Origin of the sequence: Rhodococcus indonesiensis (assembly GCF_047782815.1) — a bacterium.
GTDB lineage: Bacteria > Actinomycetota > Actinomycetes > Mycobacteriales > Mycobacteriaceae > Rhodococcus > Rhodococcus indonesiensis.
In genome coordinates, this window is the sequence record NZ_CP180630.1 from 113,301 (window position 1) to 170,971 (window position 57,671).

The 57,671-nt window shown below is 68.4% G+C and carries 45 protein-coding genes, 1 tRNA gene and 3 pseudogenes (2 of these 49 cut by a window edge); 27 read left to right on the forward strand and 22 right to left on the reverse strand.

Annotation, left to right across the window (positions count from 1 at the left end; genetic code table 11):
• Positions 1-1,234, forward strand: the 3' portion of a protein-coding gene (locus ACM26Y_RS00535) for an aldehyde dehydrogenase family protein (protein WP_317550727.1). Its footprint begins 137 nt before the window's first position; only the last 1,234 of its 1,371 coding nucleotides appear in the window; the start codon falls outside the window, past its left edge; the stop codon is at positions 1,232-1,234.
• 90 nt (positions 1,235-1,324) lie between these two features.
• The gene (locus ACM26Y_RS00540) at positions 1,325-2,518 is read left to right on the forward strand and encodes a lipid-transfer protein (protein WP_416062363.1); all 1,194 of its coding nucleotides are present in this window, start codon (positions 1,325-1,327) and stop codon (positions 2,516-2,518) included.
• Between the two features lie 243 nt (positions 2,519-2,761).
• On the opposite strand, the pseudogene ACM26Y_RS00545 reads toward ACM26Y_RS00540, so the two are convergent.
• The 6 genes and pseudogenes from ACM26Y_RS00545 to ACM26Y_RS00570 all read right to left on the reverse strand — a co-directional run.
• Positions 2,762-2,833 (reverse strand): annotated as a pseudogene (locus tag ACM26Y_RS00545) (hypothetical protein); the annotation flags it as partial.
• Between the two features lie 86 nt (positions 2,834-2,919).
• Positions 2,920-3,132: pseudogene (locus ACM26Y_RS00550) on the reverse strand (transposase); the annotation flags it as partial.
• Positions 3,133-3,179: 47 nt separating this feature from the next.
• Positions 3,180-4,354: pseudogene (locus ACM26Y_RS00555) on the reverse strand (tyrosine-type recombinase/integrase); the annotation flags it as partial.
• A 955-nt stretch (positions 4,355-5,309) separates the two neighbouring features.
• On the reverse strand, positions 5,310-5,615 hold the full coding sequence (locus ACM26Y_RS00560; protein ID WP_416062364.1) for a DUF202 domain-containing protein: 306 nt from the start codon (positions 5,613-5,615) through the stop codon (positions 5,310-5,312).
• 8 nt (positions 5,616-5,623) lie between these two features.
• Positions 5,624-5,953, reverse strand: coding sequence for a YidH family protein (locus ACM26Y_RS00565; protein WP_416062365.1), 330 nt, complete (start codon positions 5,951-5,953; stop codon positions 5,624-5,626).
• Between the two features lie 930 nt (positions 5,954-6,883).
• Positions 6,884-7,692, reverse strand: a protein-coding gene (locus tag ACM26Y_RS00570; RefSeq protein WP_375295872.1) for an IS5 family transposase whose coding sequence is annotated in 2 segments (ribosomal slippage) — positions 6,884-7,342 and positions 7,345-7,692 — 807 coding nt in all. Because the reading frame shifts where the segments join, the coding sequence is not laid out codon by codon here.
• A gap of 179 nt (positions 7,693-7,871) precedes the next feature.
• On the opposite strand from ACM26Y_RS00570, the gene ACM26Y_RS00575 reads away from it, so the two are divergent.
• The 7 genes from ACM26Y_RS00575 (at position 7,872) to ACM26Y_RS00605 (ending at position 13,912) form a co-directional block, all read left to right on the forward strand.
• The gene (locus tag ACM26Y_RS00575; RefSeq protein ID WP_416062366.1) at positions 7,872-9,248 is read left to right on the forward strand and encodes an aldehyde dehydrogenase family protein; all 1,377 of its coding nucleotides are present in this window, start codon (positions 7,872-7,874) and stop codon (positions 9,246-9,248) included.
• 28 nt (positions 9,249-9,276) lie between these two features.
• Positions 9,277-10,521, forward strand: a complete 1,245-nt coding sequence (locus tag ACM26Y_RS00580) for a cytochrome P450 (protein WP_416062367.1) — start codon at positions 9,277-9,279, stop codon at positions 10,519-10,521.
• On the forward strand, positions 10,521-10,763 hold the full coding sequence (locus ACM26Y_RS00585) for a ferredoxin (RefSeq protein WP_416062368.1): 243 nt from the start codon (positions 10,521-10,523) through the stop codon (positions 10,761-10,763). Before ACM26Y_RS00580 ends, ACM26Y_RS00585 begins: the two co-directional genes overlap by 1 nt.
• 87 nt (positions 10,764-10,850) lie before the next feature.
• Positions 10,851-11,174 carry a 2Fe-2S iron-sulfur cluster-binding protein gene (locus ACM26Y_RS00590; protein ID WP_416062369.1) on the forward strand — a complete coding sequence of 108 codons (324 nt, stop codon included), beginning with the start codon at positions 10,851-10,853 and terminating at the stop codon, positions 11,172-11,174.
• Positions 11,171-12,442 carry an NAD(P)/FAD-dependent oxidoreductase gene (locus tag ACM26Y_RS00595; RefSeq protein WP_416062370.1) on the forward strand — a complete coding sequence of 424 codons (1,272 nt, stop codon included), beginning with the start codon at positions 11,171-11,173 and terminating at the stop codon, positions 12,440-12,442. Before ACM26Y_RS00590 ends, ACM26Y_RS00595 begins: the two co-directional genes overlap by 4 nt.
• 83 nt (positions 12,443-12,525) lie before the next feature.
• Positions 12,526-13,257, forward strand: coding sequence for a TSUP family transporter (locus ACM26Y_RS00600; protein ID WP_416062371.1), 732 nt, complete (start codon positions 12,526-12,528; stop codon positions 13,255-13,257).
• 46 nt (positions 13,258-13,303) lie between these two features.
• Complete coding sequence (locus tag ACM26Y_RS00605) at positions 13,304-13,912, forward strand: TetR/AcrR family transcriptional regulator (RefSeq protein ID WP_416062372.1); 609 nt, start codon at positions 13,304-13,306, stop codon at positions 13,910-13,912.
• A gap of 115 nt (positions 13,913-14,027) precedes the next feature.
• Here the strand turns inward: ACM26Y_RS00605 and ACM26Y_RS00610 are convergent, their stop codons facing one another.
• The gene (locus ACM26Y_RS00610) at positions 14,028-14,654 is read right to left on the reverse strand and encodes a TetR/AcrR family transcriptional regulator (protein ID WP_416062373.1); all 627 of its coding nucleotides are present in this window, start codon (positions 14,652-14,654) and stop codon (positions 14,028-14,030) included.
• Positions 14,655-14,801: 147 nt separating this feature from the next.
• Here ACM26Y_RS00610 and ACM26Y_RS00615 point away from each other — a divergent pair, with 147 nt between their 5' ends.
• The 5 genes from ACM26Y_RS00615 (at position 14,802) to ACM26Y_RS00635 (ending at position 19,996) form a co-directional block, all read left to right on the forward strand.
• A complete protein-coding gene (locus ACM26Y_RS00615; protein ID WP_416062374.1) occupies positions 14,802-15,998 on the forward strand; it encodes a CaiB/BaiF CoA transferase family protein in 1,197 nt (398 codons plus the stop codon).
• Positions 15,999-16,027: 29 nt separating this feature from the next.
• On the forward strand, positions 16,028-17,092 hold the full coding sequence (locus ACM26Y_RS00620; RefSeq protein ID WP_416062375.1) for a zinc-binding dehydrogenase: 1,065 nt from the start codon (positions 16,028-16,030) through the stop codon (positions 17,090-17,092).
• Positions 17,093-17,185: 93 nt separating this feature from the next.
• Positions 17,186-18,544, forward strand: a complete 1,359-nt coding sequence (locus ACM26Y_RS00625; RefSeq protein WP_416062376.1) for an MFS transporter — start codon at positions 17,186-17,188, stop codon at positions 18,542-18,544.
• Positions 18,545-18,837: 293 nt separating this feature from the next.
• Complete coding sequence (locus tag ACM26Y_RS00630) at positions 18,838-19,563, forward strand: GAF domain-containing protein (protein WP_416062377.1); 726 nt, start codon at positions 18,838-18,840, stop codon at positions 19,561-19,563.
• A gap of 10 nt (positions 19,564-19,573) precedes the next feature.
• A complete protein-coding gene (locus ACM26Y_RS00635; RefSeq protein WP_416062378.1) occupies positions 19,574-19,996 on the forward strand; it encodes a hypothetical protein in 423 nt (140 codons plus the stop codon).
• Between the two features lie 614 nt (positions 19,997-20,610).
• On the opposite strand, the gene ACM26Y_RS00640 is transcribed toward ACM26Y_RS00635, so the two are convergent.
• The 8 genes from ACM26Y_RS00640 to ACM26Y_RS00675 form a co-directional block, all read right to left on the reverse strand.
• Positions 20,611-21,171: a helix-turn-helix domain-containing protein gene (locus ACM26Y_RS00640; RefSeq protein ID WP_416062379.1), complete on the reverse strand. Its 561-nt coding sequence runs from the start codon at positions 21,169-21,171 to the stop codon at positions 20,611-20,613.
• 251 nt (positions 21,172-21,422) lie between these two features.
• Positions 21,423-22,322 (reverse strand): hypothetical protein, encoded by a 900-nt coding sequence (locus ACM26Y_RS00645; protein WP_416062380.1) that lies wholly within the window; start codon positions 22,320-22,322, stop codon positions 21,423-21,425.
• Positions 22,323-22,475: 153 nt separating this feature from the next.
• A complete protein-coding gene (locus ACM26Y_RS00650; RefSeq protein WP_416062381.1) occupies positions 22,476-23,066 on the reverse strand; it encodes a TetR/AcrR family transcriptional regulator in 591 nt (196 codons plus the stop codon).
• Positions 23,067-23,401: 335 nt separating this feature from the next.
• On the reverse strand, positions 23,402-24,805 hold the full coding sequence (locus tag ACM26Y_RS00655; protein WP_416062382.1) for an Hsp70 family protein: 1,404 nt from the start codon (positions 24,803-24,805) through the stop codon (positions 23,402-23,404).
• A 55-nt stretch (positions 24,806-24,860) separates the two neighbouring features.
• A complete protein-coding gene (locus tag ACM26Y_RS00660) occupies positions 24,861-25,382 on the reverse strand; it encodes a DinB family protein (RefSeq protein ID WP_416062383.1) in 522 nt (173 codons plus the stop codon).
• An 85-nt stretch (positions 25,383-25,467) separates the two neighbouring features.
• On the reverse strand, positions 25,468-27,210 hold the full coding sequence (gene selB, locus ACM26Y_RS00665) for a selenocysteine-specific translation elongation factor (RefSeq protein ID WP_416062384.1): 1,743 nt from the start codon (positions 27,208-27,210) through the stop codon (positions 25,468-25,470).
• Entirely contained in the window at positions 27,210-28,514 is a 1,305-nt protein-coding gene (selA, locus tag ACM26Y_RS00670) for an L-seryl-tRNA(Sec) selenium transferase (RefSeq protein WP_416062385.1), read from the reverse strand. The genes selB and selA overlap by 1 nt, the downstream gene beginning before the upstream one ends.
• A 32-nt stretch (positions 28,515-28,546) precedes the next feature.
• Positions 28,547-28,641 (reverse strand) — tRNA-Sec (locus ACM26Y_RS00675).
• 57 nt (positions 28,642-28,698) lie between these two features.
• On the opposite strand from ACM26Y_RS00675, the gene selD reads away from it, so the two are divergent.
• The 5 genes from selD to ACM26Y_RS00700 all read left to right on the forward strand — a co-directional run bounded on the left by selD (position 28,699) and on the right by ACM26Y_RS00700 (position 36,486).
• Positions 28,699-29,721 (forward strand): selenide, water dikinase SelD, encoded by a 1,023-nt coding sequence (gene selD / locus ACM26Y_RS00680; RefSeq protein ID WP_416062386.1) that lies wholly within the window; start codon positions 28,699-28,701, stop codon positions 29,719-29,721.
• Between the two features lie 108 nt (positions 29,722-29,829).
• Positions 29,830-33,201 (forward strand): formate dehydrogenase, encoded by a 3,372-nt coding sequence (gene fdh / locus ACM26Y_RS00685; RefSeq protein ID WP_416062387.1) that lies wholly within the window; start codon positions 29,830-29,832, stop codon positions 33,199-33,201.
• On the forward strand, positions 33,198-34,112 hold the full coding sequence (locus ACM26Y_RS00690; RefSeq protein WP_289381632.1) for a 4Fe-4S dicluster domain-containing protein: 915 nt from the start codon (positions 33,198-33,200) through the stop codon (positions 34,110-34,112). The genes fdh and ACM26Y_RS00690 overlap by 4 nt, the downstream gene beginning before the upstream one ends.
• Positions 34,109-35,128: an NrfD/PsrC family molybdoenzyme membrane anchor subunit gene (gene nrfD, locus ACM26Y_RS00695; protein ID WP_289381630.1), complete on the forward strand. Its 1,020-nt coding sequence runs from the start codon at positions 34,109-34,111 to the stop codon at positions 35,126-35,128. Before ACM26Y_RS00690 ends, nrfD begins: the two co-directional genes overlap by 4 nt.
• Before the next feature lie 35 nt (positions 35,129-35,163).
• Complete coding sequence (locus ACM26Y_RS00700) at positions 35,164-36,486, forward strand: OFA family MFS transporter (RefSeq protein WP_416062388.1); 1,323 nt, start codon at positions 35,164-35,166, stop codon at positions 36,484-36,486.
• Between the two features lie 162 nt (positions 36,487-36,648).
• Here ACM26Y_RS00700 and ACM26Y_RS00705 read toward each other — a convergent pair whose 3' ends face one another.
• The gene (locus tag ACM26Y_RS00705) at positions 36,649-37,212 is read right to left on the reverse strand and encodes a helix-turn-helix domain-containing protein (RefSeq protein ID WP_371384190.1); all 564 of its coding nucleotides are present in this window, start codon (positions 37,210-37,212) and stop codon (positions 36,649-36,651) included.
• Positions 37,213-37,290: 78 nt separating this feature from the next.
• On the opposite strand from ACM26Y_RS00705, the gene ACM26Y_RS00710 reads away from it, so the two are divergent.
• Positions 37,291-38,862 (forward strand): FAD-dependent oxidoreductase, encoded by a 1,572-nt coding sequence (locus ACM26Y_RS00710; RefSeq protein ID WP_416062389.1) that lies wholly within the window; start codon positions 37,291-37,293, stop codon positions 38,860-38,862.
• A gap of 380 nt (positions 38,863-39,242) precedes the next feature.
• Entirely contained in the window at positions 39,243-43,943 is a 4,701-nt protein-coding gene (locus ACM26Y_RS00715) for an AAA domain-containing protein (RefSeq protein ID WP_416062390.1), read from the forward strand.
• 504 nt (positions 43,944-44,447) lie between these two features.
• Here the strand turns inward: ACM26Y_RS00715 and ACM26Y_RS00720 are convergent.
• Together ACM26Y_RS00720 and ACM26Y_RS00725 are read right to left on the reverse strand one after the other, a co-directional pair.
• Positions 44,448-45,599 carry an alpha/beta hydrolase fold domain-containing protein gene (locus ACM26Y_RS00720; RefSeq protein WP_416062391.1) on the reverse strand — a complete coding sequence of 384 codons (1,152 nt, stop codon included), beginning with the start codon at positions 45,597-45,599 and terminating at the stop codon, positions 44,448-44,450.
• A gap of 300 nt (positions 45,600-45,899) precedes the next feature.
• Positions 45,900-47,204: a hypothetical protein gene (locus tag ACM26Y_RS00725; protein ID WP_416062392.1), complete on the reverse strand. Its 1,305-nt coding sequence runs from the start codon at positions 47,202-47,204 to the stop codon at positions 45,900-45,902.
• A 375-nt stretch (positions 47,205-47,579) separates the two neighbouring features.
• Between ACM26Y_RS00725 and ACM26Y_RS00730 the strand changes: the two genes are divergently transcribed.
• From ACM26Y_RS00730 to ACM26Y_RS00740, 3 genes are read left to right on the forward strand one after another with little or no spacing between them, the layout of a single operon-like run.
• On the forward strand, positions 47,580-49,133 hold the full coding sequence (locus ACM26Y_RS00730) for a succinic semialdehyde dehydrogenase (RefSeq protein WP_416062393.1): 1,554 nt from the start codon (positions 47,580-47,582) through the stop codon (positions 49,131-49,133).
• 57 nt (positions 49,134-49,190) lie between these two features.
• Positions 49,191-50,522: a diguanylate cyclase domain-containing protein gene (locus ACM26Y_RS00735; protein ID WP_416062394.1), complete on the forward strand. Its 1,332-nt coding sequence runs from the start codon at positions 49,191-49,193 to the stop codon at positions 50,520-50,522.
• 51 nt (positions 50,523-50,573) lie between these two features.
• Entirely contained in the window at positions 50,574-51,677 is a 1,104-nt protein-coding gene (locus ACM26Y_RS00740; RefSeq protein ID WP_416062395.1) for a CapA family protein, read from the forward strand.
• A 10-nt stretch (positions 51,678-51,687) separates the two neighbouring features.
• Here the strand turns inward: ACM26Y_RS00740 and ACM26Y_RS00745 are convergent, their stop codons facing one another.
• A complete protein-coding gene (locus ACM26Y_RS00745; protein WP_416062396.1) occupies positions 51,688-52,530 on the reverse strand; it encodes a DUF427 domain-containing protein in 843 nt (280 codons plus the stop codon).
• 41 nt (positions 52,531-52,571) lie between these two features.
• Positions 52,572-54,047 carry a flavin-containing monooxygenase gene (locus ACM26Y_RS00750; RefSeq protein WP_416062397.1) on the reverse strand — a complete coding sequence of 492 codons (1,476 nt, stop codon included), beginning with the start codon at positions 54,045-54,047 and terminating at the stop codon, positions 52,572-52,574.
• A 92-nt stretch (positions 54,048-54,139) separates the two neighbouring features.
• Here ACM26Y_RS00750 and ACM26Y_RS00755 point away from each other — a divergent pair, with 92 nt between their 5' ends.
• Positions 54,140-54,733 carry a TetR/AcrR family transcriptional regulator gene (locus ACM26Y_RS00755; RefSeq protein WP_416062398.1) on the forward strand — a complete coding sequence of 198 codons (594 nt, stop codon included), beginning with the start codon at positions 54,140-54,142 and terminating at the stop codon, positions 54,731-54,733.
• A gap of 13 nt (positions 54,734-54,746) precedes the next feature.
• Here the strand turns inward: ACM26Y_RS00755 and ACM26Y_RS00760 are convergent, their stop codons facing one another.
• Positions 54,747-55,049: a DUF1540 domain-containing protein gene (locus ACM26Y_RS00760; protein WP_289379161.1), complete on the reverse strand. Its 303-nt coding sequence runs from the start codon at positions 55,047-55,049 to the stop codon at positions 54,747-54,749.
• A gap of 148 nt (positions 55,050-55,197) precedes the next feature.
• Positions 55,198-56,586 (reverse strand): MFS transporter, encoded by a 1,389-nt coding sequence (locus tag ACM26Y_RS00765; protein ID WP_193788748.1) that lies wholly within the window; start codon positions 56,584-56,586, stop codon positions 55,198-55,200.
• A 194-nt stretch (positions 56,587-56,780) separates the two neighbouring features.
• Between ACM26Y_RS00765 and ACM26Y_RS00770 the strand changes: the two genes are divergently transcribed.
• Both ACM26Y_RS00770 and ACM26Y_RS00775 read left to right on the forward strand, forming a co-directional pair.
• On the forward strand, positions 56,781-57,284 hold the full coding sequence (locus ACM26Y_RS00770; protein WP_371384180.1) for a MarR family winged helix-turn-helix transcriptional regulator: 504 nt from the start codon (positions 56,781-56,783) through the stop codon (positions 57,282-57,284).
• Between the two features lie 78 nt (positions 57,285-57,362).
• Positions 57,363-57,671: the start of a TetR/AcrR family transcriptional regulator gene (locus ACM26Y_RS00775; RefSeq protein WP_416063754.1), read on the forward strand. The gene runs 318 nt beyond the window's last position; only the first 309 of its 627 coding nucleotides appear in the window; its start codon is at positions 57,363-57,365; its stop codon lies beyond the right edge, outside the window.

Sequence of the window (57,671 nt, forward strand, 5' to 3'; positions counted from 1 at the left end):
CCGGCAGGACTTGTTGCACCGATGCTCGCTTGAGCTGACGAAGAACACCGCCCGGCTCGCGTCGCTTCTCGTGGCGGAACAGGGAAAGATCACCCCTGAAGCGCAGGGCGAGCTGTGGGTCAGCGCCCGAGTTCTCGAACACACCGCCGCAGTCACCTGGGACGAAGAGATGCCTGCCCCAGAGGCTCCGGGCCGGACCGCCCGTATCCAGAAGGTGCCATTCGGCGTGGTGGCGGCGGTCGTACCGTGGAACTTCCCGGTCTTTCTGACGGTGGCGAAGATCGCGCCGGCACTCGCAGCAGGGAATACGGTCGTCGTCAAACCAGCAGAGTCCGTCACTCTGGTTGTCAGCGAAATGGTGTCGATTCTGCAGTCGATCCTGCCCCCCGGCGTCCTCGAGATCGTTCAAGGCGGACCCGATATCGGGCGTGCCCTCGTCGAGCACCGATCGGTCCGCAAGATCAGCTTCACAGGATCGACCGCTGTCGGACGCCAGATCATGAAGCAGGCCGCTGAGACGATCACCCCCGTCGCCCTCGAGCTCGGCGGAAACGATCCCGCAATCGTGCTGGACGACGCCGACATGACGCGAACCGCGGCGTCACTGGCCCGTTCAGCCTTCTTCAACGCAGGACAAATGTGCGTCGCACCCAAACGGGCGTATGTACCCCACACCCGGCTGGACGAGTTCTGCGAGGCGTTCGCCGCGGCTGCTGCCGAAATCACCGTTGGGGACGGGGCTGCCCCAGGAACCGGAATGGGGCCGTTGCACAACGAAGCGCAACTCGCGTTCGTTCGATCATTGCTGGACAAAGCGGTCGCCAACGGTGCCACCGTCGTCACCGGCGGTGGACGCGGCACCGATCTACCCGGGTGGTTTCTCGAACCGACGCTGGTGCGCGACGTCGACGACTCCCACGACCTCGTCGCCCTCGAACAATTCGGCCCCGTGTTCCCTGTGGTGGCGTACCACTCGCTAGAACAGGTGCTCGCGCTCCTCAATGGTCAAGAATTCGGTCTCGGGGCGTCGGTGTGGGGACGCGACGAGGAGGTCGCCACCCGGGTCGCCGAACGACTCGAGGCCGGGAGCGTGTGGGTGAACCAGCACAACGCCGTCGAGGTCGAACTGCCCTTTGGAGGCATGAAAGCCAGTGGTTTCGGCCGGGAGGGTGGTAGGGCCGGAATCGAAGAATTCCTGCAAACCCGCGTGCTGAGCGCCAAAGGCGCGCCTTAGAACTCGTCCGACAACTGAATGAGCATTCATCGGCGAGCCGATCCGCGGTCTGCCGCCCGATCCTGAAACAGGAAAGTGAGCACGTATCCCATGAACCGTACCTTCGTGGTCGGCGTCGGCATGACCAAGTTTGAGAAGATCGAGTCCCGGGACTGGGAGTACCCGGACATGGTCACCGAGGCCGTGGGCAAGGCGCTCGCGGACGCCGGAATCGACTACTCGCAGGTTCAGCGGGCCGCCGCGGGGTACGTGTTCGGGGCGTCCACCGCCGGGCAGCGGGCTTTGTACGAGACGGGGCTGACCGGCATCCCGATCGTCAACGTCAACAACAACTGCGCGACCGGTTCCACCGCCCTGCTGATGGCCCGCGAATGGGTGCAGGCGGGATTCGCCGACTGCGCGCTGGCCGTCGGCTTCGAGAAGATGACGAAGACGTCGATGACCGGGACCGGCGAGATGCCGAAGGTCACCACCCTCGACGACCAGCTGAAGGTGATGATCGAGAAGTTCGGCTGGAACCGGGGCCCGATGACCGCGCAGCTGTTCGGCAATGCCGCAGTCGAGCACATGGAGCGTTACGGCACCACCGCCGAGCAGATCGCCGCCGTCGCGGTCAAGAACCACAGGCACTCGGTGAACAACCCGTACGCGCAGTTCCAGAACGAGTACACCCTGGACCAGGTGCTGGCCGACAAGATGATTCACGCACCGTTGACGCGGTCGCAGTGCTCGCCGACCTCGGACGGCGCCGGCGCCGCGATCGTCGTCAGCGAGAAGTTTGCCCGCGAGCACGGGCTAGAGGACCAGGCGGTCGAGATCGTCGCGCATGCGATCACCACCGACACCGCGGAGGCCTTCGCTGACAAGTCGATGATCGACGTCGTCGGCGCACAGATGACCCGCGCGGCCGCGGAGCAGGTGTTCGCCGAGTCCGGACTGACGATCGACGACGTCGACGTGATCGAGCTGCACGACTGCTTCGCGATCAACGAGATCATCACCTACGAGGGCCTCGGTCTCTGCGCGGCAGGCGAGGGCGGCAAGCTCGTCGAGTCCGGCGCCACCACCTACGGCGGGCGGTGGGTCGTCAACCCGTCCGGCGGCCTGATCTCGAAGGGCCATCCGCTCGGGGCCACCGGTCTCGCCCAGTGCGCGGAGCTCAATTGGCAGCTGCGCGGGCAGGCGGACGCCCGTCAGGTCGAGGGTGCCTCGGTTGCCCTGCAACACAACCTGGGACTCGGTGGGGCGTGTGTCGTCACCCTGTACCGGTCCGGAACCATCTAGTGGCTCGTCAGGCAACCTTAACCGGGTAGTGCGGGTACTCGGTCCAGATTCGGATCGGGGAGTGGGAGCGAAACTGGTCTTTGGTTCGGCGTGGGTGTTTCGCCAGCGTATGTAGGCGGCGATTGCGGCGTTCTGTTCGGTGTGACTGCGATGATCGGTGCCGCCTAATGCGAAGTGCCGAAATGCCGCGAACTCGGATTCGATCCAGTTCAGCCACGACCCGTACGTCGGCAGAAACACCAACTCGACATCGTTGTCCGCCGCCCACGCCCGCACTGCCGCGTCCCGATGCGGGGAGAAGTTGTCGAGCACCACGTACAACTTTTCCCCGGGCCACCGGGCCCGCGGTCAAGTCCCTTGAGGTGGTGTACGACGTCGTCGCGTGATTCCTCGTCGGTGGATCAGGCGGTCAAGGCCGGTGTCACCTCCTCGGTGTCCTCGGTGACGCTGTCGGCGGGCTTGTCGGTGCGGGAGCGGGCGAGGTAGCGGCGGCCTTCGATCCACTCGTCGTCCTGTTCGGCGAGCACCGCTCCGACAAGTCGGATCAGAGCGGTGCGGTCCGGGAAGATCCCCACCGCGTCGGTCCGACGGCGGATCTCCTTGTTGAGCGGCTCCTTTATCCGGCCCTCAAGGTCGGATCAACCCCTGATCTTCGATCCGCTCAGCGGTCGAGACGGTGCAGGTGGTCCGTCAACGCGTCGGCGACGCGGTGGTGCCGGCCGGCTTCGTCGACCCAACCACGGTCACGAGCATCGACCTCGAGGGCCGCGATGTCGGTGCGTTGCGCCTCGAGTGCGCCGCGGAACTCCGGTCCGGTGACGAAGTTATCGCAGGTCTCGCAGATGTTGGCGTAGGGACAGGCGCCGGCGGTTTCGTGGCGGGAGCAGTAGCCATGGGCAACACGAGTTTTGAGCATCTCACTGCCGAGCCAACTGACCGTGTCGGGAACGATGGGTTGCCGATCGGGGTGAGAGTGAACCGCCGCCGCATCGTGCCCATGGCCTGGTCGTAGGCGTCCCGCAGCGTCGGCGAGGCCAGGGTGGCGTAACGCAGGGTCATCTGCGGGGTGACATGCCCGAGCAACGCCATCAACGCCTGCAGACTCATCCCGGCGTTGGCGAGCTCGGTCGCCCAGGTGTGCCGCAGCTGGTGCGGGGTCACCACCAACGGTGCACCACCGGTCCCGCGCAGCCCGCAGGATTCGACGGCGGCGACCAGACCGTTGCGCAGTCGCGTCTGTCCCAGGCGGCGGCCGTGCGCGACGAACAGGAAATCGGTCGAAGCTCCGGTGCGAGGATGCGGCAGTGGGCGGCAGACACCACGCCGTCCGGTCCACTCGTCCAACGCGGCAATGGTGCCGGCCGAGCGGAACCATGCGTTCGGTGGGCGAGTTTGCCCAACGGCACCTTCAGCCAGGTCCCGGCCGGGCCGTAGTCGATGACACTGCCGAGCTCGAGCTCGAGCAGTGCCCCGACCCGCAGACCGGCACCACGCAGCACCGTCAATCGCTATCCGAGCGAACGGATCAATCAGCTGGGCAACGGCATTCATGACCGCGGTGTCGATGTCGAGCGGCAGAGCCCGCGGAAGCGGTAGGTCGAGATTGGGGACGTCGGCGGCGAAGGCGAGCCGGCGGGTCGGTGCCTGCTCCCAGCCCCATTCGGTGATGTCGTCGAGCAGGTTGCGCAGACTCAGCACCGTCGATTGGATCACGGCTTTCGAGATGGTTCGTCCTGCGCCGGCAGCGGCGCGTTGCCCGCGCCAGGTGCGGGTGCGGTTCCAGACGAGGAAGCCCTCGATGTGGCTGCGGTCACGATTCTCGAGGGAGGTGATTTGGGTGAGGAAGGAGCGGGGCACACTCCAGACATCCTCGACGTCCATGCACTCAACCAGTCGCTGCGGTGGGTCCTGGCGTTCAGGCTCCTTCTTGAGGCTGGCATGACATCAGATCAGCTCGCCGCCGTAGCAGGACGTAGTCAACGGTATGAGACCGAGGTGCGGCAGTGGAAGTATCAACTGCCGGACATCTTCGGCTGAGCCGAAGGTCAGGCGAGCCCAGTCTCACCTCCGCGGCCTTGAGTCTCAGCTAGGGCGTGTTTCAAAAGTGCTCACTGTGAGGGAGTTCAGACACGGTAGGTGTGTCGTTGCCACTGAATGAGCGAGGTCTCCGGTATCTGGGTTTAGCGACCAAGCAAAACCTGAATATCTCGGAGACCTCACTCATTCAACGACTGCGACACCCCTTCCGGCGGAAACGCGGTTCAAGATCACTTTTGAAACACACTAGGGTGTCAAGGTCCCAAGTACGTTGTCACCCGACAGTTCGGGCGAAGCGATGATGCGTCTGGTGAACGAGGCCACGGCTAATAGTTGACATAACGTAGATTATCGGCGATTCGTGTCACGTTGCGAAACAGCAGTTTTCGTGCGATATCGCGCAGTCTCGCGGGAACGAGGTGTAGGGCGAGCGCGCATGCGGAGTCCGGTCGGCAGTGCCGGCGCAGCCCGAACACGGTTCGCTGCCGCGACGTGACCGAAGTGCTCGACGGGGCCAATTTCGGTCCTGAACGATCCTGAACTCGTGTTCCTGCGCTACGGACGTCGTCGGCGCCACGGCATCTCACAGCTGGTCGTTCAGTCCAATCCCGTTGTACCGCAATGCTAGTGATGGATAATCGTGCTTATCCATCAATGCTGGGGCCTTGTAGGTGACACCTGACCCTCGGGGTAGGTGACACCTGACCCTCGGGGTAGGTGACACCTGCCCCTCGGAACCGACTCGTCGTCGAACTCAAACCAATGAGAGGAAGTACGCGAGGGCCGCGACGGCCGGAGTAGCGCTCACTGCGACGAAATAGCCCGTCGCCAGGGGACGGGGGTCTTGCGGATCGGCGCGGTAGCGACGGCGTCGCTGAGCCAGTCCTGTACAGGTGGCACCGATGGCGATGCCGCTCAGGGCAGTGGCGGCCAGCATGGGCAGTGATGGTCGATCCGTCCAACTTTGCCAGCAGACTACGGTCACACATGCGGCGGTGAGTACCGTACGTCGCCACGCGAGGGCTGTGCGTTCGGGCTGCAATCCGGAGTCGTGTGTCATCGAGATCCTCACGCTCCGAGCAGTACTGCACAGGCTACGGCTGCAATGCAAACTCCGCCCACGGTTATTCGGACCATGGTCGAACTCGGAAGTGGTTCGCTTCGGCGCATCGCGGCCTGTACCTGGCGCCAGCGTTGGAAGGCGCCGACGGCGAGGGTGGTGGCCAGGCCGACGCACAGCCCTCCGAGGGCCTTCGGGGGGAACTCCTCGATGTCGGAGGCGAACAGGTGTCCGACCGCGACCCCGCCGGCCAACAGCGCCAGGGCGGTGCGGATCCAGGCTAGAAAGGTGCGCTCGTTGGCGAGTGTGAAGCGGTAGTCGGGTTCTTGGTCGGTCACGATAGCGGTCCTCGGAACGGAGTGGGTCTCGGTCGACACGGCCGACGATCCGGTGCGGCGGTCGAGACGCCGGGGTGTCGCGTGATGCTGCGAGCAGTAATACGGGTCCACGTCTGCCGCCGTGGCAGCACGCGAAATCGGGGGAACCCGCCGAGGCGAGTGCAGGGGTTTCCTCGGCGGGTTCCGCAGCCTGGCGTGGTTGGAGGCAGGAGCCAGGCTGCACATTGCTCCGCGTCCGCACCGACCGGAGCAATGCGACATCTCGAGTTCCGCTGGTGCGGCACGTCGAGAGTCCGATAGGGGAGATGTCGATCGCCGACTGGTATGAGTCGGCCGTAGTTGCGCACGAGTCCTTTTCGCAGCCGGCGCTACTGCCGGTTTCTGCGGAGACGGTGCTTCTACCCTCTCGAAAAGGTCGGGTGCGTCGGGCGGGTAAGACGTTCGAGATGTTCGGCGTCCGATTCTGCGCCCAGCGCTCGCAGCGCCACAGCGGCGGCTTCCAGGGCACCGCAGGATGCGGCATGGGCCAAGCCCGTGGGCCGGTGGCCGGGGCTGTTCGTGTCGTCGAGTGCGGGGGAGTCGAGCATGGTAGTCCCATCGTTGTGTCGGCCAGGGTGGGGTCGAGGCGTCGACGCGCTGCAAGTGGTGAGTCGAAGCGGGTGGCACCCCATATCTGTTGCGGAGGCGGGCGGGCGAGGTGATTGCTCACCCGGTTCGGTGGGGGTCGTGAGTCTTCTCCGGTGGGTCCGTGACCGGAGATATCGACGTCGAGCCCTGGAGTTGCGAAGGGGTCTCGGCCGCGATCTCTGGGGCACCGAAGCCTGCGAGACGGACGTCGGAGCTGTCGCCATGTCCATGTCGACGGGGACTCGGACGGGCCGACAGACGTGAAGGACGGATGCGCTCGCTGATGGAACCTTAGAGCATGTCTCATGTGGAGAGCTTCTTGAAGCAGGTGAGCGCCGCGGCGAGTTGCAGGAAGCCGGTGAAGTGCTCGGCGTGGCGTTCGTAGCGGATTGTGAGCCTGCGGTAGCCGGTGAGCCAGGCGAGGGTGCGTTCGATCTTCCATCGGTGCCGGCCGAGGCGGTCGTTGCGTTCGATGCCGCGACGAGCGATCCGCGGGACGATCCGGCGCTCCCGCAACCAGCAACGGTGAGCGGCGGAGTCGTAACCTTTGTCGGCGCGCAGGCGACCCGGTTTGCGTCGTCGCGGCCCACGACGGGACCTGACCGCGGGAATGGCCTCGACCAGCGGCCGCAGCATGGTGCTGTCGTGGGTGTTCGCTGCAGAGACGCCGACAACCAGCGGAATTCCCTCGGCCTCGGACAGGACGTGGATCTTCGATCCTTTCTTGCCGCGATCGACCGGGCTGGGCCCGGTCAAAGATCCCCCCTTTTCGCCCGGACACTCGCGGCGTCCAGGATCGCTGCCGACCAGTCCAGCTCACCCGAGCCGCCGAGTCGATCGAGCACCTCGCGGTGCAGTTTCTCGAACACCCCCGCGCGTACCCAGGCCGTGAAGCGGCGATGCGCGGTCGGGACGCTGACCCCGAACGACGGCGGCAGGTGCCGCCAGGCGCAGCCGCTGGTCAATACGAACACGATTGCGGTGAACACCGCCCGGTCGTCGACCGGCGCACTGCCACCACCCTGCGGTCGGGGGGCGAAGGCCGGAATCAGCGGTTCGGCGATCTCCCACAACGCATCCGGCACCAACCGGATAGACAACTCGTCAACCACGAACTACATCATGCATCACAACCCACTTCATCCACGTGAGACACGCTCTTAGTCCGGAGAGGCTCGGAGTCGGGGTGGAAAGGCAAGGCAGGGTTCCCCTTTGCGGTAGGGAGGCTGGTTTTCGGTCTTCGGGGAACCCCCGTTGACGCGAGTGTAGCCTTAAGGCTACAGTCTGCGACATGGATCACACCACCCCCCCGGAGATTGCCGTCGAAAACCCTGCGACCCGTCACGTCGTCGCGTCTGTGCCGTGCCACCAGGTGAGCGATCTGGAACGCACGGTCCGCGACGCTGCGCCTGCCATAGCCGAATGGACGAGTGCAGCGGCCTCCCGCCCGCAGTACCTGCGCGTGATTTCCGAGCGCATCACCGCGCGAAGTGAGGAACTCGCCCGCCTGCTGACCGCGGAGCAGGGCAAACCGATCACCCAGGCTCGCTTGGAGGTCGCCGTCGCAGCCAGAGCCTTCGAGTACTACGCGAACCTGCCACTTGCACCCGATGTCCTACGCGACACACCCGAGCAGGAGGTGGTGCGTGAGTACTACCCACTCGGGATCGCCGGCCTCATCACGGCCTGGAACTTCCCGATGGCCCTGCTGGCATGGAAGGCCGCGCCGGCGCTGCTTGCCGGAAACGCTGTCATCGTCAAGCCTGCCCCGACCACACCGTTGACCTCCCTGAAGATGCAGGAGATTTTCGCCGAGGTTCTTCCGGCCGGACTGGCGACCGTACTCGTGGGCGGCAACGATCTCGGCAGCGCGATGGTTGCGCATCCCGAGATCCCGAAGATCTCGTTCACCGGGTCCACTCCCACCGGCCGGCGCATCATGGAAACCGCATCGAGCCGTCTCAAGCGGCTGACCCTCGAACTCGGCGGAAACGACCCGGCGATCGTGCTTTCCGATGCGGATCTGCCCTCGGCAGTCGAGGGTATCGCCGCCGTGGCCTTCCGCAATGCCGGTCAGGTCTGCATTGCCCCGAAGCGGGTGTACGTGCACGAAAGTCGGTTCGACGACGCCGTAGACCTGTTCAGGCAGTACCTGACCCGCCAGCGCGTGGGCGAAGGTTCGGACGAGTCGGTCACGATCGGTCCGGTCAACAACGCCGCACAGCACAAGTCGTTGCTGGAAATCCAGGGCTCGGTCCGCGACCAGGGCGGCACGCTGCATACGTACCCCCATCCGATGCCGGACCTACCGGGCTACTTCGTCCAGCCGGCGATCGCCACCGGTCTTGCTGCCCACGCCCGGTTGGTGCAGGAGGAACAGTTCGGCCCCGTTCTTCCCCTGCTGCCCTACCGCGATGTCGACGACGCAATCGCGGCAGCGAACGCCACGGACTACGGCCTCGGGGCCTCGATCTGGAGTTCGGACGTCGAGGCTGCGGTCCGGGTCGGCGATCGGGTCAGGGCCGGCACCCGCTGGATCAATCAGCACGGCCCGGCCGAGATCGACGTGCCGTTCGGGGGTGTCAAGCAGAGCGGACTCGGCACCGAACTCGGCCTCGAAGGCCTGAAAGCGTTCACCGAATCCCGCATCACCAACGTCAAGTACTGACCCCACGCGAAACGAAAGGCCGACCGCAGTGAACGCACCCACCTACGACCCGAACCCACCGACCGAGCTGACCGTCGATCAGATCAACCTGGCCGATCCCGGCTTCTGGCTACGGGACGACTACCACGCCGCTCTGACGCTGCTGCGCGAGCACAAGCCGATTTCCTGGCATCAGCACCCCGACAGCGGCAAGGGGTTCTGGTCGTTCGTCGACTACGACGACATCATCGAAGTCACCCGCGACTACGAGCACTTTTCGAGCAAGTACGGCATCCGTGTCCACCACGATCACGGCACCGGCCAGGTCCGGCCCGGCACCGGGATCATGATCGAAATGGACCCCCCCGAGCAGACCCGCAACCGCCGGCATGTCAGCCGCGGGTTCACGCCTCGCCAGATCAAGAAGATGGAAGGCTACGTGCGCGACCAGGCGCGGTCGATCGTCGGCGAGTTCACCGCCGGACAGGAAATCGATTTTGTCGAGCAGATCGCCGCTCGCCTCCCCATGGAGATCATCTGCGACATCATGGGTGTCGACAAGGAGGACCGGCAGTACCTGCTGGATCTGTCCAATCAGACGCTCGGCGATCAAGACCCCGACTACGGAGGCACTCCCGAGGAAGGCACGAAGGCGGTCTTCGCGTTGCGCGAGTACGGCGTCGCCCTGGCGGCGAAGCGCCTGAAAGACCCGAAAGACGACCTCATCTCGGAGATCGCCCGCATCGAAGAAGACGGGCACCACCTTCCCCCCGAACAGATCGGCGCCTTCTTCGCGCTGTTGATCGCTGCCGGCAACGAGACCACCCGCACCGCCATCACACACGGCATGTGGGCGTTCACCACACACCCGGAACAGAAACAGAAATTCCTCGAGGATCCGGTCGGGCTCGAAATGTCTGCGGCCGAGGAGATCATCCGGTGGGCGACACCACTACGCCACATGGGCCGCGTACTCGAGCACGACATCGAATACAAAGGCCATCACATGCGCAAGGGCGAGAAGATCGCCATCTGGTACGCCGCCTCGAACCGGGATCCCCGGGTGTTCGCCGACCCGTTCACCTTCGACATCACGCGGGATCCCAACGTGCACCAAAGCTTCGGGGGTGGCGGAGCCCACTTCTGCCTCGGAGCGAACCTGGCCCGCCGAGAGGTATGGGTGCTCTTCCAGGAACTGTTCGCGCGATTCCCCGACGCAGTGGCCCTCGAACCCCCGGTCCGGCTGCGTTCTGTCCAGGTCAACGGAATCAAGTCTTTGAAGGTGCGGCTGTGATGAGCGAAACCACGACGAACGACACGACCTCGGTAGACGCTGCCGCCTACGCCGTGGTCGCGGTCGATCTGGAGGTATGTGAGGCCGCCGGCGTCTGCACCCGGATGGTCAAGGATGTCTTCGAACTCGACGACGACGACATCCTCCACATCAGACGGCAGCCGGACACTGTCGAACTCGACAAGCGCGTACGCATGGCGGTGCGCCGCTGCCCGAAGCAAGCCCTCTTCCTCGAGGACTGACCGACCCGCACCCGGTTGCTCTGCCGCGTGCCGAGAGCACACGGCAGAGCAACCACTTCGAATCCTCCTTCGAACGGAGAAAGAACAATGCCCAAGATCACTTATGTCTCCTCGACAGGGCACACGACGATCGTCGATGCCGACGAGGGCACCACGGTCATGCGTGCTGCGATCGCCAACGGCGTCGACGGCATCTTCGCCGAGTGCGGCGGCCAGACCATGTGCGCCACCTGCCACGTCTACCTCGACGACCAGTTCACCCAGTCGTTCCCTGCCGTCGACGAGGACGAGGACGAGATGCTCGAAGCCACCGCATGCGACCGGCTGGACACCAGCCGGCTCTCCTGCGGACTGGTGGTGACCGACGCCCACGACGGGCTGGTGGTTCACATGCCGGAGAGTCAGCGATGACCACGCCGGGCACCGTCGTCATCGTCGGCGCCGGCCATGCCGGCGTCCAGGCAGCCTTCTCGCTACGCGAGGAAGGGTACGACGGGGACATCCAGCTGCTCACCCGTGAGCGCTGGATGCCGTACGAACGGCCGCCCCTGTCCAAGGCGTGGCTCAAAGCCGGAGACCACCACGTGGACGATCTCTACTTCCGTAGCCCGGAGTCCTATGCCGACAAGAAGATCGACCTGATCCGGGGCGTCACGGTGGAGCGGATCGACCGGACGTCGGCGACGCTCGAATGCTCCGACGGAGTCTCGCGCCGATACGACCACCTGGTCCTCGCACCCGGCGCGGTGCCACGCCGTCTGACTCTCCCCGGTAGTGATCTCGCCGGCGTGTGCCATCTGCATACGATCGACGATGCGCAGCAGTTTCTGCAGCGCATCGACGGCGCACGCTCGGTGGTGGTGATCGGCGGCGGCTTCATCGGCCTCGAGGTGGCCGCCGCCGCCCGGGCCCGCGGGCTCGACGTCGTCGTCCTCGAAGCGGGAACACGGCTCATGCAACGCGCAGTCACCTCCCGGACCTCGACGTTCTTCGATCGGGTGCACCGCTCCCACGGCACCGATGTCCGGTACGGCGCCCTGGTCGAAGCCCTCGGTGGTGACGATGCCGGGCGGGTCGGCGCGGTGCACCTGGCAGGTGGTGAAGTCCTCGAGGCCGACGTCGTCGTGGTCGGTATCGGTGCCTGCCCGGCCACTGGGCTCGCCGAGGAGGCGGGTCTACGGGTCGGCGACGGCATCGTCGTCGACGAGTTGCTGACCACGTCCGACCCGCAGATTTCGGCCATCGGTGACTGCGCCCGCTTCCCACACGACCATCAGTCGATGCGTCTCGAGTCCGTTCAGAACGCCGTCGATCACGGTCGGTGCGTGGCCGGCAAACTCGCCGGCCGACCGCAGCCGTATCCCGAGGTCCCGTGGTTCTGGACCGAACAGCACGGTTGCAAGTTGCAGATCGCCGGTCTGCTGACCGGGTACGACGCGAATCTGGTCCTCGGCGACGTCGAGGCACGCAAGTTCACCAATCTGTGCTGGAAGGACGGGGTGTTCGTCGGTGCGGAATCGATCAACCGCCCCGGGGATCACATCGCGGTCCGGCGACTGTTGTCGATGACCCCGGGCCACAGGCCGAGCATCGAGACGGCGACCGCGGAGGGATTCGAACTCAAGGAGTTCGCCAAGAGCGCCCAGCGTGCTGCGGACCTGCGAGAGGTGACCACATGACCGCTGTGTCCGGAGCGTCTACGCCCGGAGTGCCCGCGATCTCGAACGGACGGTGACGACGAGTGGTAGCGAGCGCGTTCCCCATGATGTTCTTGGCGGGGGTATTGGTGGTGACCACGGTGGCCGCCCTGGTCCAGGGCAGCCTGGGATTGGGACTTGCTCTGGTGGCCAGTCCGGCTCTGATCGTCGTCGACCCGGCTTTCGTCCCGTTTCCCGCCCTGATTTCGGCGTTGATCGCCAGTGTGTGGACGATGTGGCGTGATCGCCGGTCCGGTATCGCCGACAAGTTCGTCTGGACACTGGTCGGGATCCCCATCGGTATCCCGGTGGGGGTGCTGCTGCTGCAGGTTCTGCCGACCACGGTGCTGATGCTGGGGCTGGGTCTGATGGTGCTCGTTACCGCCCCGCTGGCGGTCACCGCCTCGGGGATCCGCCCCACCAGTGGGTATTTGGGCGTCGGCGGGTTGTTGTCGGCGCTGGCGGGCACCACGGTGGGACTGACCGGACCGACAGTGGCCATCGTCTACAACCGGCTGCCCCCTGCGGTGCTGCGGATGACGATGGCGGTCTATCTGTCCGTCGTCCAGACGATCGCCGTGGTGGCGCTGGTCTTGGCCGGTCGAGCCACTCGTGACGTCCTCGTACTCGCTGCCCTCACCGTTCCCGGGACGGTGCTCGGTCTCGCGTTGTCCGGCCCCCTTGCCCGGCGCATCAACCCCCGCACGGCCCGCATCGCCGTCGTCGTCGTGTGCGGCACGGCCGGAGCCAGTCTGACGGTGAAGGCGCTCGCTGAGGTGATCACGGCCGGCGTGTGAGACACCCTGTGCCCGGCCCGGGTTGTCCGGACGAGAAGGAGGTAGCGTGGTCGTCGACGACCAGACCGCAACGATCGACCCGAGGACGCACGTGCAGGACAGACCTTTCGGGGCCGCACCGGCCACCGCCCAGGAACGCATCCTCGAGGCCGCCGTGAGTCTGATGGCGACGAAGGCGCCCAGCCAGATAGCCGGCCGCGAGCTGGCCAAGAAGGCCGACGTGAACTACGGCCTGATCCATCGGCACTTCGGCAGCAAGAACAACGCATGCAAGGAAGCGTTCCAGCGTCTTGCCGGCAGCTATGTCGAGCAGGCTCGCCGAGCCGGCGACCGCAACTGGTTGCTGACGTTGGGACTGCATCCCGAGTACCGCGACCTGTGGCGGATCCTCGCCCATGCCGCCATGGACAGCGACTCGCTTGTCATTCTCGGCTGGGACTATCCCCTGCTCCGGGAGCAACTGGCAGTCCGCACCACGGCGGTACAGCGCGGGGACGATGCCGCGCAGACGAAAGCTGCTCTGGCAACGGCTTTTTCGCTGGCATTCGGATGGACCGTGTTCCAGCCGTTCCTCGCCCAAGCTCTCGAACTGAACGACGAGGACCGCACCTTCGTCGATGCTGCCATCACAGAACAGATCCAGAAAATCTGGTGACCGTGTGCCCCGGTCGGGCATCGATCCGCGAGGGGCACGACGGTGACGCCGAATATCGGTCGTCGGTCACCCGCTGGGTAAGTCGACGCCGATCCGGCTCAGCGTCCGAGTGCGCTCACGAGCCGGTCAGGCCCTCGAGCATCAACTCGTAGACCTGTTGGGCGCGGACGTCGAGTTCGTCGACCGGGATGCCGGTGTCCCGGGCGAAGGCTTCCCGGAAGATGCAGTACCCCATGTAGGTTGCTGCGGTCATCACGTGCATGACCAGGGCGTCCGCGTCCGGCGGCAGGTGGCCGGTCTGTTGGTCCCGGGCCAGGTTCGCCAGTGTCTGCTCCAGTTCGGGAAAAACGGTGAAATCCTCGTCGCCGTCGTGTGCCAGCAGCGCCTCGAGGCGGGTCCGCTCCGGATCTGCGAGCGCTTGCCGGAACATCCACTTCCGTCTGTCGGCGAACCCCATGACGCGGTGGGTCGAACGAGCCTCTCGGTCCGCGAGGAAACGTTCGTTCAAGGCCGCCCGTAGCAGCGCCTCCCGGGTGCCGAAGTACTGGTAGATCTGGACGCGGTTGACACCCGCTTCCGCCGCTACTTCCTGCAGGTTCAGGCCGGCAAGTACACCGTTGCGCTCGAGTAGCCGCAGAGCGGCCGCCATCAGGTCCGCCTCGGTCTGGGCGCGATCGCGTTTGCGACGGCGGGATACCGGCGTCGCTGTGTCGCTGGTCGTGGGCTCGGGTTCGCTGGGCACGCTCGCTCCTGTGGTCGGTCGAATTGCCTCTTGCCAAGTGACGAGCGTCATAATAACATTCTGTACTTACAAAGTGTACTTACGTTCTGTAAGTATCTGACCAGTTCCTTCTGCTTCATCGTCATCCCCGTCGTCATCGGAGTCACCATGCCTTCACTTCCCCTACGCGGCGTCCGCGTACTCGACCTGTCCACCGTGCTCGCCGCGCCCGTCACCGCCACTCTCCTCGGCGACTTCGGCGCGGAGGTGGTCAAGGTCGAGGAACCCGGCCGCGGAGACTTCACCCGCGGTCGGGCGGCCGAACCCGGCGGCCGGTCGCTCCAATGGCTCCAGGAGGGCCGCAACAAGAAGTCGATTACTCTCGATCTGCGTCGATCTCGTGGGCGCGAGCTGCTGCGTCGGCTCATCCCGAACTTCGACATCGTCGTCACGAACTACCGGCCCCCGACGATGGAGCGGTGGGGCCTGGCCCCCGACGATCTGCGTGCACTGCACCCGGCCGGCATCTTCGTCTTTATCACCGGGTACGGCCTGACCGGCCCCTACCGCGACAGGGGCTCGTTCGACCGAATCGCCAGCGCATACTCCGGACTGACCTACGTCAGCGGCGAACCGGACCGGCCTCCGGTGCGCAGTGGATTCTCGGTCATCGACTTCATGAGCGCCTATCTGTCCGCCTTCGCAGCCATGGTCGCCCTGCGCGAACGCGAGGTCAACGGCGGCGAGGGCCAGATCGTCGACCTGGCCCTGTACGAAGCCGGATTCCGTGCGGCCGAAGACGCCTACCTCGCCTACTCCGCACACGGTGAGATCCGCGAACGCCTCGGAAACAAGAATCCGTACATCGTGCCCGCGTCCGACTTTTCGACACAGGACAACCGCATCGTGTCCCTGCACGCCGGAACCGACACACTTTTCGCCCGCCTGTGCGACGTCATGGGCCAGCCGCGGCTCGCGCAGGATCCGCGGTTCCACACTCGGCATGCCCGCTCGGCGAACCAGGATGCGCTCTACGCCCTCATCGAGGAGTGGACCGCCACCTACAGCGCGGACGACGTCGTCAAGCTACTCACCGACGCGGGGGTGCCGGCCTCTCCTGTGATGAGCATGGCCGACATCGCCGTCGACCCGCACTACCGCGACCGTGGCACGCTCGTCGCCGTCGACGACGAGGAATTCGGTGCCGTCGACATGGTCGCCCCGCTCCCGCACCTGTCCGGCACGCCCGGCCGCATCCGCAGTCTCGGACCCCGCCTCGGACAGCACACCGACGAGATCCTTTCCCGGGAACTCGGTGTGAGCGACGACGAGCTGCAGCGTCTGCGCGCCGACCACACCATCTGACATCCCCCTCATCACCCAGGAGACAAATCATGGCCACCCCGACCCGCATCGTCGTACAGGACGACAAGGACGGCCCCCTCGACATCCGCGAGATCACCCTGCCCGACCCCACCCCGCATCAGGTGCTGGTCGAGATGATCGCCACCGGCGTCTGCCACAGCCAGCTCTTCTGGATGCACCAGAATCGCACCGCTCCGATGCTCTTCGGTCACGAAGGCTACGGCGTCGTCACCGCCACCGGTAGCGCCGTCACCACCGTCGCCCCCGGCGACACCGTCATGGTCACCTGGCTGCCGCGCACATCGGTCTCGCGGCGTCCGGAGGTCTCCGGCGTCGAGCTGCCGGACGGCACCCGCGCGCAGTCACCCAACGTCTACACCTGGGCCGAGCACGCGCTGGTCGACGAACTCTACATCTACCCCCTCACCGGCCACACCCACGACGAAACCGTCTCGATCGTCGGATGCGCGATCTTCACCGGAGCCGGCTCGGTGATCCACTCCGGCGCGCTGGAGCCAGGAGGAACCGTTGCCGTGTTCGGTGTCGGCGGCGTCGGCCTCGCCGCCATCGCCGGGGCGAGACAACTCGGCGCACAGCACATCGTCGCTGTCGACCGCATCGCCCGAAAACTCGACTTCGCCAAGCAATTCGGCGCCACCGAACTGATCGACGCCACCACGACCGACCCGGTCGCACGCATCCACGAGCTGATCCACCGCCCCGGCTACGAAACCGGCGTCGACCTGGCACTCGACTGCGTCGGCGCTGAAATCACCACCCGCCAGGCACTGAAATCCGTCCGCAAGGGTGTGCTCGGCAGCCACCGCGGTGGCACCGCCTCCATCGTCGGTCTTCCCCAGGGGGAATTTCCCGTCGACGTCCCCGAACTGCTGTACGGCCAGAAGTCGCTCTCCGGGGCGCTCGCCGGTTCGTGTCAGCAGGAAGACATCGGCACCTTCCTGGACTGGTACGCCGACGGAGCTCTCGACCTGCAGGCACTGGTAACCAACCGGTACCCGTTCGACGACATCGTCCGCGCCGTCGACGACCTCGCCCACGGTGCAGTCCTCGGTCGCGCCATCGTCACCACGTAAACGCCGGCCGCGCCCCGCTCACACCCACCACACCCCGTCCTCAGCTCGAAAACTCCCGCGCCCCCTTCACCGACTCTCCCGTTCGGAGCGACAATGGTAGATCGCACGCAAGTCCAGGCCCCGGCAACTCCCCCAGGAGATCCCGTCACCACGCCCCTTCGATCCGCGACCACCCGCTACGCCAAAGGCGCCTGGTGGGTCACCTTCCTGTTGTTCATCTTCATGGTGATCAACTTCGCCGACAAGGCGATCCTCGGTCTCGTCGCCAAACCGCTCAGCGAAGAGTTCGGCCTCGACGCCGTCGCATACGGACACGTCGCCAGCAGCTTCTATCTGCTGTTCAGCATCGCTGCCTTCGTGGTCGGTCTGCTGGGAGATCGCATCCCCACCCGATGGCTGCTGCTAGGTCTGGCCCTGATGTGGGCACTCACGCAGATCCCCATGCTGTTCACCACCAGCACAGCAGTACTCATCGCCACCCGTGTACTCCTCGGCGCTGCCGAAGGCCCCGCATACGGCACAGCGAACCACGCACTGCACAAGTGGTTCGACGACCGCCACCGGCAAGTCCCCAGCAGCATCATGACCGCCGGCGCATGCGTCGGTCCCCTGATCGCCGCACCGGCACTGACCTGGGTCATCGTCAACTACGGCTGGCGCGCCGGGTTCGGCGCCCTGGCCGTCATCGGATTCATCTGGTGCGCGCTGTGGGCGACCGTCCGCCGAGAAGGCCCCCTCGGCAACGCCGTCGACCTCGACACCCCTGCACCCGACACGGAAACCGAAACCGAAACCGGCCGGGACAGTGAGGTATCCCTCCTCCAGATCATCCGCTCCGGCACCTGGATCGGCGCCACGCTCCTCGTCTTCGCCGCCTACTGGGGTATGTCCATCGCAGTGGCATGGCTGCCGCGCTACATGCAGGACGGACTCGGCTACTCGACCACCACGATGGGCAACCTCGTGGCCCTGTCCTGGACCATCGGCGCGGTGTTCATGATCGGGGGCGGCTGGATCTCCCAACGCCTGACCACCAAGGGAATCCCCACCCGCATCTCCCGAGGCATCTTCGGATCCGCCCTCGTCCTTTCCGGCGGTCTCGCTGCCTTCGTCGGTGTCCGCACCGGCTCTCCGATCGCGAGTCTCCTGCTTCTCATGGTCGCTGTCGGTGCACCCACAGCCGTCTACGCCATGGGGCAGACCTTGATCAGTGAGATCGCCCCTCTTCGTCGCCGAGGAGCAGCACTCGGCCTTCATGTCGGGATCTCCACCGTCGCGGGCATCATCGCCCCGACCGTCATGGGCAACCTCATCGCCGCCGGCACCGATCCGCTGTCCGGTTTCACCAAGGGATTCGACGCTCTGGCCCTCGTCCTGATCGTTGCGGCCGTGGCCGGAGCACTTCTCATCCGGCCGGAGAAAGACACACAACGCCTCAGCTTGAAAGTGTGACCACGAAGCACGCCTTCTAGTGTCGAGGGCTCCAGATCCGGTGTGCCCGCGGTGAAGACCGCGGGCACACCGCACACGAAACAATCCGGCAACGGCACCTCGATGGGTCCGTGCTCGACCTGACCGGGCCGCCCTCCCGGACCGGTGCGGGTCCGCCGCGATTCCGGGGCTGGGCCGCCGCGATTCCGGGGTTGGGCCGCACCCGCGGCGCCGCCGGACTGCATCGAAGGCCGTCGCGGCGGGTAGGTTCGAGGTACGCGTACCGCACACACCCGACCCACAGGAGGCGGAAGATGGCGACGCCGCAGGAGTCGGCGCCCGACGCATGGGCGGCAGTGTTTGCGCGCATGTCGGGGGTGCTGCTGTCGGAGCAGACCGTGACCACGGTTCTGAAATTGATCACCTCGCTGGCCAAGGACACGTTGCCTGGGTCCGCTGGGGCCGGGGTCACCCTGCTCGGCGAGGGCGGCAGCCGACGGACGTCGGCGGCGACCGGACCGGTGGTCGAGCGGCTCGATGCGCTGCAGTACGAGCTCGGCGAGGGACCGTGTGTGACCGCATCGCACGACGGAGTCGTGGTGCGGGTCGACGACCTGACCGAGGAGCGGCGGTGGCCGCGGTGGTCCCCGCGGGCGGCACGGGAAGGGATGCGCGCGACGCTCAGTGCTCCGCTGCTGCACGCCGACCGATGCCTGGGTGCGATCAAGGTGTATTCGACCCGACCGCACGACTACACCGCGGCGAGTGAGGACATCCTGCGCCGGTTCGCCGCCCAGGCGGCCATCCTGTTGGCCAACATGCACACCCTCGCCGCGGCCGAACAGCTCGGCGAAAAGCTCACCGAGGCTCTGCGTACCCGCGATGTGATCGCCACGGCGAAGGGCATGCTGATGCTGCGCGAACACCTCGATTCCGAACAGGCCGCACGCCGGCTGCTCGAGCTGTCCGCGAGCCGGCGTGTCCCGGTACGAGAGGTGGCCACGGCAATCGTCGCCTCCGCCGGCACGGAATCGGTGTGAGGACCTGGCGATGCGGTTTTTCCCCGACGGCGAGCATCGTCACCGGTTCCTCGCTGCCCTGCGGGCTGCGGGGCTCGAGGTGGAGGAATTGTGGTTGCGGTACTTCGCTCTCGGTGGCGAAGCCGGCAAGGTCGAGATCGAGGCCTATCTCAACGGGTTGCTGCCGCTGCCGTCGCTGCAGCACGATCTGCTCGCCCATGCGATCAACGAACGTCTCGACGAACTCGCCCCACCGCGGGCTCCGTATGCCACCGAGCTGCCTCCCGAACTCGTTGCGCCGACAGGCTCGACCGGTACGCACGGGAACCAGGATGCCTCGGCCGGCTGCAACGAGCCTGACGGCTGCGACGAGCCCAGTGACAGCGATGCGGCGGACGAGCGCGACGACGATCCCGGCGGTGGCGAGGGCGGGGGAACTGCGTCGGATCGGTAGCGCAGTGTGGGCGTTGCCTGGGGGCCTACACGCCGAACCCCGCCGGCAGCAGGGGCGTGGCCGGCGGGGTCGGCTCCGCCGGGCGTAGGTGATGCAGAACTCGCCTCCGGCGGCCGGGGTCGTCGGTGCAGGGGGGTGACGGACGACCCTTCACGTCGAAGGTTACGCCGTTTCGGTCGGTCCGTGGGATGAACGGGAACGGCACGGTGTAATGGGCAGCCGACGGCATCGCAGTCGGCGCTTGTCTTCGTTTTCTGGTGAGTGTATTCGTTTTTCGGAAGAAGGAGGGACGGATCGTCACCGATAGCGCGCAGCGTGTGGTTCTCGCGAGGCCGCGGTGCTGCGCCGGTGCTGGACGATGTGCTGTCGCGAAGGCCCGAGCCCTGGATTCGGTTCGTGACTTCTACAGTCCCGACGCCGATCTCCAGGCCCTCACCGGGAGCAACAACGATGCCGCGGCGAGCGGGCCCTTGCCGTGGTGACGTGCCGCGCCGGGCGAAACCAGAACCCTGAAAGCGCCGATGCCCGCCTCTACGGCTCCGTTCGAGGGACCGCACCCCCCGGAAGCTGGCGGCGCCGATCCGCGCTGATCGATCCGGCAGCTGACTATGAGATCAACTCGGCCGGTCGGGCTCCTCGTACAGTGTGCGATGCGGCGGTCGGCCGTACACAGTGCGATATTGCGTCGCGAACCGGGACGGGGTGGAAAATCCGCACCGGGTGGCGATCGCAGCGACGGTCTCCCCTCGGCTCGGGTCGCCGGCCCGCAGCTGCCGGTGGGCTCGCTCGAGCCGAACCGATCGTAGGTATCGCATCGGGGTGCTGTGGTAGTGCCGCACGAAAGCGTACTGCAATGCCCGAGCGCCGACTCCGGCTGCGGCAGCGATATCGCCCAACCGGATCGGCTGGGCCGCATGCGATTCGATGAACGCCACTGCCCGCCGCACGGCTGGCGGCACGGTGGCCGCTTCCAGCACCAGCCGGACCGGCGTCGGCTCGTCGCCACGGCCGGAGCCGAGCACTGCCTCGGCCAGCTGCTGCATCGGCTCACCCGACTGCCGCGACGCCAGCAGCAGCACCTCACGGGCGCCGTCGACGTCGAGCCGATACCGCTCCATCAGTACTCCGGTGGCCCGCTCGATCACCGCACGCGACGCCCATGCCTGCTCCGGCACCGTCCGCTCCTGGGCTGGCGCGCCCCGCACCACCGTATGGCTCCCCGAATGCTGGTCCATCCGACGATCACACCACCTCGAGCCTCCGCAACGCCAGGACCCGCGAACACCGGGACCCGCGACGGCTGCGCCGGTTGCGCCCGGATCCTGTGGGGGTGGCTCAGTACGCGGCAGTACCTGCCGACATCGCGGCCCCTGGTCACTACGGGGCGAAGCGGAGGTGGATCCGGTTTGCGGCCGCCGGTGCGCGCTCAGCGCGTCGGGACCGGACTGGGAGTGAGATGACGGTGCAGGACACCGAGGCCGTAGAAGCCCGCTCCGGGAGCAGCCGCCAGGGCGAGGGCGGCGACGGCCGGTGGGACCTGACCGCCGTGCGCGAGCAGGATCTGGGTCGGTGACTGCAGGGCGGTCACGCAGCATCCGGTCCAGACGATCAGCCAGGCGAGCCGCGGCCACCGTCGGGCGAACAGGAACGGGACCACGAACGCCGCCACGCTCAGCACCCCGGTGACGACCAGCACGGTCCGCTGGGCCGGCAGTTCCATCCCCTGCGGGCCGCTGCCCCCGGGGCCGACCACGCCCCAATACCCCATCGCCACGCCGAACGGCACCAGCCCCAGGGCACCGGCGACGGTCGCCGGTGTCGGCGGTCGCCGGGGCGGCGAGACGAGCAGATGTCCCCACCGCTCGGTCACATGGGTGAGCACCAGGACGGCCGTCGCCACGGCCAGCACCCCGAACCCGCTGTAGACGATGCCGAACACCCACGGCGCCAGGCCCGAGTCACCGGCCGGCTGCGCCTCGCCCGTGACCGCGAGTTGGACCGCCAGTCCGAGGGGCAGACCGAGCAGGATCGGGGCCAGCAGTCCGGTGGCTCCGGCGCCCAGGACGAACACCAGCGCGGCTGGCACCTGTCGGGCCCACGGCCGCGTCAAGGCCGCCAGGAAGATCACCGCGATCAGCATCAGCACGACCGTGATGCCGTTCCCGGCGACGAACCGGGCGCCGGCCATCTCGGCCGACCCGGCGGCATCGATCGTCCCGACCGTGGACCCGGTGAGCCAGAGAAGCTTCAACACCACATACGGCACCGTCGCTGCCACCGCGACCGCAAGGGCTGTCTGCTGCAGGGGGAAATGCATCCGGGACATCGCACTCCTCATGTGGAGGAACCTATCTAGATGACGATCTCTAATATGCGGGCCGGAGTCGTCGCCGTCAAGTGGGTGGACCCGGACCCGCAGGCTTCGCAGCGCGGACGCGGAACCGACACTGCACGAGTGAGGAGACCCGCGTGGGTGCGGTCAAGCCGGGTTGTCGTCCAGGAGAGCGATGGCCCGCACCGCGGCCGCGACCGGCTCGTCCATCCACTCCGGGATCGGCCCCCCGATCCGGCCCCGGATCATGCCGTACGGCGTGTCACGGCAAGCCAGTGCCACCAGCTCGAGGCCCCGGGCCGTCACGCGCCCGTAGCGGCGCAGGGTGAGGTCCGCGAGGTGCTCGGCCACCGGATCGTTGAGTCCCTCGAGGTCGGCTGCCAGGTCGGGGGGCGGGTCGGCTGCCAGATCCGCATAGCGATACAGCGTCAGCGTGCGGGCCTCGGGCGGATGGGCGCGGCAGAAGCGGGGGATCAGCAGGGCGGTCGCGACGATCCCCTCGACCGGGTCCTCGATCTCACGCACGGCGGCGAACATCTCGTGGAACTGCCGCACACACCGTACCCACGCCGAGACGAACAGCGAATGCCGCGACCGGAATCGGTGATAGATCGATCCCGACGGCGCCCCCAGCATCGTCGTCACGTCGGCCACCGTCGCGCCGTGTCCGCGCTCGTAGGCCACTCGGACGGTCGCATCCAGGATCTCGTCCCGCGAGTAGAGAGCACGCCTGGCCACACCGACACCCTAGTACGCATCCGGGCGAGCCCCTCCAGATGATGCCGCCCTGCTGTCGCACTCGGAGCGAAGGTGATTCCCCGAATCCGGCCGCGTCGCCCGAGATGCGGTCACCGGCCCCAGCGCCCGAATCGACCCGTGTACCTCACGGCGGATCGGACCCGCTTCGATTGCTGCGCAGCAGTTGTCGCAAATCCTGGTTCGGCGCCGGTGGAGTATCGACCACTGCGAGGAACACTCGACACCGAAAGGTCGGTCTCCGTCGACAACTTCGGCCTCGGCCGAAGTCGGACACCTCGTTCTCGGAGGTCGTCGATGGTATGTGGGATCAGGGGTCAGAGCCCGGGTATCCGGGGCAGTTCCGGTAGGGGGAGCGGCGGCGGAGGCGGGGGAAGTGTCGGTAGCTGGAACTGTGGCAGACCGGGTACGAGCGGGGCTGGTTCCGGCGGGGGTGCAGGAGCCGATGCGTCGGCAGGCGCACTGTTCTGCGTCTGCGGGGTGAAGGGTGCCTGAGTCGTGCTCTGGGTTTGCGGCTGGTCCACGGTACGACCGTCACTCTGACTTGTGGCCGGCGGCTGCGTGCCGGCCACCGGTGGGGTGCTTCCCGGAGGCGGAGCTACCGCCGGGATCTTCGTGGGCTGTGGCAACACTGCTTGCCGCGCCGGTGCCTGGGTGCTCTCTTGCGTGACGGTGGGATCTGCGTCGGAACCCTGCAGCAACGCGGTGCCGAGGCCGATCGCAGCGACGGCGGTGACGACACTGCCGGCGAGAAGAAGGCGCCGGCGCTTCCGCGACGGTGCGGTGGTGTCGACGGTGTGCCGGGTGTCGACGGTGTCGCTCGTCTCGTGTGGCGCGGTTACCTCGGTCGGCAACACGACCGCGCCGGTTGCCGGGCGGGCCAGCAGCGCCGCCCCCTCCGCCGCCACGAGTTCGGGCTGTGCGGGCACGATCACCGGAAGCTCGAGCCACGACTCCATCACGGAGGTGACCAGCGGAATGTTCGCGCCGCCCCCGATAAGAACCGCGGCGTCGGGGGTGCGTCCCGAGCGGCGGATGACCTCACGGGTGAGGCGGGCCGACGCCTTCACAGGGCTGTCGATGAGCGAATCGAAGTTGTCCTGGGAGAGCAGCAGCAGGCCACCGTCGCCCGGCACGCACACCGCGCCCTTGGTGGACAGCTGCTCCTTCGCGTCGCGGCACCTGGCGGCGAGGGCGAGCTGTGCTGCGGTGTCGTCGGGCTGGGTGAAGCGGTGCAGTGCGAGGTGGTGGTCGTAGATCAGCCGGTCGACGAGGTCGCCGCTGATCTGGTCCGAGCGTGCGGTGCTCAGCACGATCCCGGTGGTGCGGTCGACGACGGTGACGGTGAGGCCGGAACTGCCGAGGTCGTAGAACACAAGCGTCTCGTGGTCGCCGAGCCCTCCGGACGTCTCCAGCATCTCGAGCGCGGCCGTCACTTCGGGCACCAGGTGGAAGTTGCCGATCTCCAGTCGGGCCATCGCGGCCTGGACGGCACCGGCCTGCGCCTGGTTCCGGTACGCGACGCCGATGGCGTCTACCTCGTCGATCTCGTCGGTTTCGGTGAGCACCGTTTCGAGGGATTCGGCGGTCGGGTCCCCCGGCCGTTCGAGCGTTGCGGTCACCGACCGTGACCGGAAGATCGGGCCGTCGGGGCTCTCGGCGTCGCGGCATGCGAAGCGCACAGCGCTGGCCCCGACCGACACACCGAGAACTGACGTCATGACGCCGACTATAACGGTTCGGTCACGGGTCGTGCGAGGTGCCGACCCGGCCGGATCAGCCCGCGACGTCGTGCAGATGGTGCTCGACGTCGTGCAGCAGGTATCGACACAACTGCGCGACGGTGAACCTGCGGCCGTCACTGCGCAGGCCGTCGCGCTCCCAGTCCTCGACGCCCTCGACGATGTCCACGGTCTCGTCGGTGCGTGCCGCGATCTGCCGGGCGACCCCGGCGGGATCTGCTGCCCAGAACCGCCGACGGATCGCCTCGGCCTCGCCGTCGTAATCGGCGAACACCGGGGTGTCCTCGGTGATCATCGCCCGCACCCGTTGTCCGAGGACGGAGATGAGGTCACGCGAGTGGCAGGCGTACTCGAGCGCCGACCACACCGTCGCAGCGGGACGTTCGGCGACGTCCGGCCGCTGCAGCACGGCCTGCCAGCGGGGCACGCCCGCTCGCAATCGTGCACCGGTCGTGGCCGGATCGTGCGGTGTGTACCCGCATTCGGGGCACCCTCCGTCGAGCACGAAGGTCCAGTCGCGCGTGTCGGGCGTAGCGGGTTCGGGCGCGGTGTCCATGGCACCCATGGTGCCGCTGTACGGGTTCTTCCGGATCCGGATCGATCGCGCAGGTGAGGTTCGCCGCGGTATCGCTGTCGCGGCCTTACCGGGCGACCTCGCGGCGGTCGTCGGCGAGCCGTCGCGTGCGGCCGGCCCGGTCGAGTTGGTCGAGCAGCGGGAGCACCACCCGGCGGGTCGTCTGCAGCCGCTCGCGCGCGGCACTGGTCGTGAACGGCTGTTCGAGTTCCCGGAGCCGTGCGACGGCTGCGTCGCCGGCGTCGGGGAGCAGGACGATCCCCGGCGCGACCCGCCACAGCTGCCCGCTGCGGTGCGCCGCTCCCAGAGCGCGGTCGTCGAGGCCGAGTTCGCGAAGCCGGTCGGCGGTCGGGGCGACGAACGGAGCGGCCAGGAGGTCGCGGCGCACCGCGTCGACGGCCTTCCGGACGTCGCTCGGCAGCACGTCGGCGCCGGGTCCGACGACCCGGCCTCCGACGACCCGCAGCGGCGGGCGCACCAGCGCTCGGACCAGGTCGGGGGCAGGGAGTCGCAGCTGCGAGGCCAGAACGGTCAACGGGACGGCCGGATCCAGCGGGTGTGCGCGGGCATGCTCCTCGACGAGTGCGGGCAGCCGGTCGGCGACCGCTTTCGCGAAGGCGGGTCCGGCGAGCCACGGCCCGACCACCAGGTGGTCGCCCTCCTGGCGAGGAATGCCCAGCTGACGTAGCCGATCCTGGTGCAGGAGTCCGCGGCGGCCGAGCTCGTCGGCCAGGTGTGGAGTGCCGTCGGCGCCCGCGAGTCGGCGGGCGCGGCGTGCCGCGGCACCGCGGCGCCGCAGGCGGGGCGGGTCCGGATCGAGTACGTCGGCCCGCCAGATCATTCGGCGGCCCGGGTCGCGCAGCAGGGCACGGTCACCGATTCGGAGTGGCAACGTCCGGTCGAGGGTGAGTCTGACGAGATCGTCTCCGAGTGGGCGGCAGCGGACACCGACGTCCGCGGCCCCGACGTGCAGCACGGGGCTGACAGGGGGCCGGTCCGAGCCCGTGATGCGCACGTCCACGACGGAAGTGTGGTGCCACGCGCCGGGGGTCACGAGCACACTGCCCCGGGCCAGGTCGTCGATTCGGCCGGCGACATTGAGAGCGACCCTGGCCACGCCGCTCACCGCCTCCCGGTCGCGCCCGAGTGCCTGAACCCCGCGCACCCGCAGCGGTGTGTCACCGAGAGCGAGGGTGTCGCCGACCCGGACCGTCCCGGCGGGAAGCGTCCCGGTGACGACGGTCCCGGCTCCGCGCACGGTGAACCGGCGGTCCACCCAGAGCCGGACATCGGCGTCCGGGTCCGGGTCCGGCAGGGCGGCGACCATCGTCGTCAGAGCGGCGCGGAGGTCGTCGAGGCCCTCTCCGGTGTGGCCGCTCACGGCGACGACGGGAGCCCCCGCCAGACCGGTGCGAGCGACCTCCGCGGCGGCCCGCGCGGCGGCGGGACCCGGATCGGCGAGGTCGGCGCGGGTCACCGCGACGACCGCGTGCCGCACACCCAGGGCGTCGAGCGCGGCGAGGTGCTCGGCCGCCTGGGGCATCCACGGGTCGTCGGCGGCCACCACGAACAGGGCGGCCGGGACCGGGCCCACCCCGGCGAGCATGGTGGTCAGGAACCGCTCGTGTCCGGGGACGTCGACGAAGGCGACCTCTCCCACCCCCGGCCAGGAGGTCCAGCAGTAGCCCAGCTCGATGGTCAGCCCCCGCCGCTGTTCCTCGGCCAGCCGATCGGGGTCGGCCCCGGTCAGCGCTTTCACCAGCGTGGACTTGCCGTGGTCGACGTGCCCCGCGGTCGCGACGACGTGCATCAACGCTCCTCGAGCTCGGCGGCGCGTCGTACGGCATCGACCAGGTCGTCGTCCTCCTCGGGAGCGACCGTCAGCAGGTCGAGCAGCAGTCGGCCACGCTCGAGGCGGCCGACGACGGGGGGCTCGCCCCGGCGCAGCGGACCGGCGAGGCGCTCGGGCAGCGCGATCGCGATGCTGGGCAGGACCACGTCCGGGGCTCCGCCGCCGCCCACCACGCCTTCGGAATCGACCACCTCCGGCTCCGTTTCGGCCGGGAGCGCCGCGCAGATCGTCCGGGCCCGGTGCCGAAGGTCGTCCGGCCGGCGGGCCAGCGCAGCCGGTACGGGAGGCGTCGGTCCGGTCAGCGTGGCCTCGAGCGCCGCCAGGGTGAGCTTGTCGACGCGCAGCGCACGGGCGAACGGGTCGCGTCGCAGCCGCTCCACCAGTCCGGCCTCGCCGAGCAGCAGCCCGGACTGCGGGCCCCCCAGCAGCTTGTCGCCCGAGGCGGTCACGAGGTCGGCTCCGGCGCGCAGCATGCTGGTGGCGTCGGGCTCGTTCGGCAGGCGCGGATGAGGGGCGAGCAGTCCCGACCCGATGTCGGCCACGACGGGAACGCCCAGTCCCGTCAGCTCCCGGACCGACACCGACGACGTGAAGCCGCTGACCGTGAAGTTGGAGGGATGCACCTTGAGAACGAAGGCGGTGTCGGAGTCGACCGCCGTGGCATAGTCGCTCAGGCGCACCCGGTTGGTCGTACCGACCTCCCGCAGCCTGGCGCCCACCGACTCCAGCAACTCCGGGATCCGGAAGCCGTCGCCGATCTCGACCAGCTCGCCCCGCGCGATCACGACCGAACGGCCACCGCGGGCGAGCACCCGGGTGACCAGTGCGAGGGCGGCGGCGCCGTTGTTGACCACGTGGACGGCGCCGGCGTCGGGCACCTGCGCGGCGAGTGCCTCGAGAGCGCCGCGCCCGCGCCGGCCGCGCCTGCCGGTGGCCAGATCGAGCTCGACGTCGGTAGCGCCGGCCGCCGTGCTCACGGCGTCCACCGCGGCGCGAGACAGCGGGGCGCGTCCGAGGTTGGTGTGCACCACCACGCCGGTCGCGTTGACCACGCGGCGCAGGGTGGTCGCGCCGGCCGGCAGCAAGGCGACCGCGTGGTCGACGACGGCGGCCGGCTCGATCTCGCCGTCGCGGCACCGCTGCTGGGCCGCGACCACCGCGTCCTTGACCAGACGGGTACCGAGCCGGTCGGCGGCCGCACGCAGGCGCGGCTCCGCCAGGACCTGGTCGGTGCGGGGGATTCCCCGCCTCGGATCCGGCACGCGCCTCCTCATCCCACGGCTGACGGAAGAACTGGCGGAGGCGGACGGGAATCGAACCCGCCTGGCCCAGCTACTGGGCCACAACGGTTTTGAAGACCGCGTCCGTCACCAGACGAGAACCGCCTCCGCGCTCACCTTAACCGGAAGTCGGGCCCGGGGTCGCAGTCGGCCGTATGTTGAGGCCATGACCGCACACGTCGACCTGCCCGAGGGCACCTTCCGGCTCACCCAGTTCGCCGCCGGTGGCGGCTGCGCCTGCAAGGTCCCGCCGGGTGAGCTCGAGCGAGTGCTCGGTGGTCTACCGGGAGGCCGCGCGACGGGCGACCTGTTGGTCGGTGTGGAGAACGGTGACGACGGCGCCGCGGTCCGGATCGACCCGGCGCCCGACGGGAGCGGCCGGGCGGTGATCGTGACTGCCGACTTCTTCACCCCGGTCGTCGACGACCCCTACGACTGGGGACGAATCGCCGCCACCAACGCCATGTCCGACGTCTACGCGATGGGGGGCACGCCGATAGTTGCGGTCAACCTGCTCGGCTGGCCGCGGGAGATCGTCCCCTTCGAACTGGCCGCCGAGGTGATGCGGGGCGGTGCCGCCGCGTGCGCCGAGGCCGGCGCTCACCTCGCCGGCGGACACAGCATCGACGACCGCGAGCCGAAGTACGGGCTCGCGGTCACCGGGCTGGGGGACCCGGATCGGTTGCTACGCAACGATGCTGCCGAGCCGGGCCTGCCGCTCACCCTCACCAAGCCGCTCGGTCTCGGCATCCTCAACAACCGCCACAAGGCCACCGGCGAGCGGTTCGACGAGGCGGTCGCGGTGATGACGACCCTCAACCGCGACGCGGCACGGCTCGCCCACGCGGGCGGGGTCCGTGCCGCCACCGACGTGACGGGCTTCGGCCTGCTGGGGCACCTGATGAAGATGATGCGGGCCAGCGGCACGACTGCCGTCCTCGACGCCGCGAGCGTGCCGTATGTCGGCGGGGCGAGGGAATCGCTCGCCGAGGGGTTCGTGCCGGGCGGGAGTCGCCGCAACCTCGAGTGGGTTCGCGAGGAGGTGGACGCCGACGTGGACGAGGACGAGCTGCTCCTGCTCGCCGACGCGCAGACGTCCGGCGGCCTGTTGGTCGTCGGGGAACTGCCCGGTCATCCCGTCATCGGAGAAGTGGTTCCCGCGGGCGCGCACGCGATCCGGGTGCGCTGACCCCACGGCCGGCGGACAGGCCGCACACCTGCACGGGATCCCGAATACTCGGCACGAAGTGTGGGTAGACGGTAACTTCGAGAACGAGCGCGCAGGAGAGGAGGACCGATGGCGGAGAAGGACTCGTCCCTCCCGTGGCCCGTCCTGCGCCAGTTCCTCGGTAAGGATCTGCTCGGGCGCGGCAAGGCGGCGCGGTCGCGACGTACCGACGAGATCGAACCACGCACCTCGACCGCCGATCGGGTCGCGCGCAGTGTGTGTCCCTACTGCGCCGTCGGATGCGGACAGAAGATCTTCGTCAAGGACGAGCGGATCGTCCAGATTGAAGGGGATCCCGACAGCCCGGTCAACCGCGGGCGACTGTGTCCCAAGGGATCTGCGAGCAAGAATCTCGTCACCAGCGACCTGCGCGAGACCCGGGTCCGCTACCGCCGGCCCTACGGCACCGAATGGGAAGACCTCGACCTCGACACGGCCATGGAGATGGTCGTCGACCGCGTGCTGCAGACCCGGCACGACACCTGGCAGGAACTCGACGAGAAGGGTCGCCGCGTCCGGCGCACGATGGGCATCGCCAGCCTCGGCGGCGCGACGCTGGACAACGAGGAGAACTACCTCATCAAGAAGCTGTTCACGGCGATGGGGGCGATCCAGGTCGAGAACCAGGCCCGCATATGACACTCCGCCACCGTCCCCGGTCTGGGGACCAGCTTCGGGCGCGGCGGCGCCACCGGCTACACAGCCGATCTGGCCAACGCTGACTGCATCATCATTCAGGGCTCCAACATGGCCGAGGCCCACCCGGTGGGCTTCCAGTGGGTCGTGGAGGCCCAGAAGCGGGGTGCCCGCGTCATCCACGTCGATCCGCGCTTCACCCGCACCAGCGCGGTGGCGGACACGCACGTGCCGATCCGGGTCGGCAGCGACATCGCCTTCCTCGGCGGCATCGTCAACTACGTACTGAGCAACGGGCTGGATTTCCGCGAGTACGTCGTCAACTACACCAACGCCCCGGTGCTCGTCAGCGACAAGTTCGTCGACACCGACGACCTCGACGGTCTCTTCTCGGGCTTCGATCCCGAGAAGCGGACCTACGACCCGACGAGCTGGCAGTACGACGTCGAGGACGAGCCGGGTGACCTGCACGAGTCCCAGGCCGACACCTCGGAGGATCACGCGAAGCACCGGGCGACCGCTGCAGGTATGCAGCACGAGGCGCACGGCATCCAGACTGCGGGCCACCCGAGGCGCGACGACACCCTGCAGCACCCCCGCTGCGTCTACCAGATCCTCAGGAGGCACTTCGCCCGCTACACCCCCGAGATGGTGGAGCAGGTGTGCGGCGTCTCGCAGGCGGATTTCCTCGACGTCTGCCGAGCGTGGACGGAGAACTCCGGTCGCGAGCGGACGACCGCGCTGGTCTACAGCGTGGGCTGGACCCAGCACAGCGTGGGTGTGCAGTACATCCGCACCGGCGCGATCCTGCAGCTGTTGCTCGGCAACATGGGCCGTCCGGGCGGCGGCATCATGGCGCTGCGCGGCCACGCGAGTATCCAGGGCTCCACCGACATTCCGACCCTGTACAACCTCCTTCCCGGCTACCTGCCGATGCCCAATCCCGACGAGCACGGGTCGCTCTCGGACTGGATCGACGCCGTCCGCAAGCCCGGCAGCAAGGGCTTCTGGTCGAAGGCCGACGCGTATGCGGTGAACCTGCTCAAGGCGTACTGGGGCGACGCGGCCACCGCGGACAACGACTTCTGCTACGACTACATGCCCAAGATCACCGGCGACCACGGCACCTACCGGTCGGTGCTCGACATGATCGACGGAAAGGTCAAGGGCTACTTCCTCCTCGGCCAGAACCCGGCGGTGGGGTCCGCCCACGGCCGGGCCCAGCGGCTCGGGATGGCGAATCTCGACTGGCTCGTGGTGCGCGATCTGTTCGAGATCGAGAGTGCGAGCTTCTGGAAGGACGCGCCGGAGGTCGAGACCGGGGAGATCGTGACCGAGGAGTGCGGCACCGAGGTGTTCCTGTTCCCGGCGGCCTCCTATGCGGAGAAGGAAGGCACCTTCACGCAGACCCAGCGGATGCTGCAGTGGCGCGAGAAGGCCGTCGAGCCGCCGGAGGACTGCCGGTCGGAGTTGTGGTTCTTCTACCATCTCGGGCGCATGATGCGGGAACGCCTGGCCGGGTCGACCGACGAGCGCGACCGTCCGCTGCTCGACCTGGCGTGGGATTATCCCGTGCACGGGGAGCACGACGAGCCCAGCGCCGAGGCGGTGCTGATGGAGATCAACGGATACGACCTGGCGACCCGACGGCCGCTGTCGTCGTTCACCGAGATGAAGGCCGACGGCTCCACGCTGGGTGGCTGCTGGATCTACTCCGGTGTGTATGCCGACGGTGTCAACCAGGCCGATCGCCGCAAGTCCCGCCACGAGCAGTCGCTCGTCGCTCCGGAGTGGGGCTGGGCGTGGCCGATGAACCGCCGCATCCTCTACAACCGGGCCTCCGCCGACCCCGAAGGCAGGCCGTGGAGCGAGCGCAAGGCCTACGTGTGGTGGGACGCCGACATGCAGCAGTGGACCGGCGAGGACGTGCCGGACTTCGAGAAGACGAAGCCGCCGAGCTACCGCTCGCCCGTGGGCTCCGAAGGTATCGAGGCCATCGAGGGCATCGATCCCTTCATCATGCAGGGCGACGGCAAGGGTGCGCTCTACGTGCCGCAGGGACTCGTCGACGGCCCGATGCCGACCCACTACGAACCCGTCGAGTCGCCGTTCCGCAATCCGTTCTACGGGCAGCAGGCCAACCCGACGCGTGTGGAATACCGGCGCGACGACAACCCGATGAATCCGGCACCGCCGGAGGAACACGTCGACGTCTTCCCCTTCGTCTTCACGACGAGCCGGCTCACCGAACATCACACCGCGGGCGGCATGAGTCGCTATCTCGAACACCTCGCCGAACTGCAACCCGAGATGTTCGTGGAGGTCTCTCCCGCCCTGGCCGCCGAGCGCGGACTCGAGCACATGGGCTGGTGCCACGTGATCACCGCACGTTCGGCGATCGAAGGCCGCGTGCTGGTGACCGACCGACTGCGACCGCTGAAGGTCGAGGGCCGGACCGTCCACCAGGTGTGGATGCCCTATCACTGGGGCAGCGGCGGCAAGGTGACGGGCGACTCGACCAACGATCTGATCGGGATCACGCTGGACCCCAACGTGCTCATCCAGGAGAGCAAGGTCGGCACGTGCGATGTGCGTGCAGGACGCCGCCCGACCGGAGCGGCGCTCCGGGAGTACGTCGAGGGATATGCGCGCCGGGCCGGGGTAACCGACAGCGTCTACCCGCCCATCGTCACGGTCGCGAGCGACCCCGTCGGCACGGTCGCGAGCGACCCCGTCGGCACGGTCGCGAGCGACCCCATCGGCACCGTCTCGGACGGTGCGCGCACCCCGGAGGAGAACGAGTGACCGGCCGCAACAGTCTTTTCGGACCGCTCGACCCGGCACCCGACGCTGGTTACGAGGATTCGCCGGCGCGGAAGGGCTTCTTCACCGACACCAGCGTGTGCATCGGCTGCAAGGCCTGCGAGGTCGCCTGCAAGGAGTGGAACGACGTTCCCGAGAACCTTTTCGCGATGCTCGGCACGTCCTACGACAACAGCCATTCGCTCAACGCCAACCAGTGGCGTCACGTCGCCTTCATCGAGCGACCGGCCCAGAAGCAGGCATCGGTGTCGCTGGGGATGCCCACCGTCGGGGCGGCGGCGAGCGACCGCCCGGACGAGGAGAAGCCGGATTTCCAGTGGCTGATGTCCTCGGACGTCTGCAAGCACTGCACCCACGCCGCCTGCCTCGACGTGTGCCCCACCGGGTCGTTGTTCCGCAGCGAGTTCGGCACGGTGGTCGTGCAGGACGAGATCTGCAACGGCTGCGGTTACTGTGTGGCCGCCTGTCCGTACGGCGTCATCGACCGCCGCAAGGGACCGGACGGTGACCCGAAGGTCGGCATTGCCCAGAAGTGCACGCTGTGCTACGACCGGCTCACCGACGACCAGACGCCCGCGTGTGCGCAGGCGTGCCCCACCGAGTCGATCCAGTACGGCGACGTCGAGGAATTGCGTGCGCGGGCCGACGAACGACTCGCCCTGTTGCACGAGCGGGGCGTGGCGGAGGCACGGCTGTACGGCAACGATCCCGAGGACGGGGTCGGCGGAACCGGCGCCTTCTTCCTGCTCCTCGACGAGCCCGAGGTCTACGGACTGCCTCCGGACCCGGTGGTGACCACCAAGGACCTGCCGGAGATGTGGAACCGGGCGGCCGTCGCGGCGGTCGCGATGCTGGCGGGCGCGGCCGTGTCGTTCCTGAGGAGGCGCGGATGACCCAGGTGCAGCACGGCGGCAGCCCGGGCAGCCCGCACCGGTCGGGAGCCGGTCGCGGTGGCGACCAGCTGATGGTGCCGGAGGCCGACTTCGACTCCTACTACGGGCGCCCCATCGTGAAGCCGGCACCCTGGGAACACGACATCGCCGTCTACCTGTTCACCGGAGGGGTGGCGGCCGGATCCTCGTTGCTCGCCGCGGGCGCGGACCTGACCGGCCGTCCTGCATTGCGTCGGGTCGCCCGGTTCGGGTCGCTCGCGTCATTGCTCGTCAGTGTGGTCGCCCTCGTCCACGACCTGGGCAAACCGAGCCGTTTCCTCAACATGCTGCGGGTGGCCAAGCCGACCTCGCCGATGTCGGTCGGCACCTGGATCCTGTCCCTGCACGGTCCGTTCGCGGGTGTCGCCGCGGCAGCGGAACTGGCCGCAATGCTGCCCATTCGATGGCAGCGCGGACCGGTCCGGCTCCTGCTCGCCCTCGGCCGGCCCGCCGGGATCGTGGGGGCCGTGACCGCGCCACCCGTGGCCGCCTACACCGGAGTGCTGCTGTCCGACACCGCCACCCCGGCCTGGCACTCCGCCTACAAGGAACTGCCCTTCGTGTTCTGCGGGTCGGCGGCCGCCGCGTCCGGCGGTCTCGGCATCCTGGGTGCGCCGGTCGCCGAGGCCGGACCCGCGCGCGCCTTCGCTGTGGGCGGCGCGCTCGTCGAACTCGCGACCGAGCAGCGGATGGAACAGTCGATGGGTCTGCCGGCCGAGACGCTCCACCGGGGCAGGGCCGGACGACTCATGAAGGCCAGCAAGGCATTGACGACGGCAGGTGCCGTCGGTGCCCTCGTCGGCCGTCGCAACCGGGCGCTGTCGATGGTTTCCGGTGCCGCACTCATGGCCGGTTCGCTGTGCACTCGTCTCGGCGTCTACGAAGCCGGCATCGCCTCGGCGAAGGACCCCAAGTACACCGTCGTCCCGCAGCGTGACCGGGTCGATCGCGGGGAACCCGTGCGTTATCGGAGCTGACGGTCCGGCTCCCGGGCACAACGAAGGAGAACGGCATGGACTCCGAGAAGGTTACGCACGAGCGGCGCGACATCACTGCACGGGACGCACAACCGCCGGGAAGCTTCCGCTGGTTGCTGGTGGCCGGAGGACTACTGCTGCAGTTCTCGATCGGCGCGGTCTACGCCTGGTCGGTCTTCGGCAGGGCACTGGAGAGCGCCGACTCCTGGCAGCTCAGCACGGTCCAGGCCTCGTTGCCGTTCACCGTCACCATCGGCATGATCTTCGTCGGCACCTACGCCGGGGGCCGACTACAGGACGTGAAGGGCCCCCGCATCGTCGCGCTCATCGGGGGTGTCGTCTACGCCCTCGGCATTCTCCTCGCCTCGCTCACCAACGGTGCCGAGGACTACTGGCTGCTCATCCTCGGATACGGCATCATCAGTGGCTTCGGGCTGGGCTTTGCATACATCGTCCCGATCGCCATGCTGCAGAAGTGGTTCCCCGACAAGACCGGTCTCATCACCGGATTGGCGGTGGGCGGCTTCGGATTCGGCGCAGTGCTCACGTCGCCGGTCGCGCAGTGGCTGATCAACCGGAACCCCGAGGACCCGACCAGCGCGTTCCTGCCCCTGGGCATCGCCTATCTCGTGATGTCCCTGGCCGGCGCAGCACTCTTCCGCAATCCGCCCGAGGGCTATACGGTGCCCGGGTACGAGCCTGCTTCCGAGAACGGGGCGGGAGCCGACGGTGGTAAGGAGTTCACCCAGGGTGAGGCCTTGCGCACGCCCCAGTGGTATCTCCTGACCGCGATCCTCACCCTCAGCGTGGCAGCGGGCATATCCCTGATCTCCCAGGCCAAGCCGAGCGCTACGGACATCGCGGGCTTCAGCGTCACCGGTGCGGCGGCACTGGTGGGTGTGCTGGCGATCTTCAATGGAGCAGGCCGGATCGTGTGGGCGGCCGTTTCCGACTACCTCGGCCGGATGAAGACCTTCACCGCCATTCTCGTGCTCCAGGGTGTGTGTCTGATCGTGTTGCCGCACGCCGACAACATGGTCCTGTTCTCGATCCTGGCTGCGATCGTCTACCTCTGTTACGGCGGCACTTTCGGCACCATGCCCGCCACCGCCGGCGACTTCTTCGGGGTCCGCCACGCCGGTGCCATCTACGGATTGATGCTCGTCGGCTGGAGCCTCGGGGGCATCATCGGCCCGATCATCGCATCCACACTCATCGGCGAGGACAAGGCCTACACCCTCGCCTACACCACCATCGGCATCATCGCTCTGGCGTCGGTGCTGCTGACGGTCGTCACCAAAGTTCCCGCAGCACGCCGGACTCCACCGCGATCCAGCTCTGAGGCACGTCTGCTGTGACGTAGCGAATCCACTGCTGAGCAAGGGCGTCGATCGGACTCCGAGGTCGACGTGAGGTCGTTCGTCTGCTGGATACAGGACTCCGTCGAGGCCCATCGTCGAGCCGGCGGGGGCCCGCCGGGGTGGGGTGTCGGGGGCGCGAGGGCGGGGACTGGGCGCTCATCATGAGCGCACGTGCATTCGTTCTCCTTGGGGGCCGAAGATTGCGAGTACTTCGCACGGGGTGGGTCCGGGGTTGCCGATCCAATGTGGGGTGCGGGTGTCGAATTCGACTACCTCCCCGGGTTCGAGCACCATGTCGCGGCTGCCCAGGATCAGGCGCAGCCGACCGTTGAGCACGTAGAGCCATTCGTAGCCTTCGTGGGTTTGCAGCGTCGGGTGGGCGGCGTCGTCCACGGTGGGCAGCACCATTTTGAACGACTGGAGGCCGCCGGGGCGGCGGGTCAAGGAGATGAAGGTCCGGCCGTGCCGGGTCACCGGCTTCGACCGGATTCTGGGGTCGCCCGTGTCCGGAGCGTCGACGAGTTCGTCCAGGGCAACCCGGTGGGCGCGAGCCAGTGGAAGCAGCAGCTCGAGGGTGGGCTTGCGCTGTCCGGATTCCAGTCGTGAGAGGGTGCTGAGCGAGATTCCGGTCTCCTCCGCCAGATCGCTCAGGGTGGCTTCCCGTTCCAGTCTGAGCTGTCGCAGCCTCGGGCCCACGTTCTTCAATACGTCCTGGTCCGCCATGTCGCCCAGTGTGCCGGAGCTTTGCCATTTCGGCAAGAATTTTTGCTGATATGCGGGAGGGGTCTGCACCCTGGAGACATGACTGAGAACGAGAGCTTCGATGTGGTGGTCGTCGGCGGCGGCGCTGCGGGTCTGAGTAGCGCGATGGTGCTGGGGCGGTCCCGTCGCCGGGTGCTGGTGATCGACGCGGGCGAGCCCCGCAACGCCCCCGCCGATCATGCCCACAACTATCTAGGCCGTGAGGGGGTCCCCCCGCTCGGCCTGCTGGCCGACGGCCGGGCCGAGGTGGCGGCGTACGGCGTGGAACTGGCGAGCGACCGCGTGACGGCCGTGACCCGTACCGAGCACGGCTTCACCGTGGCCACCGGAAGCGGACGCGAAATCACCGCCCGGCGGGTGCTGGTTGCTGCAGGGGTAGTCGATGAGCTACCCGATGTCCCCGGCCTGGCCGAACGCTGGGGCCGCGACGTGCTGCACTGCCCCTACTGCCACGGCTGGGAGGTGCGCGGTCGAGCGATCGCGATACTGGCGACCAGCCCAGTCGCGGCACACCAGGGTCTGCTTTTCCGCCAGCTCACCGACGACGTCGTCCTCGTCGTCGCCGACGGAGTCGAATTGCCACCCGCCGACGTGGAGCGGATGGCCGCGATCGGCGTGCGGATCGAGCACGGCACTGCGCGTGAGGTCGTCACCGACGGCGACCGGCTGATCGGGTTGCGCTTGGCCGACGGCTCGCTGCTCGAGCGCGAGGCGATCGTGGTGGCCTCCCGGCCGCAGGTACACCTCGACTTCCTGGCACCCCTCGGCCTCGAGCCGCAGCCCGTCGAGCTGGGCGGGGCGCGGTTGGGCTCGGTGATTGCGGTCGACCCCGTAGGGGCAACCACGGTGCCGGGCCTCTACGCGGCCGGCAACGCCACCGACATCAGCATGACCCTGATCGGCTCGGCCGCTCACGGCAACCGTGTGGGAGCCTTCCTCAACGCCGACCTGGCCACCGAGGACGCCGACCGTGCGGTCGCCGAGCGCCGCGCCGAGATGTTCGAGCAGCCCGCCTGGGAAGATCGCTACAGCGGGGAGCGGGTCTGGAGCGGACGGGTCAACCCCCAACTCGAGGCCGAGGCCTCGTCCCTGGTGCCCGGACGGGCCCTGGACGTGGGCTGTGGCGAGGGTGCCGACACGGTCTGGCTGGCCGGCCGCGGCTGGTCGGTGACGGCCCTGGACTTCGCCGTCGCCGCCCTGGAGAAGACTGCCGCGCACGCCGCCGAGGCCGGCGTCGGTGACCGTGTCACCACCCTTGCCGCCGACGTCCGCAGCTGGCAGCCCGGCCAGCAACGATGGGAATTGGTTTCCTCGCAGTTCCTGCATCTTCCCGAGGGCGGGATGGTCGACCTGACCCGGCGCCTCGGCTCCGCGGTCGCCCCCGGCGGCACCTTGCTCGTGGTCGGTCACCACCCCGACGACCTGGCCACCGGGCTCCGCCACGGCCACCACTCGTTCCTCTTCACCCCCGAGTCGCTGATTCCGGCGCTCGAGGACGGGCAGTGGGAGATCGAGGTCTGCGAGGTCCGGTCCCGGACCACGGCCCACCCGCACTCCGGGGAGCAGGTCACCGTCCGCGACTCGGTGCTGCGGGCGCGACGACTCGACTGAGCCTGCACGGTCGTGACGAGACAGGCCATCGACCGTGCAGTCGACACCCCCTACCGCGCACCGCCGGTCGCTGTTGCCGAGCCCGTGGCACCGCTCGACGTTTCCCATCGTGTCGGGGTTCACGACCGACGACCCCGGCCGGGTCGGCGGCAGGTACCCGAGCAAGGGGGAGGTTGCCATCTGAAGGTGGACAACGCTTTTCATGCAGCGAGGGACAGCGTCGACGTCGGTGTCGTCGCCGGTCCGCGGCAGACGCGCATCAGGAGATATCGATCGGTGGGAACGGACCGTCTATGAGCGTGCGTCCGCCGTGACCTACCCGCCCGTACCATCCCCGTGCACTCGATAACTGTTCTTCCCGCCGGCCAGGGGCGATCGCAGTGATCAGTTCGGTGGGAGGCAATCGGCGACACGCGAGACCGGACACGGGCATGCCGGCGAGGGTTCCTAAGCTGGGGTTGCCCGTTTCCGTCGACGGGCGGAAGGACGTCCGCAGGGTGAGTGGAGTGGGTGTGGAGCCGAGGGTGAGCGAACCTGAACTCAGGGATCGCGTGCAGCGCCTGCTTGCCTTTCTGGCCGAGCTCGTCAAGGCACGGAGCGCACCTGTCCGCACCCTCGACAAACACCGTGCCGTGCTGTCTCTCGACGCGAAAAACCTCGACGTCGGCCTGTCCGCCGACGCCGCGGCAGGCGACGTCTTCCTCCGTGTACGGCGCGTTGTTCTCGAAGATCCCCCGCGTCCTCCCGCGCTGGTCGCGAAGTATGTGCAGGGGGCGATCGACAACTCTGCCGCCGAACCCACACTCGACCCCCAGGCCCCCGACGCCGTCGACGGTGTCGGGACCTGGTTGGCGCGATGGGGGGCGTGGGCGGCCGTGGATCGGCAACGACGGCCCGCGTCGCAGCTGTACACGTTCCTGCAGCACGCGATGCTGGACCTCGACGCCCAACCGGAATCGCTCGAGCTCGTCGTCGCATCGGGGTTGCTGCACCTGTCCGACGATGTTGCGGGCGCGCGGGTGCACACGCACTTGATCACCCAGTCCGCCCTCGTCGAGCGGCACGAGGAATCCGGCGACCTGCTGGTCCGCCTCGATCCCGACGCCGTCCCGTCGCTCGAAGACACCCAGCTCCTCACCGGACTGGACGTGTTCGATCCCTCGAGTACCCGCGACCTGCACCGATCCCTCACCACTCAGGTCGCGTCGCCCCTCGACCCCGCGGCTCGGGTGTTTCTCGAGGACTGGACCGACCGGGCGCTGACCGTGCGCGTGGACGTCGTCGACCAGGCGGAGGAGGCATCGACGCCCGAGGCGTTCGTGAGACCGTCGCCGGCCCTGGTGCTCCGCAAACGCGGCGCCTATGCACTCATCGAGTACTACCACCGCATGAGCGAGGCGATCGCCGACGAGTCGAACCCGGTACCGCTGGGTCTGGCGCAACTCGTCGAAGCGATCGAACCGGCCGAGCGTGTCGCATGGCTCGACCGCATCGGCACACCGTCCGCGCTGTTCGCCGAGGATCCGTTGTTCCCGCTACCCGCGAACGACGAGCAACGCGACATCCTCGATCGGCTTACCGGCGACAGCGGCGTCGTGGTCGAAGGCCCACCCGGTACCGGCAAGACCCACACCATCGCCAACCTGGTGTCCGCGCTGCTCGCGGGTGGCCAGCGCGTGCTGGTCACCAGTGAGAAGGCGCAGGCGCTGCGTGTACTGCGCGACAAACTTCCGCCCGAACTGCAGGAGCTGTGCGTGGCGGTGACCGACCCGGTGCGCGGAGGGTCTGCGGAGCTCAACCGCAGTGTCAGCGAGATCGCTACCCGCAAGGCGCAATTCAACGGGCGGCGCGCAGCGCAGCGCATCGAGGAGCTCACCACGCACCGCAACGACGTGCTCAGCCGTCGGGCGATGCTGACGGAACAGATCCGGCAGACGCGCGCGCAGGAGACGGTCGTTCACACCGCGGTCGCCGCCGGTTACGAGGGGACGGTCGCGTCGATCGTCCGGAGGGTCCGCGCGCAGGAATCCCGACAGGGGTGGCTGCCCGCACCGCTGTTCACCGACACCCCACCTCTGAGCGTCGGAGAATTCATCACCCTCCATGCGCTTCATCAGCGGTCGAGCGTCGAGCGGGCGCGTCGCCGGCACCAAGCGTTCCCCGACTTGTCCCTGCCCACCCAGAAGGAGGTGCAGGACGCGTGCGCCGCGGTCGCACAGGCATCGCAGGACGTGACGGGCGAGATGCCGGAGTTGCTGCGGGTACTCGAGGGCGCCTCCCCCGACAGGCTCGCTCGTATCCGCGATCTCTGCGAACAACTGCAGGGCGCTCTGCACGATGCAGAACGGCTCGACGTGGGATTTCGACGCGTGGCCGACGATGTCCTGTCGGGGAGGGCGCAGCACCTGTGGGGAAAGACCGCCGAGTTCGCAGGTCTCGTGCAGGCCGCGCAGGAGGCCGATCGCGTCGTCGGTGCCAGCACGGTGCAGACGCCGGTGACCGGGCGGCTCGCGTTCGAGGCGTACGACGCGCTGGCGCGCAAGCTGGAGGCGGGGGACCCATGGCGCAGTGGCTTCTCCCGGTTCCGCAGGAGCGACGAGCAGTCGGCGGTCGAGGCGCTCGGCGAGCCCGCGACCGTCGACGGGGTCGCAGCCACTACCGCCCACTCGGTGCGTATCGTCGCCGAGCACCTCCGGGCGCTCGACGCGGTGCGGGTCGTGGGGATCGTCCTGCGCGATCTCGGTATCGACATCGCGCTCGACGACTCACGCAGCCGTGCCATCGGCACCCTGGCCCTGATCAACCGGGACCGGGGCATCGTGGACAACCTCGTTACCCGGGTACGAGATGTCGAATCGGCGCTGCGGGACCTCCACCCTGGTGCGCCGCGGATCGTGAGTGTCGAACACGCGCGGTCGGTTGCGGAGTCGGCGCGCGCAATCGCCGCGGTCGGCACTGCGCAAGCGAGCAAGGCCCGGCTCGAATCCGTCGGCCTGTATGTGCGGGGCCAGATCGCCGGGGGAGCGTCGCCCGAAGGGCGCGCCCTGGCACGGGCCTTCCACGATGCGGACGTCGACGGCATCAATGCAGCTCTGGATGCATGGGATCGTGCGGCCGGTGAACAGCGTGAGGAGCTCGAACTCTTGTCGCTGCACGCGCGTTTGACCGACGCCGCACCGGCGCTTGCGCAGGCCATCGCAGAAAATCCGTCGTGGCCGCAGTGGCCGGTTCGTCTGGCAGACATCGAGAGCGCGTGGGCGTGGCGTCGCGCAAAGGAGTGGGTGCGGAACCTCAACGAGAGGCGTGAGGACGGGCAGCTCGAACGTGACCTCGACGCGGTCGAGAAAGACCTCTCGCGGTTGACCACGCAGCTCGTCGCGGAGAAGGCGTGGAGCGCGTGTCTCGACCGCACCACCGCCGAGCAGGTCCAGGCCCTGCACTCGTACCGCGACCATGTCGCGAGCATAGGAAAGGGTACCGGCAGATACGCAGAGCGGTATCGGGCTGCAGCGCGTGAGGCCATGCAGGTCGCGCAGGGCGCGGTGCCGGCGTGGGTGATGCCGTTGCAGCAGGTGCTGTCTTCGGTTCCGCCCGTGCAGAACTTGTTCGATGTCGTCATTGTCGACGAAGCAAGCCAGGCCGATATCGGTAGCTTGTTCCTGCTGTGGTTGGCGCCGCGTGTGATCGTGGTCGGGGACGACAAGCAATGCGCGCCGAGTGCGGTGTCGTTGGGTGCGCTCGACGGAGTGTTCAGTCGTCTCGATTCCTCCCTGCCCGATATCCCGAAGTACCTGCGCGACAGTTTCACTCCCCGCTCGAGCATGTTCTCGTTGTTGCGTTCGCGGTTCGGGAGCATCGTCCGGTTGCGTGAGCATTTCCGATCGATGCCGGAGATCATCGCCTGGTCGAGCGAACAGTTCTATGCAGACGACCCTTTGGTTCCGTTGCGGCAGTACGGGTCCGATCGCCTTCCGCCCCTGCGCACCACCTACGTCGACGGTGGTGTCGTCACCGGGCAGAACTCGACGTTGACGAACCGTGTCGAGGCCGCTGCCCTCGTCGAGGCTCTCGTGCAGTGCGTCGACGACCCCGCCTACGACGGGAAGACCTTCGGCGTGGTGGTCCTGCAGGGGCAGTCGCAGGTCGACGTCATCCAGAACGAACTGCTCGACCGGCTCACCCCGCACCAATGGGACGAACGCAGACTCCGCGTCGGCACCCCTCCGGATTTCCAAGGCGACGAGCGGCACGTGGTGTTCCTGTCCATGGTGGTCGCGCCCGACCAGAACATCGCGGCGATGACGAGGACCGAATACCGACGACGGTTCAACGTCGCCGCCTCGAGGGCACAGGACCAGTTGTGGTTGTTCCATTCGCGGACCGTCGACACGTTGCGGCCGACGGACCTGCGGTATTCGCTGCTCACCTACCTGCAGTCGACCTCGCCGATGCCGGCGGCGCCGATGCCGGCGGGGGTGACCGGTGAGGAGCGGCACGAGGCATTCGACAGTCTCTTCCAGCAGGCGGTGTTCCTCGACATCGCTGCCCGCGGATATCACGTGAACCCCCGGGTGGAGGTGAACGGTCACGTCCTCGATCTGGTGGTGACCGGTGCGGCAGGCAAGCTGGTTGTGGCGTGCGACGGCGAGCAGTGGCACATCACTCCCGACCGGCAGCGCGCCGACCTCGAGCGGGAACGTGAACTGCGCCGCAGCGGGTGGAGGTTCTGGCGGGTCCGCGAATCCGAGTACTACCTCGACCCGGACGCGTCGATGTCGGGGCTGTGGGGCGAACTCGAGCGGCGCGGCATCACCTCCGATCGTGCAGATATCGTTGCCGTGTCCGACGTCGAGCCGTCCGCATTCACCGAGTCGTCGGTGGCCACGCCGGTGTCGTCAGCGCTGGCCGACTCCATTGTGGAGGCCCTCGGGAAAGAGGAATGTCCGGTCGTCGAGCTTGCCGATCGGCTCGAGATGGACTGGACGGTCGTGCTCGCGGTGCTCGAAGGGCTCGTCGTCGCGGGGCGGGTCGACGCGCTCGTTTCGCCAGGGCAACGGACGACCTATCGGGTTGCGGTGTAGTCGATCGGACTGCCGACAATGGTGCCGGCTTCTGACCGAATCGGATGATTCGTAGATCGGGTTTCGAGACGTCGGTGCCGCTGACCTTCGCAAGCGCGTCGTCCACTCGTCGAATCAGACACCGCCGAAGCCGAAGAACACTGTCGTACCCTCGAGGAGTGCTTCGCTTCCCACGCCGGGGAGCACGAAAGCTCCAGTGTGGAAATGGGATACGTGTACACCAGCCCGGTGATCGCATCGGACGGCAGCGTCGTCCCCGACGACGACGGTTCGACCTCAGCGGTATCGGGTCTGGCGTCCAGACCGGGATCGGTCAGCCTTCGAACTGCCGAACAGTGCACCGCAGGGAGGGATGAGGACGATCACGGGGCGGCCGCCGGTGCCCTGGCCGACGTGTTCGTCACGGGCGGGCGGTAGCCCGGCACGGTGCGTCGTTCGGCTGGGTGGTGGTACAGATGGTCTCGGCCAATTCCTCGCCGGCACTTCCGTGCTCGACAACAGGGATCAATCCGCGAGTTCGTTCTCCAGGAACTCGCGGAGCTCGTGGCGGACGATCTGGGTGTCCCAGCCGCCCCAGGCTCCGTCGAACCCGTGCCTGGCCTCGGGCAGCCGGACGAGGCGGTGGGGGACGCCTTCGTCCTCCAGCCGGTTCGCCAGCAGCTCGGCCTGCTCCGGCGGAGTGACCTGATCAGCACCACCCTGAGCCAGGAACGTCGGCGGATCCGCCGGGTCGACGTGAGATGTCGGCGAGGTGAAGAGGAAGGGCCCCGCTTCGTTTTCGGTGCGGTCTCCCGCGGGGTCGTACTCGTCGCCGAGGCTCGGCCTCCACCACGGTGGCTGCCACTCGTCGAGGCTTGTCTGGTCGGTGGCTGCGTAGAAGGCGGCCACGGCCTCGACGCCGGTGTCGCGGACGTCGCAGCTCGGCGCAAGCCGGGGGTCGCCGTCGTCGTAGGCCGCGAGCAGGGCGGCGACGCCGCCGGCGGAGCGGCCCAGGAGAGCGATACGGTCGGGGTCCACGCCGTAGCGCTCCGCATTCTGCTCGACCCAGCCGACCGCGCATTTCACGTCGGCGGTCACTTCCTGCCCGAGCGGTCTCTGCCCGAGCCGGTAGTCGATGCTGAAGACCACGTATCCCTCCTCGGCGAGCCACGCGCTCCAGAGGACGTCCTCGGTGCGGCTGCCGGTGACCCCTCCGCCGCCGTGCACTGTGACCACCGCCGGTCGCGGCTCCGGACCGGCTTCACGACTTTCGGGCGGTGGGCGGCGGATGTCGAGCATGAGCTCCTCGCCCTCCGGCCGCGCGTACGTGACGGTCTCGAGCGGACTGTCCAGGGAGGGAAGGGAGAAGTAGTCCGAGAGCGAGAGCGGGACGTCCTCCTGCGAGGCGGTGCGCCATCCCTGAGCCACGGGCACCAGGGACAGCGCCACGGTCACCACGCCGAGCACCACCGCCACGAGTGAGGTCCTGCGTAACCCGGAACGACGCGCGAGAGCGGCCAGGCCGAGGCCGAGTACGGCGAAAAGACCGAGCAGCAGGCTGTACCCGCCGACGAGGACGGCGAGGTACATGAGGACCAGGCTCGGCCACAAGCCCACGGCCGGGGTGGGCAGCACGACGAGGAGCCCAAGGAGTAGGCCGACGGTTGCCCATCCCACCGCTGTCACCGCCAGCAGTCGTCGTCGAAACCCTTGTCGGGTATGACCTTTTCCGTCCGCTGGGGTATTCGCGGGTTGCGTGCTGTCCCGAGTATCCACTTCCCCTCCTCGTGAACCTCGACGGGGCGCCGGTCTGCCCTCGAGCGTCATCCCTGCTCCGGTTGTGGCGCAGGAGAGTTCGGACATCGAACTGCTCCAGGCGTGCCGCCCGTGACGACAATGGCTCGAAAGCGCTGCCGGAAATCATGATTCGATCCTGCGTGCCGCCCATTCATGGAACGCTGATCGGATTCCGCCGGCTCACTGTCGTGGTGCCGTGGTTCGAGGCGGCAGAGGTGGCGGTGTGAACCACGGCGGAAGCGGCAGCGTCATCGGTATCTCGGTGGAGGTGTCGTACCAGAGAGCGCAGATGTGGCTCTTCCCGGAGGGGTCGTATCCGGGGTCGCGCGAGGTGAATACGACGTGCTGGGTGTGCTCGGGACCGAACGCGTGCCGAAGGTACGGCGGGTCGAAGACGTAGCCGATCGGGCCGCGGTCCAGGTGCGGGGCGCCCGTGGCGGCCGTCAGATCGGTGTGGTGCCAGCCGGTGCTGTCCCACCGCAGCTCGTGGATGTGTTCGCCGTCCGGCTCGGCGCCGGGGTAGAGGACGTGCCGGGTGTACCAGGCCGCACACGCGTAGCTCGTCAGTCGTCGAGTGCGTTCCGCGCTGCGCTCGACGGGTACGGCAGGAGCGCCCGCGGCGGCGGTCAGGTCGGTGTGGTGCCAGCCGGCGCTGTCCCACCACAGCTCGTGGAGGTGGCCGTCCGCGCGGCCGATGTAGACGACGTGCTGGGTGTACTGGATGTCGAATGCGTACCCGGAGAGCCAGTACGACCAGTTCGGTTCCGGGGCGCCGGTGGCAGCGGTCAGATCGTGCAGATGCCAACCGTGGATGTCCTGCCATAGCTCCCAGATGTGACCGTTCAGGCTCGCGCACACGACGTGTGCCGTGCCGTGTGCGCGGAATTCGTAGCCGGCCAGAGGCGCCAGCAGCGGGGCGCCGACGGCGGCGGTCAGATCGGTGTGGTGCCAGCCGGCGCTGTCCCACCACAGCTCTCGGACGTGCCGATCAGGACTGATGCCGTGTATCTCGGGCCCGGCGCTGTCGTTGATGTAGATGACGTGCCGGCTGCCCTGGTCCTCGCGCGTGTAACTGGTGGTCGGGATCCCGGGCGGAGTGTTGGTGGCGGCGGTCAGGTCGGTGTGGTGCCAGCCTGCGCTGTCCGACCACAGCTCGTGGATGCGGCCGTCGTAGGGGTGACTGGTGTAGACGACGTGTCGGCTGCCGCCCGCGTCGAACGCGTGACCGGTGGCCGGGTAGCCAGTCGGGGCGCCGACGGCGGCGGTCAGATCGGTGTCGTGCCAGCCGGTGCCGTCCCACCGCAGCTCGCGAATGGACGACACCGTCGGAGTCGCTCCTGACTGCCCGCCCGCCGGAACGACGTCGCCGGCGGCGTAGACGATGTGTTGGCTGCCCGCCGCCTCGGACACGAAGGCGACGGGCTCGGACAATGCCGTCGGCGCCCCCGTGAGGGCGGTCAGATCCTCGAACTGCCACTTGGTCACCGGAGAGCCCCCTCCGCGTCGGCGGAACATCTCTGCGGGAACATCAACCGCGTCGGCCGCACCTGCGCCTGGCCACGCTGTTCCTCGTCACCCCCGTGCACTCCAGAATATGACTCGAGGAAGGTCGGTCGTGCCGGAACGGGTCCCTCACCCACCCCGCCGAATCCCGGCACCGGACGCCCCGAGAGCCTCCGAGTTCGGCTCCGTCCGAAACGCGAACTCGTGTCGGCGCGGGGGAGATGCCGAGTGGCAGGAGGACTCATTCCCCCAGTTCAGCGGGGTGGACGAGGGAGGACCAGTCCGCCCTGTGACAAGCGCCACGCCACACGGTAGGTTGGTGTAACTGCCAGAACTACTCACCAGTAGGGGTTCGACATGCCTGCTCCCAGCGCCGCCACCTTCGCACGGTTGGCCGAGCTCATCGCCATCCCGGACGCGGCGAGCCGTCCCACCCGCTCGGTCGTGGAGGCTTTCACCGGTCGTGAACTCGCGACGGTCCCGGTCGGCAACGCCGACGACGCCAGAGCCGCCATCGAGCGTGCTCGCGTCGCGCAGGCCGACTGGGCGCGCCGCTCCGTCGAGCAACGCGCCGAGATCTTCCATCGGTATCACGACCTGGTGCTGGCCCACCGCGAAGAGCTGATGGATATGGCCCAGGCCGAGACCGGCAAGGCCCGCGCCTCGGCGCAGGAAGAGGTCCTCGACATCGCCCTCACCGCGCGCTACTACGCGCGCACCGCGCCGAAGGTGCTGCGACCGCGACGCGCCACGGGCATGCTGCCCGGTCTGACGAAGACCACTGTGCACTACCACCCGAAGGGGGTCGTGGGGGTCATCGCGCCGTGGAACTACCCGATGACCCTCGCCGTCTCCGACGCCGTCGCCGCGCTGCTCGCCGGCAACGCCGTCGTCCTCAAGCCCGACAGCCAGACCCCCTACTGCGCGCTGGCCGTCGTCGAACTGCTCTACCGGGCGGGCCTGCCGCGCGACCTGTTCGCCGTCGTGCCCGGACCCGGCTCCGTCGTGGGCACCGCCCTCGTCGAGAACGCCGACTACCTGATGTTCACCGGCTCCTCGCAGACCGGCAGCCTCCTCGCCGAGCAGGCGGGCCGTCGCCTGATCGGGTTCTCCGCCGAGCTCGGTGGCAAGAACCCGATGATCGTCACCGCCGGGGCGAATCTGCGTGAGGTCACCGACGCCGCCGTGCGGGCGTGCTTCTCCAACTCCGGACAGCTGTGCATCTCCATCGAACGGATCTACGTCGAGAAGTCCGTCGCCCCCGAGTTCATCCGCATGCTCGGCGAGCGGGTGCGGAACATGACCCTCGCTCCGGGCTACGAATACGGCGTCGAGATGGGCAGCATGGTCAACGAGACGCAGGTCAAGGCCGTCTCCGGGCATGTCGACGACGCGGTCGCCAAGGGCGCAACCGTCGTTGCCGGCGGCAAGGCCCGGCCCGATCTCGGCCCCCTGTTCTACGAGCCGACGGTGCTCACCAACGTCCCCGAGGACGCCGAGTGCTATCGGGAGGAGACGTTCGGCCCGCTCGTGTCGGTGTACCCGGTGGACAACGTCGAGGAAGCGATCCGTCGCGCCAACGACACCGAGTACGGACTCAACGCCAGTGTCTGGGCGGGCACCAAGGCGCAGGGCGAGGCGATCGCGGCGCGGGTTCGGGCCGGCACCGTCAACGTCGACGAGGGCTACGCACCCGCATGGGGCAGCACCGACGCACCGATGGGCGGTATGGGCATCTCGGGCATGGGCCGTCGCCACGGCGCGGAAGGCCTGCTCAAGTACACCGAGCCGCAGACGATCGCGACGACCCGGGTGATGAATCTCGGTGGGCCCCGTGGGGTTCCGCCGAAGCTGTGGTCGAAGGTGATGCCGCCGTTCGTCAAGGCGATGCAGTGGCTGCCGGGCCGGTGACGCCGCGCATTTTCCCGAGCCGGACACGAACGGTGCGACGAACGGGATAATTCGGGTGTGGGCGATCGCCAGGTGCTGCTCGGTGCGACGGAGAATCTCCGTGTCCAGCGGCGCCGCCTGCTCGCGTGGTACCTGGCGGTCAGCACAGGACTTGTTGCAATAGGAATCCTTGCGGCTCTGCTGGATCCGACGATCACCCGATCCGGCAGCTTCGTCGGCATGGCCTCGGCGCTGGCACTGGGCATCGCCGGGCTGGCGATCCTGCGGTGGGCACCACGGCGTCTGGGACGCATCCCCATCGTCGCCGCCACCGCATGCGCGGTCGCCGCGATGCCGGCGGTGATCGCGTTCCACGTCGACCCCTCCCGCATCCTCATCAGCGTCATGGGCTCGATGTTCCTGTCGATGTACCTCGCGGCGTTCTGGCCGCCGCGGCAGGCCGTCCTGTGGATCGGGGCGCTCACCACGGCGACCCTCGCCGCCGCGGCCGTCGCCCCGACGCGCCTGCTGTGGGTCGGTTACGTGATCGTCGCCGCCGCCCTGCTCGGCTCCGGAGCGATCTTCGGGGCCGTCGGGCGCCTGCTGGTGAACGCGGCGACCCGGGATCCGCTCACCGGGCTGCGCAACCGCGCCGGCCTCGACCTCGAACTGCGTTCACGGCCACGCGACCGCAGCAACCAGGTCTGCCTCGGCCTGCTCGACGTCGACGGGTTCAAGGCGTTCAACGACGAGCACGGGCATCCCGCCGGGGACGTCCTGCTCCGCGATGCCGCCGAGGCGTGCGCGCAGCAGGTGCCACGCGGCGGGATCTTGGCCCGTCTCGGTGGCGACGAATTCCTCGTCGTCCTCCCGGACACGGGCGAGGACGAGGGGCGCGCAGTGCTCGAGAACATGGCCCGCGCGAATCCCGTACCGGTCAGTTTCGGCGTCGCAGCCGGCGTCGTGGGCGACCCCATGGACCTGTACCACGACGCCGACATGGATCTGTACCGGGCCAAGGCCGCAGCCTGGGCTCACCTGCCGGACCGGCTGGCCCCACTGTCCCTGCCCGATGTCCTCGATCTGCTGCCCGTCCCCATCCTTGCCGTGCGCGACGGCGGGGCCGTCGCCTACGCCAACCCCTCCTTCGCCGCGCTGTTCGGTGTCGACGCCCGACAGGTGGAGAATCGGCCGCTGAACGAGATCCTCACCGGCGGCACATGGCCCGACGGGTCCGTCACCGTCCGCTCGCTGCACGACCGGACCGGGCAACTGTGCGAGTTCGGCCGGCCGGACGGGACGGTGGTGCAGGCGACGGTCGGCGCCGCCCGGATCCGGTGGGAGAACACCCTCGCGACCCTGGTGGTGCTCGGCGACGTCACCGAACAGCCCAGTTACGTATCCCGATGACCGCCGCTCGGTGACCACGCGGATCCGGGTTCGGCGACTACCCTTTCCTGTGTGCCGCGCACGGTGACGCTGTTCCTCGCCGGAGACGTGATGACCGGCCGGGGCGTGGACCAGATCCTCCCGCACCCCGGAGGGCCGAGGCTGCGCGAGTCCTACGTGAAGGACGCCCGGGACTACGTCGAGCTCGCAGAGACCCACAGCGGGGTGATCCCGCGGCCGGTGGGTTTCGGCTGGCCGTGGGGTGTCGCGCTGCCCGTGCTCGACGAATGCGCCCCCGACGTGCGGATCGTCAACCTGGAGACATCGGTGACCACGTCGCGGGGCTACGCGCCGGACAAGGGCATCCACTACCGGATGAACCCGGCGAACGTCGAGGTGATCACCGTCGCGCGAGTCGACGTGTGCACGCTCGCCAACAATCACGTGCTCGACTTCGGCATCCGCGGTCTGCGCGAGACCGTCGAGGTCCTCACGGCGGCGGGACTGCGGCTCACCGGTGCGGGCGGCGACGACCGGGCGGCACGGCAGCCGGCGACGGTCCCCGTCGGATCGTCCCGGGTCCGGGTGTGGTCGGTCGGTGCGGTGTCGAGCGGGATCACTCCTTCGTGGGCCGCCACGCCGACGCGGCCCGGCGTGGCCCTGCTGCCGGTGTCGGAGGCGGGCGCCGACGAACTGCTCGCCCGGATCGACGCCGACCGTGAGGCCGGCGACGTGGCGGTGGTGTCGGTGCACTGGGGGTCCAACTGGGGCTATGCCGTGCCGGACGCGCACGTGCGGTTCGCGCACCGGCTGGTCGACGGTGGCGTCGACGTCGTGCACGGGCACTCGTCCCATCATCCGCGCCCGCTGGAGATCTACCGCGGCAGGCCCGTGCTCTACGGGTGCGGCGACCTGATCAACGACTACGAGGGCATCGGCGGTTACGAACGCTTCCACGACGAACTGCGGCTGCTGTACCTCGTCACCTTCGATGCGGACACGCGGGAACTGCAGGAGATGCGGATGTTGCCGGTGCGGGCGCGGCGGATACGGCTCGAGCACGTCACGCAGTCGCAGCAGCGGTGGCTGCGCGCGACGCTCGAGGAAGCGTCTGCCGGTTTCGGCACCCACCTGCAGCCCGGGGACGACGATCCGTGGATCCGGATCGCTCGCTGAGACCGCGTGGTCACCCGCCGGGACGCGGCACGGGCACACCGTCGACGACGAGGTCCACCTTCTCGTTGTAGAACGCGACGTGGCCGGCGATCGGTGCGACGGCGGGAATCGGATCCGGGTACGCCCACGCGACGTTCTCGACTCGCGGCGATCCGGTGAAGGTCCAGTACCGGGCCGTGCCCTTGTAGGGGCACGAGGTATGCAGGTCCGTTTCCTCGAGCACCGAGAAGTCGACGTCCGCGGGCGGCAGGTAGTACCGCACCGGCAGCCGGGTCTCGAACAGCAGCACCGGCGTGCGGGTGTCGGCGACGACCGTGCCGGCGACGGACACCTGCACGTGCCGGCTGCTGGGCAGCGCATCGACCCGGTGATACGGGTCGCGGGGATGAACGAAGATTTCCGTGTCCTCCTCGTACCAGTGCTGAATGCCCGGCCCGCCGGGGTGCTGAATGCCCGGCCCGCCGGGGTGCTGAATGCCCGGCCCGCCGGGGTGCTCGATGCCCGGCCTCTGGTGACCGAACCATTCGAAGCCGACGTACTCCTCGAGCCCCGCGACGTCGAGGTCGAACGCCGCGGCGGGCGAACGGGTCTCGCCGTCGGTCAGGTCGAACCACTGCCCGACGTCGTTCCTGTCGCCCGGTACCGGGGCGGGCGACAGGAGATCGGTGCGCACGTCGTCGCGGGGAAACAGGTAGAAGGGGACGGGGTGGCCGGGCGGCCACACCAGCAGCGCGCGGACGGTGTCGATCACGGTGTGGCCGGCCCAGGTTCCGCGGATCCGCCGCTCACTGGGCTCGTACAGGTAACCGTCCGATGGGGGTGGACGGCGGCGGACGGCGGACCTGCGGACCATGCCCCGACGGTACGCCGGCAATACGTGCGCCGAGGCCCGGATCACCCGGCGGGCACGCGTTCGTCATCGCGCGTGACGGCGTAGACGTCCGGGTCGAACGCCGACACCCGGCGCCGGAGCGCGGCCGACGACCACGGCCAGTTGAAGCTGTTGCGGCCGTTGACGTCGAAGAAGTAGCTGCGGCATCCGCCGGAGTTGTAGACGGTGCCCGGAAGGGCGGCCTGAACCTCGTCGTCGAAGGCGTCCTGGGCCTCTCCGCGCACCTCGAGGGTGCGCCAGCCGTGGCGCAGGGCCGTGTCGATCGCCGTCACGACGTGGTCGAGCTGGGCTTCGAGAATCAGGAAGGCCGACGTGTGGCCGGTGCCGAGGCTCGGTCCGAGCAGGACGAACGCATTGGGGAAGCCCGCGACCGACGAGCCGAGGTAGGCCCGCGGGCTGCCCTGCCAGTGCTCGTCGAGGCTGCGGCCCTGCCCGTCGAACACCCGGCCCGCGATCGGCATGTCGAGAATGTGGAAACCGGTGCCGAAGACGATCGCGTCGACCTCGGTCTCGCTGCCGTCCCGGGCGATCACGGTGGAGCCGCGGATCTCCTGTACCGCTGCGGGGTGGACCTCGACATTGGGCCGGGTCAGGGCCGGGTAGTACGTGTTGGACATGAGCAGCCGCTTGCAGCCGAGGGTGTAGTCGGGCGTCAGGACCCGGCGCAGCCGCGGGTCGCGCACCTGGGCGCGGAGCTGGGCCCGGCCGATCCACTGCAGCCGGCGCATGATCCAGGGGTGCCGGAAGCCGAGGCCGAGGGCCTCCATCAGGCCGTATTCGATCGTCTCGACCAACCGTCGCGCGCCCGGCAGGCGAGCGAGCAGCCGGCGTTCGGTCGCGGACAGGTGCCGGTCGGGTTTGGGCAGCACCCACTGCGCCGTCCGCTGGTACAGGTGCAGGCGTGCGACGTCGGGTGCGATCTCGGGGACGAACTGGACCGCCGAGGCGCCCGTGCCGACGACGGCGACGCGTTTGCCGCGCAGGTCGTAGTCGTGGTTCCAGCGCGCGGAGTGGAACACCTCGCCGGGGAACTGCGACAGACCGGGGATCTCGGGCACGAGCGGTTCGTTCCACGGCCCTGCGGCGGCGACGAGGAAGTGCGCCCGGACGGTGCCGGCGGTGGTGGTGATCGTCCAGCGCGCGTCCACGTCGTCCCAGTCCGCTCTCAGGACCTCGACTCCGAACCGGACGTGGGACGTCACGCCCTGTGCGTCTGCGGTGTGCTCGATGTAGTCGCGGATCTCCCGCTGTCCGGCGAACAGGCGGCTCCAGTCCCGGTTCCGGGCGAAGGAGTACGAGTACAGCAGCGACGGCACGTCGCACGCGCAGCCCGGGTAGGTGTTGGCACGCCACGTCCCGCCGAGGCTCTCGGCCTTCTCGAGGACGACGAAATCGGTGATGCCGCGCCGTCGCAGGGCAATCGCCGCGCCGATGCCGGATATCCCGGCGCCGATCACCACCACCCGGTGTTCGCCCATTGCGTTGCCTCTCGTCCGCGTCCGATCCGAATACCGCCGGTATTCGGATAACCACAGTATCCGAATTTAGGCCGCTCCGGTACCGTCGAGCCGTGGCACGACAGACCCGGCAGCAGACTCAGGCACGCACACGCGAGGATCTGCTGGCCACGGCGACCGAGCACTTCCTCGACCGTGGTTACTCCGCGGCGTCGCTCGAGCAGATCGCCGAGGACGCCGGCTATTCCAAGGGCGCGGTGTACTCGAACTTCCGCAACAAGGACGAGCTGTGCTTCGCGGTGCTCGACCGGATCCGGGCCGAGCGCATGGGCGAGATCGCCGCGACGCTCGAGGGCGGTGCGTCGCTCGACGACGTGGTGGCCGCCTTCGGCGCCTGGGCCGAGCGCACCATCGGCGACCGGAGGTGGACCCTCCTCGAGATCGAGTTCTCGGTGCGCTCCCGGCACGACGAACTGATCCGTTCCCGCATCGCGGCCGGTGCCGCCGGGGTGCGGACACTGATCGCCGAGCTGATCCGATCGCTCGCCGCCCGGTTCGGCCTCGAACCGGCGGTCGAGCCCGAACAGGCGGCGACGATGCTGCTCGGGCTCGGCATCGGCCTCGGCCTGCAGCGCGCGATCAGCCCCGACCTGCCGGCCGCGGCGCTCACCGGCGCCGTGCGTGCGGTGCTGGGAGTGGGACGATGACCGGTTCGATCCGCTAGCGGGCCTGATAGGTCAGGCAGTTGGCGGCGTGCTCGCCGCTGCCGCTGCCACCGACCCGGATCTCGCTCGCGGTGCACTCGAGATCCTGGTTGTGCACGCAGTCGGCGCGCTGGCAGGCGCCGACCATGCTGGTGACGGTGTCCAGGCCGCCCTTGGTCGACAGCGGGATGAACGTCTCGCAGTCGGCGCTGCCGTTGTGGCCGGCGACGTTGATGGCGTAGGCGTGACAGCCGTCGTGGTTGTAGGAGCAGGTGCTGACGCTGCACGCGGTGACGTGCGGCATTTCCATCGTGGTCATGATCGAACCTTCCCGAAGGGGGTTGTCCACTGAGGGCTGCCCACCATGCTAGTGCCGCGCCAGGCGTCCGGACAGGTCGATCGGCCGACGGATGTCGTTGATACGCCGCCCATTTCGGACACGTCGCTGTTGCGCAATACCCGTGGGCTCACGTCCGGGCGGGCTCGTGCACCGGCTCGAGGCCCGGTCGCCGGGCGGGGATGGCGAAGGTGACGGCTGCGGCGACCAGGGCGACACCGCAACCGATGAGCATTCCGGTGCGGAACCCGGCCTCGGTGGGCAGGGTGTAGCCGCCGGCCTGCACGCTCATCTGCGACAGGACCACGCCGACGACCGCGGCCGACACCGAGGTACCCACAGCGCGCATCAGGGCGTTGACGCTGTTCGCCGAGGCCGTCGCGGACTGCGGCACCGCACCCATGATCAGCGCGGGCATGGCCCCGTAGGCGAAGCCGACCCCGGCGCTGCAGATGCAGACGACGAGCATCAGACCCCACGTCGAGCCCATGAGTAGCAGCGACGAGCCGTACCCGGCGGCGATGACCAGGCAGCCGACCAGCAGGGTGACCTTCGGGCCCCGGGTCGCGGACAGCTTGCCGCCGATCGGTGACACGGCCATCATCACCAGGCCGCCCGGTGCCATCCACAGGCCCATGGCCAGCATCGACTGGCCGAGGCCGTAGCCGGTCTCGGCGGGCAGCTGCAGCAGTTGCGGCACGATGAGCGACTGCGCGTACATCCCGAAGCCCACCACGATCGAGGCGGCGTTGGTCAGCAGCACGGGGGGCCGGGCGGTGGCCCGCAGGTCCACGAGCGGATGCGGTCGGCGCAGCTCCCACCAGCCCCACAGCAGCAGTGCGACGAGGGCGGCGACGAACAGATCGAGTGTCGTCGTGCTCGTCCACCCCCAGTCGGCGCCCTTGGACACGGCGAGCAGCAGGCACACCAGGGCGATGCCGAGCCCGATCGCCCCGACGACGTCGAAGCTGCCGGCTCTGCCGTGCACCGGGATCTCGGGGATCACGACCCACAGCAGCGCGAAGATCGCCACGCTCAGCACCGCGACGGCCCAGAACAGCACCCGCCAGTTCGCGTGCTCGGCAACTGCCGCCGCGACCGGTAGGCCCAGGGCTCCGCCGATGCCCATGGAGGCACTCATCAGGGCGATGGACGAGTGCAGGCGGTGTGGGGGCAGCAGGTCCTTGAGGGCGCTGATACCCAGCGGGATGAGGCCCACACCGACGCCCTGCAAGGCCCGGCCCGCCACCATCGGCAGCAGCGACGACGACAGCGCGCACACCACCGAGCCCGCGACCAGTGGAACGGTGCAGATCAGCAGCATCCTCCGCTTGCCGTACATGTCACCCAGGCGTCCGGTGACGGGCGTGGCGACCGCACCCGCGAGCAGCGTCGCGGTGATCACCCACGACGCATTCGACGACGTCGTGCCCAGGATGGCGGGCAGATCGGCGATGAGGGGCACCACCAGCGTCTGCATCAGTGCGGCGACGATGCCGGTGAACGCCAGCACCCCCACCAGGGCGCCAGGTCGCACCGAGGGTGGTACGGGCGGTGCCGTGGCCGTTGTCGATCCGTCCACGCGGGTTCTCCCTCCGGGCGCGGGCCTGCGCCTCGCAATGTGTACTACACACAGAGTATGCATTATGCACATTTGGCGGCGATCAGCGGCCGGATAATGAGGACGGACGCTGTCGCCGACGGAAGAGACACATGGACAAGCCCACGCACTCGATCGAGTTCGAGATGATGCTGCTCGGCCGGCACCTGAACCTCTTCGGGCCCAAGGGCCGGGACGCCGGTCGGCTCGACCGCAGTGCCTACACCGTGCTCAGCCGACTCGCCGTGCAGGGACCGATGTCCATCGGCCAGCTCAGCGACGCCTTCGGCCTGGACGCGTCCACGCTGAACCGGCAGACGGCCGCGCTGCTCAAGGCCGGCCTCGCCGAGCGCATCCCCGACCCCGACGGGGGGATCGCGCGCAAGTTCCGCATCACCGCGGAAGGGGTCCGTCGTCTCGACGACGAACGCGCCAGCTCCGTCGCCGGCCTCGAGCGGGTGCTGGTGGACTGGGATCCGTCCGAGGTCGCCGAGTTCGCTCGCTGGCTCGCACGGTTCAACACCGACATCGAGCGCCTCACGGGACACCCCTGGCCCCGTCCGGCGGGTTCGCGCGGACCGTCCCCGTCCCGCAGCGAGGGCGACGGCGGGTCCTGACCGGCGCAACCGCCCGGGAGGGGCCTCGGACCGGTTCGGTCCCGATCGTTGACATTGACGTCAGTGTCCACGCATGCTGTGCGGGTGACCACGAGCGAAGCCCAGGAGCGGGCCCGATCCGCGCGCCGCGACAGCGACGGACCGCGTCGGCGGGAACTGCTCGACGCCGCCCGCGACTGCTTCGGTGAACTCGGCTACGAGCGCACCACCGTCGCGGTGATCACCGACCGCGCCGCCGTCTCCCGCGCCACTTTCTACGCCTACTTCTCCTCCAAGGAGGAGTTGTTCCGCGCCCTCGCCACCCTCGTGTGCCGGCAGTTCCTCGACGCCCAGCACGTGGAGGGACCGACGGTGGACGATCTGCGGGAGGTGCTGCGCACGACGACC

Bases quoted from the DNA above. Each gene is read 5' to 3' on its own strand.
- ACM26Y_RS00540 (WP_416062363.1), top strand. From the start codon at position 1,325: ATGAACCGTACCTTCGTGGTCGGCGTCGGCATGACCAAGTTTGAGAAG.
- ACM26Y_RS00560 (WP_416062364.1), bottom strand. From the start codon at position 5,615: ATGACACACGACTCCGGATTGCAGCCCGAACGCACAGCCCTCGCGTGG.
- ACM26Y_RS00575 (WP_416062366.1), top strand. From the start codon at position 7,872: ATGGATCACACCACCCCCCCGGAGATTGCCGTCGAAAACCCTGCGACC.
- ACM26Y_RS00585 (WP_416062368.1), top strand. From the start codon at position 10,521: ATGAGCGAAACCACGACGAACGACACGACCTCGGTAGACGCTGCCGCC.
- ACM26Y_RS00590 (WP_416062369.1), top strand. From the start codon at position 10,851: ATGCCCAAGATCACTTATGTCTCCTCGACAGGGCACACGACGATCGTC.
- ACM26Y_RS00595 (WP_416062370.1), top strand. From the start codon at position 11,171: ATGACCACGCCGGGCACCGTCGTCATCGTCGGCGCCGGCCATGCCGGC.
- ACM26Y_RS00600 (WP_416062371.1), top strand. From the start codon at position 12,526: ATGATGTTCTTGGCGGGGGTATTGGTGGTGACCACGGTGGCCGCCCTG.
- ACM26Y_RS00615 (WP_416062374.1), top strand. From the start codon at position 14,802: ATGCCTTCACTTCCCCTACGCGGCGTCCGCGTACTCGACCTGTCCACC.
- ACM26Y_RS00620 (WP_416062375.1), top strand. From the start codon at position 16,028: ATGGCCACCCCGACCCGCATCGTCGTACAGGACGACAAGGACGGCCCC.
- ACM26Y_RS00625 (WP_416062376.1), top strand. From the start codon at position 17,186: ATGGTAGATCGCACGCAAGTCCAGGCCCCGGCAACTCCCCCAGGAGAT.
- ACM26Y_RS00630 (WP_416062377.1), top strand. From the start codon at position 18,838: ATGGCGACGCCGCAGGAGTCGGCGCCCGACGCATGGGCGGCAGTGTTT.
- ACM26Y_RS00635 (WP_416062378.1), top strand. From the start codon at position 19,574: ATGCGGTTTTTCCCCGACGGCGAGCATCGTCACCGGTTCCTCGCTGCC.
- ACM26Y_RS00645 (WP_416062380.1), bottom strand. From the start codon at position 22,322: ATGTCCCGGATGCATTTCCCCCTGCAGCAGACAGCCCTTGCGGTCGCG.
- ACM26Y_RS00655 (WP_416062382.1), bottom strand. From the start codon at position 24,805: ATGACGTCAGTTCTCGGTGTGTCGGTCGGGGCCAGCGCTGTGCGCTTC.
- ACM26Y_RS00660 (WP_416062383.1), bottom strand. From the start codon at position 25,382: ATGGACACCGCGCCCGAACCCGCTACGCCCGACACGCGCGACTGGACC.
- selB (WP_416062384.1), bottom strand. From the start codon at position 27,210: ATGCACGTCGTCGCGACCGCGGGGCACGTCGACCACGGCAAGTCCACG.
- selD (WP_416062386.1), top strand. From the start codon at position 28,699: ATGACCGCACACGTCGACCTGCCCGAGGGCACCTTCCGGCTCACCCAG.
- nrfD (WP_289381630.1), top strand. From the start codon at position 34,109: ATGACCCAGGTGCAGCACGGCGGCAGCCCGGGCAGCCCGCACCGGTCG.
- ACM26Y_RS00700 (WP_416062388.1), top strand. From the start codon at position 35,164: ATGGACTCCGAGAAGGTTACGCACGAGCGGCGCGACATCACTGCACGG.
- ACM26Y_RS00705 (WP_371384190.1), bottom strand. From the start codon at position 37,212: ATGGCGGACCAGGACGTATTGAAGAACGTGGGCCCGAGGCTGCGACAG.
- ACM26Y_RS00710 (WP_416062389.1), top strand. From the start codon at position 37,291: ATGACTGAGAACGAGAGCTTCGATGTGGTGGTCGTCGGCGGCGGCGCT.
- ACM26Y_RS00730 (WP_416062393.1), top strand. From the start codon at position 47,580: ATGCCTGCTCCCAGCGCCGCCACCTTCGCACGGTTGGCCGAGCTCATC.
- ACM26Y_RS00745 (WP_416062396.1), bottom strand. From the start codon at position 52,530: ATGGTCCGCAGGTCCGCCGTCCGCCGCCGTCCACCCCCATCGGACGGT.
- ACM26Y_RS00750 (WP_416062397.1), bottom strand. From the start codon at position 54,047: ATGGGCGAACACCGGGTGGTGGTGATCGGCGCCGGGATATCCGGCATC.
- ACM26Y_RS00760 (WP_289379161.1), bottom strand. From the start codon at position 55,049: ATGACCACGATGGAAATGCCGCACGTCACCGCGTGCAGCGTCAGCACC.
- ACM26Y_RS00770 (WP_371384180.1), top strand. From the start codon at position 56,781: ATGGACAAGCCCACGCACTCGATCGAGTTCGAGATGATGCTGCTCGGC.